General features: G+C 27.8%; 50 protein-coding genes (1 of these 50 running past the window's edge). 22 read left to right on the top strand and 28 right to left on the bottom strand.

Annotated elements, in window-relative coordinates; translation table 11 throughout:
* The first annotated feature begins 207 nt into the window (after nt 1-207).
* Complete coding sequence (locus tag CM240_RS16565) at nt 208-675, top strand: signal peptidase II (protein ID WP_044040659.1); 468 nt, start codon at nt 208-210, stop codon at nt 673-675.
* A 317-nt stretch (nt 676-992) separates the two neighbouring features.
* Here the strand turns inward: CM240_RS16565 and CM240_RS16560 are convergent, their stop codons facing one another.
* The 6 genes from CM240_RS16560 to CM240_RS16535 form a co-directional block, all read right to left on the bottom strand.
* Nucleotides 993-2,285 carry an LCP family protein gene (locus CM240_RS16560; RefSeq protein ID WP_044040658.1) on the bottom strand — a complete coding sequence of 431 codons (1,293 nt, stop codon included), beginning with the start codon at nt 2,283-2,285 and terminating at the stop codon, nt 993-995.
* Nucleotides 2,286-2,406: 121 nt separating this feature from the next.
* On the bottom strand, nt 2,407-2,727 hold the full coding sequence (locus CM240_RS16555) for a hypothetical protein (protein ID WP_044040657.1): 321 nt from the start codon (nt 2,725-2,727) through the stop codon (nt 2,407-2,409).
* Nucleotides 2,728-2,944: 217 nt separating this feature from the next.
* Nucleotides 2,945-4,516 carry an alpha-amylase family glycosyl hydrolase gene (locus tag CM240_RS16550; RefSeq protein WP_084485606.1) on the bottom strand — a complete coding sequence of 524 codons (1,572 nt, stop codon included), beginning with the start codon at nt 4,514-4,516 and terminating at the stop codon, nt 2,945-2,947.
* Between the two features lie 103 nt (nt 4,517-4,619).
* Nucleotides 4,620-5,183, bottom strand: coding sequence for a TetR/AcrR family transcriptional regulator (locus CM240_RS16545; RefSeq protein WP_044040656.1), 564 nt, complete (start codon nt 5,181-5,183; stop codon nt 4,620-4,622).
* Between the two features lie 123 nt (nt 5,184-5,306).
* Nucleotides 5,307-5,813, bottom strand: coding sequence for a GNAT family N-acetyltransferase (locus tag CM240_RS16540; RefSeq protein WP_044040655.1), 507 nt, complete (start codon nt 5,811-5,813; stop codon nt 5,307-5,309).
* 135 nt (nt 5,814-5,948) lie between these two features.
* Nucleotides 5,949-7,148 carry a hypothetical protein gene (locus CM240_RS16535; RefSeq protein WP_044040652.1) on the bottom strand — a complete coding sequence of 400 codons (1,200 nt, stop codon included), beginning with the start codon at nt 7,146-7,148 and terminating at the stop codon, nt 5,949-5,951.
* Nucleotides 7,149-7,333: 185 nt separating this feature from the next.
* On the opposite strand from CM240_RS16535, the gene CM240_RS17815 reads away from it, so the two are divergent.
* Nucleotides 7,334-7,489 carry a hypothetical protein gene (locus CM240_RS17815; RefSeq protein WP_173400249.1) on the top strand — a complete coding sequence of 52 codons (156 nt, stop codon included), beginning with the start codon at nt 7,334-7,336 and terminating at the stop codon, nt 7,487-7,489.
* A gap of 73 nt (nt 7,490-7,562) precedes the next feature.
* Here CM240_RS17815 and CM240_RS16530 read toward each other — a convergent pair whose 3' ends face one another.
* The gene (locus CM240_RS16530) at nt 7,563-7,775 is read right to left on the bottom strand and encodes a DUF3006 domain-containing protein (protein WP_044040650.1); all 213 of its coding nucleotides are present in this window, start codon (nt 7,773-7,775) and stop codon (nt 7,563-7,565) included.
* A gap of 114 nt (nt 7,776-7,889) precedes the next feature.
* Here CM240_RS16530 and CM240_RS16525 point away from each other — a divergent pair, with 114 nt between their 5' ends.
* On the top strand, nt 7,890-8,321 hold the full coding sequence (locus tag CM240_RS16525; protein ID WP_044040649.1) for a hypothetical protein: 432 nt from the start codon (nt 7,890-7,892) through the stop codon (nt 8,319-8,321).
* A gap of 232 nt (nt 8,322-8,553) precedes the next feature.
* Here the strand turns inward: CM240_RS16525 and CM240_RS16520 are convergent, their stop codons facing one another.
* Complete coding sequence (locus CM240_RS16520) at nt 8,554-10,239, bottom strand: right-handed parallel beta-helix repeat-containing protein (protein WP_242838512.1); 1,686 nt, start codon at nt 10,237-10,239, stop codon at nt 8,554-8,556.
* Nucleotides 10,240-10,453: 214 nt separating this feature from the next.
* Between CM240_RS16520 and CM240_RS16515 the strand changes: the two genes are divergently transcribed.
* On the top strand, nt 10,454-10,819 hold the full coding sequence (locus CM240_RS16515; RefSeq protein ID WP_044040648.1) for a hypothetical protein: 366 nt from the start codon (nt 10,454-10,456) through the stop codon (nt 10,817-10,819).
* Between the two features lie 147 nt (nt 10,820-10,966).
* Here CM240_RS16515 and CM240_RS17090 read toward each other — a convergent pair whose 3' ends face one another.
* Nucleotides 10,967-12,964, bottom strand: coding sequence for a S8 family serine peptidase (locus tag CM240_RS17090; RefSeq protein ID WP_051483929.1), 1,998 nt, complete (start codon nt 12,962-12,964; stop codon nt 10,967-10,969).
* Nucleotides 12,965-13,246: 282 nt separating this feature from the next.
* Between CM240_RS17090 and CM240_RS16505 the strand changes: the two genes are divergently transcribed.
* Nucleotides 13,247-14,104, top strand: a complete 858-nt coding sequence (locus CM240_RS16505; RefSeq protein ID WP_044040647.1) for a DegV family protein — start codon at nt 13,247-13,249, stop codon at nt 14,102-14,104.
* A gap of 36 nt (nt 14,105-14,140) precedes the next feature.
* Here CM240_RS16505 and CM240_RS16500 read toward each other — a convergent pair whose 3' ends face one another.
* The 5 genes from CM240_RS16500 to CM240_RS16480 form a co-directional block, all read right to left on the bottom strand.
* A complete protein-coding gene (locus CM240_RS16500; RefSeq protein WP_044040645.1) occupies nt 14,141-15,337 on the bottom strand; it encodes a macrolide family glycosyltransferase in 1,197 nt (398 codons plus the stop codon).
* A gap of 197 nt (nt 15,338-15,534) precedes the next feature.
* A complete protein-coding gene (locus CM240_RS16495; RefSeq protein WP_044040643.1) occupies nt 15,535-16,503 on the bottom strand; it encodes a prenyltransferase/squalene oxidase repeat-containing protein in 969 nt (322 codons plus the stop codon).
* A gap of 200 nt (nt 16,504-16,703) precedes the next feature.
* On the bottom strand, nt 16,704-17,357 hold the full coding sequence (locus CM240_RS16490; RefSeq protein WP_044040642.1) for a DUF6709 family protein: 654 nt from the start codon (nt 17,355-17,357) through the stop codon (nt 16,704-16,706).
* 121 nt (nt 17,358-17,478) lie between these two features.
* On the bottom strand, nt 17,479-18,987 hold the full coding sequence (locus tag CM240_RS16485; protein ID WP_044040640.1) for a bifunctional ADP-dependent NAD(P)H-hydrate dehydratase/NAD(P)H-hydrate epimerase: 1,509 nt from the start codon (nt 18,985-18,987) through the stop codon (nt 17,479-17,481).
* An 85-nt stretch (nt 18,988-19,072) separates the two neighbouring features.
* Nucleotides 19,073-21,148 carry an LTA synthase family protein gene (locus tag CM240_RS16480; RefSeq protein ID WP_051483928.1) on the bottom strand — a complete coding sequence of 692 codons (2,076 nt, stop codon included), beginning with the start codon at nt 21,146-21,148 and terminating at the stop codon, nt 19,073-19,075.
* Nucleotides 21,149-21,598: 450 nt separating this feature from the next.
* Between CM240_RS16480 and CM240_RS16475 the strand changes: the two genes are divergently transcribed.
* Nucleotides 21,599-23,293, top strand: coding sequence for an Hsp70 family protein (locus CM240_RS16475; RefSeq protein ID WP_044040639.1), 1,695 nt, complete (start codon nt 21,599-21,601; stop codon nt 23,291-23,293).
* A gap of 1 nt (nt 23,294) precedes the next feature.
* Entirely contained in the window at nt 23,295-24,473 is a 1,179-nt protein-coding gene (locus tag CM240_RS16470; protein WP_044040638.1) for a tetratricopeptide repeat protein, read from the top strand.
* Nucleotides 24,474-24,576: 103 nt separating this feature from the next.
* Here CM240_RS16470 and CM240_RS16465 read toward each other — a convergent pair whose 3' ends face one another.
* The 5 genes from CM240_RS16465 to CM240_RS16445 all read right to left on the bottom strand — a co-directional run bounded on the left by CM240_RS16465 (nt 24,577) and on the right by CM240_RS16445 (nt 27,787).
* Nucleotides 24,577-25,332 (bottom strand): nitroreductase family protein, encoded by a 756-nt coding sequence (locus CM240_RS16465; protein ID WP_051483927.1) that lies wholly within the window; start codon nt 25,330-25,332, stop codon nt 24,577-24,579.
* A 69-nt stretch (nt 25,333-25,401) separates the two neighbouring features.
* Entirely contained in the window at nt 25,402-25,779 is a 378-nt protein-coding gene (locus CM240_RS16460; protein WP_044040636.1) for a hypothetical protein, read from the bottom strand.
* A gap of 153 nt (nt 25,780-25,932) precedes the next feature.
* Complete coding sequence (locus CM240_RS17085; RefSeq protein WP_051483926.1) at nt 25,933-26,538, bottom strand: hypothetical protein; 606 nt, start codon at nt 26,536-26,538, stop codon at nt 25,933-25,935.
* A gap of 126 nt (nt 26,539-26,664) precedes the next feature.
* Nucleotides 26,665-27,039 carry a hypothetical protein gene (locus CM240_RS16450; protein ID WP_051483925.1) on the bottom strand — a complete coding sequence of 125 codons (375 nt, stop codon included), beginning with the start codon at nt 27,037-27,039 and terminating at the stop codon, nt 26,665-26,667.
* Complete coding sequence (locus tag CM240_RS16445; RefSeq protein WP_044040634.1) at nt 27,032-27,787, bottom strand: ParA family protein; 756 nt, start codon at nt 27,785-27,787, stop codon at nt 27,032-27,034. Before CM240_RS16445 ends, CM240_RS16450 begins: the two co-directional genes overlap by 8 nt.
* A gap of 631 nt (nt 27,788-28,418) precedes the next feature.
* Here CM240_RS16445 and CM240_RS18175 point away from each other — a divergent pair.
* On the top strand, nt 28,419-28,553 hold the full coding sequence (locus CM240_RS18175; RefSeq protein WP_278246588.1) for a hypothetical protein: 135 nt from the start codon (nt 28,419-28,421) through the stop codon (nt 28,551-28,553).
* Between the two features lie 100 nt (nt 28,554-28,653).
* Complete coding sequence (crcB, locus tag CM240_RS16440) at nt 28,654-29,034, top strand: fluoride efflux transporter CrcB (RefSeq protein WP_044040629.1); 381 nt, start codon at nt 28,654-28,656, stop codon at nt 29,032-29,034.
* 327 nt (nt 29,035-29,361) lie between these two features.
* On the opposite strand, the gene CM240_RS16435 is transcribed toward crcB, so the two are convergent.
* Both CM240_RS16435 and CM240_RS16430 read right to left on the bottom strand, forming a co-directional pair.
* Complete coding sequence (locus tag CM240_RS16435; protein ID WP_044040628.1) at nt 29,362-31,023, bottom strand: ABC transporter permease; 1,662 nt, start codon at nt 31,021-31,023, stop codon at nt 29,362-29,364.
* A gap of 18 nt (nt 31,024-31,041) precedes the next feature.
* Nucleotides 31,042-31,974 (bottom strand): ABC transporter ATP-binding protein, encoded by a 933-nt coding sequence (locus tag CM240_RS16430; RefSeq protein WP_044040627.1) that lies wholly within the window; start codon nt 31,972-31,974, stop codon nt 31,042-31,044.
* A gap of 198 nt (nt 31,975-32,172) precedes the next feature.
* Between CM240_RS16430 and CM240_RS16425 the strand changes: the two genes are divergently transcribed.
* From CM240_RS16425 to CM240_RS16410, 4 genes are all read left to right on the top strand, one after another.
* Nucleotides 32,173-33,198 (top strand): threonine aldolase family protein, encoded by a 1,026-nt coding sequence (locus tag CM240_RS16425; RefSeq protein WP_044040626.1) that lies wholly within the window; start codon nt 32,173-32,175, stop codon nt 33,196-33,198.
* Nucleotides 33,199-33,345: 147 nt separating this feature from the next.
* Nucleotides 33,346-33,870 carry a hypothetical protein gene (locus CM240_RS16420; protein ID WP_044040624.1) on the top strand — a complete coding sequence of 175 codons (525 nt, stop codon included), beginning with the start codon at nt 33,346-33,348 and terminating at the stop codon, nt 33,868-33,870.
* Between the two features lie 228 nt (nt 33,871-34,098).
* Nucleotides 34,099-34,968: a WD40/YVTN/BNR-like repeat-containing protein gene (locus CM240_RS16415; RefSeq protein WP_044040623.1), complete on the top strand. Its 870-nt coding sequence runs from the start codon at nt 34,099-34,101 to the stop codon at nt 34,966-34,968.
* Nucleotides 34,969-35,086: 118 nt separating this feature from the next.
* Entirely contained in the window at nt 35,087-35,986 is a 900-nt protein-coding gene (locus CM240_RS16410; protein ID WP_044040621.1) for a helix-turn-helix transcriptional regulator, read from the top strand.
* A gap of 129 nt (nt 35,987-36,115) precedes the next feature.
* On the opposite strand, the gene CM240_RS16405 is transcribed toward CM240_RS16410, so the two are convergent.
* From CM240_RS16405 to CM240_RS16390, 4 genes are all read right to left on the bottom strand, one after another.
* Nucleotides 36,116-36,667, bottom strand: a complete 552-nt coding sequence (locus CM240_RS16405; RefSeq protein WP_044040619.1) for a YcxB family protein — start codon at nt 36,665-36,667, stop codon at nt 36,116-36,118.
* 25 nt (nt 36,668-36,692) lie between these two features.
* A complete protein-coding gene (locus CM240_RS16400) occupies nt 36,693-37,238 on the bottom strand; it encodes a YcxB family protein (RefSeq protein WP_044040618.1) in 546 nt (181 codons plus the stop codon).
* Nucleotides 37,238-37,804, bottom strand: a complete 567-nt coding sequence (locus CM240_RS16395; protein WP_044040616.1) for a hypothetical protein — start codon at nt 37,802-37,804, stop codon at nt 37,238-37,240. Before CM240_RS16395 ends, CM240_RS16400 begins: the two co-directional genes overlap by 1 nt.
* A gap of 617 nt (nt 37,805-38,421) precedes the next feature.
* Nucleotides 38,422-38,958, bottom strand: a complete 537-nt coding sequence (locus tag CM240_RS16390) for a GNAT family N-acetyltransferase (protein WP_044040614.1) — start codon at nt 38,956-38,958, stop codon at nt 38,422-38,424.
* Between the two features lie 213 nt (nt 38,959-39,171).
* On the opposite strand from CM240_RS16390, the gene CM240_RS16385 reads away from it, so the two are divergent.
* From CM240_RS16385 to CM240_RS16350, 7 genes are all read left to right on the top strand, one after another.
* Nucleotides 39,172-41,649, top strand: a complete 2,478-nt coding sequence (locus CM240_RS16385; protein ID WP_051483924.1) for a dockerin type I domain-containing protein — start codon at nt 39,172-39,174, stop codon at nt 41,647-41,649.
* A gap of 4 nt (nt 41,650-41,653) precedes the next feature.
* Nucleotides 41,654-44,254, top strand: coding sequence for a cohesin domain-containing protein (locus CM240_RS16380; RefSeq protein ID WP_044040612.1), 2,601 nt, complete (start codon nt 41,654-41,656; stop codon nt 44,252-44,254).
* Between the two features lie 58 nt (nt 44,255-44,312).
* Nucleotides 44,313-47,174: a glycoside hydrolase family 44 protein gene (locus CM240_RS17080; RefSeq protein ID WP_051483923.1), complete on the top strand. Its 2,862-nt coding sequence runs from the start codon at nt 44,313-44,315 to the stop codon at nt 47,172-47,174.
* Between the two features lie 21 nt (nt 47,175-47,195).
* Nucleotides 47,196-49,295, top strand: a complete 2,100-nt coding sequence (locus CM240_RS17345) for a glycoside hydrolase family 48 protein (protein ID WP_084485597.1) — start codon at nt 47,196-47,198, stop codon at nt 49,293-49,295.
* Nucleotides 49,296-49,310: 15 nt separating this feature from the next.
* The gene (locus CM240_RS16360; protein WP_084485594.1) at nt 49,311-51,869 is read left to right on the top strand and encodes a glycoside hydrolase family 9 protein; all 2,559 of its coding nucleotides are present in this window, start codon (nt 49,311-49,313) and stop codon (nt 51,867-51,869) included.
* Nucleotides 51,870-52,334: 465 nt separating this feature from the next.
* A complete protein-coding gene (locus CM240_RS16355; protein WP_044040610.1) occupies nt 52,335-52,832 on the top strand; it encodes a flavin reductase family protein in 498 nt (165 codons plus the stop codon).
* Nucleotides 52,833-52,901: 69 nt separating this feature from the next.
* Nucleotides 52,902-53,300, top strand: coding sequence for a hypothetical protein (locus tag CM240_RS16350; RefSeq protein WP_044040608.1), 399 nt, complete (start codon nt 52,902-52,904; stop codon nt 53,298-53,300).
* 464 nt (nt 53,301-53,764) lie between these two features.
* Here the strand turns inward: CM240_RS16350 and CM240_RS16345 are convergent, their stop codons facing one another.
* Together CM240_RS16345 and CM240_RS17075 are read right to left on the bottom strand one after the other, a co-directional pair.
* Entirely contained in the window at nt 53,765-54,082 is a 318-nt protein-coding gene (locus tag CM240_RS16345; RefSeq protein WP_044040606.1) for a DUF4176 domain-containing protein, read from the bottom strand.
* Between the two features lie 14 nt (nt 54,083-54,096).
* Nucleotides 54,097-55,614, bottom strand: coding sequence for a serine hydrolase (locus CM240_RS17075; protein ID WP_051483922.1), 1,518 nt, complete (start codon nt 55,612-55,614; stop codon nt 54,097-54,099).
* Between the two features lie 171 nt (nt 55,615-55,785).
* Here CM240_RS17075 and CM240_RS16335 point away from each other — a divergent pair, with 171 nt between their 5' ends.
* Nucleotides 55,786-56,538 (top strand): SatD family protein, encoded by a 753-nt coding sequence (locus CM240_RS16335; RefSeq protein ID WP_044040604.1) that lies wholly within the window; start codon nt 55,786-55,788, stop codon nt 56,536-56,538.
* Between the two features lie 4 nt (nt 56,539-56,542).
* Complete coding sequence (locus tag CM240_RS16330) at nt 56,543-57,334, top strand: DUF3307 domain-containing protein (RefSeq protein ID WP_044040602.1); 792 nt, start codon at nt 56,543-56,545, stop codon at nt 57,332-57,334.
* Here the strand turns inward: CM240_RS16330 and CM240_RS16325 are convergent.
* Nucleotides 57,317-57,671 carry the 3' portion of a SatD family protein gene (locus CM240_RS16325; RefSeq protein ID WP_044040600.1) on the bottom strand. Its footprint extends 29 nt past the window's final position, so the window shows 355 of its 384 coding nt (coding positions 30-384); its start codon lies off the right edge, out of view; its stop codon occupies nt 57,317-57,319. The genes CM240_RS16330 and CM240_RS16325 overlap by 18 nt on opposite strands.

Below are 57,671 nucleotides of genomic sequence, written 5' to 3'. Positions count from 1 at the left end.
AGGTTATATCAAAACCACTTGTGAATTGACATAAATATACATCATATGATATAAATAAAAGAATCATAAAGATAGGATATATGGAAATACTATAATAGTTCTTTAATTCTGTATTAATTAGTTTGCCTATGATATACTAAATTAGATATAAAGATTTGGGGGTCATTATGAAAAATATAAAATTAGCTTTAGTAAGGATTATGTGTGATGAAAAAATTTAAGGAGTTATTTATATTAGGATTTTTGATAGTGCTGGATCAGACTATTAAAGTTATTATTTATAATAATTTCTTTTATGATGTTATAAAAAATCCTTTAATAGGCTTTAGGCCTAATTTCAATGAAGATATTTCTCCACTGAATGTTTTATTAAGAATTAATATCCCTGTATATGTTTATATAATTATTGGTGTGATTTGTAGTGTAATAGGATTATATATATATTTATATATGAAAAAGAATTCGCTTACTAATATTTATATGGAAATTTTCTATATTCTTTTATTAGCAGGAATAATAGATTCTGTTTTAGATAAAATTTTCTGGGGAACAAGTTTAGATTATATAGAGTTATTTTCTAGATTTATAATCGATTTAAAAGATATTTATATCGTGATGGGAGCAATTAGTTTTTCTATAAGCATGATAAAAATATCAAAAAATATGAATAAATAAAAGGGACTATCTCATTAACAAATGAAAATTTGTGAGCGATAGTTCCTTTTATTATGGCACAGTTTAGAAGGCACAGGGAACAAGTAAGGTATTCTAGTGAATAGTTAAGATTAATTTTCCCCTAAAGGAAAAATATTATAATCCTGCGGATAGCTAGTGTATTTTATGGGAGAGATACAGTTCTACCACTACTTAACTAGAACAGATACTAATCCCCTGTGCCTTGTGCCATCATACTTGTGCCCTGATTCTGCTCTATCAAACTTACTAAAAAAAGCTGCCACACTCTTGTGCAGCAGCTCTTTTTTAGATGTTAATTAGTTTTCTGTTGAGTCATATTCAAAATCTTGTCCAATTACAATAGTAATATCAATATCATTTTCAGTAGCTTCTTGACTAATATTGCTTATACCAATTTCTTCACCTAGAGAATTTATATCATTAATTGAAGTGGCACTATTAACTATAACATAACTTTCAGTTACTAAGGAGTCTCCAGTTGTTGTGTTTATAGTTTCTGAAGAATATCCAAAATTATCTGATAGCTTAGTTTTTAAGTTTCCAGCTAAACCATTTATACCACTAGAATTAATTATATTGACTGTTAAGTTACTTCTATCTTCTATGACTTTATTATTTAATATACCGATAATTTCTCTATTTTTACTTGCGTCATATACAAAGTAATCAAAACCATCTATTGTTTCAGTAGTACCTTCTAATGTTGCCGATGTTAAATTATCTTCACCAGCTTTTAATACTGCTTTTGCATAGGCTATTATTTTATCTGCATCAAGATCTGTATTTATATATTTAGTAGTTTCAGTTACTAAAGAAGGAATTTTAACAAGTCCAGATGCTGATGTAAGTTGCTTCATAAGACAATTAATAAAGTAACGTTGATTTTCTATTCTTCCTAAATCACTTCCATCAGTTTCACTGGAAGAACCTTGATTGTTTTTTCTCCATCTTACAAATTTTAGAGCATCTTCACCATCTAAATGATATTCTACATCTTTATCAAAATCTATTTTAAGTCCATCAACAGGATCATAGTATTTCATATTATAAATAGGCACAATATCAATACCGCCTAAAACGTCTATAATTGATGAAAATCCTTCGTAGTCTACAGATACATAATAATTGATATTATCTATTCCAAAAAACTCTTCAACAGTGTTAATTAAATCATCTCTAGCAGTATCAATATCACTATTTAATTGTGAATCATAATGAACTTCTGTCAATTTTGCAGTTTTACCAATTACTTTAGGTTTATATACATCTTTTGGAATTCGAGTATCTCTTGGGAGAGATACCATTGTAGTATGTTTAGTTTCAGGATCATAATGGACTACCATAATAGTATCGGTTCTACTAGCGCCAGATCCAGGAACGTTATCCATACCATAAAATAGAATATTTACAGGTTCACTTATGTCAACTTCTTTTGTTGATTTACTCTTGGAACCTTTATTTAAAGATGATAAGCTCGAATAGAACCAAGTCCCCGCAGAAGCAGTTACACCAATTGAGACTATTAATAAAATAAAAATTCCTCTAAAAAAATTTTTTAATATGTTAGATTTAGATTTTTTCTTACCCATACAATAAATCCCTTTCATTTTATAGTATTTAATATATTAAGATAAATACCTCTTAAATTAAATTATAATTTGACAATTTTTGTATGTCAAGTTCAAAAATGTCGAAATTTTAATATTTAAGTTATAATCTACATTTTGTATCTATGTCAATAGTTGATTTTATAGTTCCAATAATAGCTATACCACATTGTATTGAGACACTATACTTAATAATTGAATTTTTAAAGAATAAAGTAATTAATCCAATAATTAATATAGAGAGTCCCATTTTGATAAACATATTTCCAACTATAGTAGATACTTTTTCTCTATTATGTTTTCTTTCATTAAAGTATATAATAAGATTTCCTTCGTTATTTTTTTTCATATTATAGCCAAATAATAGAAATGAAATCCCAATTATTATAGTAAATATTAAAAAAGATATTGTAGTATTATTCATAAGATGACAGTTCTCCCTAATAGTTTATCTAATTTATTATAATACATTAAAAAGATACTAACTACTATAAATTTAGTATTATTTAATAAAATGGTACAAAAGTATTACAAATTGTACTTCTAGATATTAATTATTAGCTATTAAAAAAGGTCTGAAGCACAATGTTAAATTATTGTGCTTCAGACCTATGACTTTAGATATTATATTCTTGATTTTTTTAATTTAAAAGGTTTTCTAGCTCTTCAGGTGAAAGTTCGAGGGCTTCTGAAATAACTGTTTTTAGGATACCCATACTAAAAAGTTTTATAGCTATTTCTCGTTTTGCGGCACTTCTACCTTTCTCAAAGTCGTTTTGAAGTTCATTTATTGATCTTGGTTTAGGAATTTCATCTACTTTTTCTTTTACATTAGGTTCAATTAAGGTAGAAGAGTTTATTGGCGCTGTAGCTAAAATCTTACCAGAAAAAGGAGATAACACTAGTTTCATTTTGTTGGAACTTACTAAAAGTTCTTCATTTTTATTTGTAAGATCAAATAGTTTTTCAGTTTTTATTGGAGTATTAAATTCTATTTCATAGTCATGATCACTGAGATTTAGAGCAGTTATAGCAAAGTCAGTATTATATATTCTACTATATATAAATTGTTCATTTTGTACTAAAAGTTCTTTATAATATCCATAGGTTAAAGCTTTACAATTACGTCTTATATGGATATATTCTCTTATTGTATTTTCTAAGTCTACAGCATCAATTTTTTTCCTTTGTTCTTCAAGAGATAGTTCAGGACGAAGTTCTAAATCTGTCTTAGATCTATCACCAGGTATTCCCCACTCACTTCCATAATAAACAGAAGGAATTCCTGGCATTGTCATAAGAAGCATATATACATTTTTAATTTGTCTTTTATCTTTCAAGTTAGTATAAATTCTATTTACATCATGATTATCTAGAAAATTATAAAGGTCTAAATCCTTATAAATTCCTCCATCACCAAACTGTCTTTTTAATGAGTATGCTATTTCAAAGTAATTTTTATCATTATGACTAGAGTAAATACCTTTAAAGCATTCATAATTTGTAGCAGAATCTAAAGTATCTTTATTAGCAATATAATTATAATCACCGTGAATCATTTCTCCCATAAGCCATAAGTCTTCTTTTAAAGACTTGCAGTGTACTCTTAAATCTTTAAGAAAGTTTATATCAATACAATAGGCTACATCTAGTCTAATACCATCGATGTTTAGTTCGTTAATCCAATATTCTATAGCACTAAATATATGGTTTTTAACATCAGGATTATTTAAATTTAATTTTACTAAGTCATAGTTTCCTTCCCATCCTTCATAGTAGAAACCATCATTATAATTACTGTTACCATTAAAATCTATATTAAACCAACTTATAAAAGAGGAGTCATGTTTTTTCTCTTTTACATCTTTGAAAGCCCAAAAATCTCTTCCAACATGATTAAAAACACCATCAACGACTACTTTTATTCCTTTATCGTGTAATTTTTGTACAAGATTTTTAAAGGTGTTATTATCCCCTAATCGTCTATCGATATTAAAGTAGTCAATAGTATCATAACCATGATAAGTTGATTGAAATAATGGACCAAAATATATAGCAGTAAACCCCATATTGTAGATATGATTTATCCAGTTATCATTTATTTTATCTAATCTATTGATTACAGGATCAGAAATATTATTTTTTTCCATAGCACCACAAAAGCCTAAAGGATATAAATGATAAAAAACAGCTTCCTTAAAAGAATTTAACATAAATAACTCCTCCTATAGTTTTAATAAGTATTAAAGGTTAATATACCGATTGGTATATTATATGCAAAAAATTGTTTATTAATTTTTATTCTTGTGATATTTTCTATGAGAATATTCCATGCATAAACTGATGTGATACTTTAAATGCTAGATCTTCAGTGAGATCAATTGAATTAGCAAAGAACAGTCCAACATATGAATTAATCATTCCTAATAATGAAGCAGCATATTCTTTATGACGTCCTTTCATATTGCCGTTATCTTCGGCAGCAGAAATAAAAAAGTTTTCTAAAATAGAGGCTTCTTCTCTTACCATGTTTTCTATAATATAGTAGTAGTTATTCTCAGTAAAACTATACATCATAGAAAGTTTCATTTTGCAAAAATAGATGTCTTGCTTTGCATAATAGAAATATTCTTTAATAAATTTATATAGTGATAGTGGAACATCTCTATTGTATTTTATGTCATATACTTTGGATTTCATATTTTCAAATTTTACTTTGATGATTTCTTGTAATAATCCTTCTTTACTTCCAAAGTAGTAGTATAATGTTGGTTTAGTTATATTAGCTGCATTAGTAATTTCTTGAACACTAACTGCATCATAGCCTTTAGAGGCAAATAATTTTATAGCACATTCAATGATTGAAGTTTTATTATCCATCGTTACCTCCATATATTTCCTATACTAATAGTATATACCGAATGGTATATAACGTCAATGAATATTTATATAAAAAATAGAACCTGAAGCACAAGGTTAATTGTTGTGCAACAGACTCCGTTTTTAAATATTTGAATATTGTATTCTTGACATCATGAATTCATCAACTAAAGTATCATTTTTAGATATAGAATACTTTTTTAAGCCTTCTATTAAGAAATCATACTTTTTATAGAAATTTATATATTCTGTATCATCTGCAGAAATAAATACTTCTAAACGTTTAAGTTTCAAAATTTTATCAGCTAAAAGAAGAATTTCTTTCATAAGTTTATCTTCTATGCCTTTATCATGGTATGCTTTATCTACAGTTATTTCAACTGTAGCAACATGTTGATGTCTTTTAGTACTATATCTGTTTAATAAAGCAGCACCAATGGTAATATCATTAACCTCGGCAATATACCAATAATCGGTTTTTATTATATTTCGTCCTTTTTTTCTAACAGTGGAGTCTTGTCTATCTTCAGGTTCAACAATTATGTTCTCCATATTATTTTCAAATTTTTTTATCTTACTTATGTAAGTATAGTCTTTTTCATTAGCTGGTCTAATGGTTATGTTTTCCATAATATTTCCCTCACTTTTAATAACATAATATTACTATTTATCTTTCAATCGTACAATAAAATATCTTATAACTATTTTATCACATTTTGTAATAAAATGTAACATTATTTACAAAAAATGTAGAAAAATTTTATCCTATTTAATTGAGTATTTTTCATAACTATATGTATTACTATGATCTTTATTATCCCAAGAGGTAGTAGTTACGAAAATTGATGTTCCATTATCATCTATGCTGTAAGAATTAAAGGTATTATTATCTATAGGGTTTTTGTAAAATACATCTAAAGAATCATTTTTAATTTTAGCAAGATACATTTGATTTACGACAAGACCTTTTTCTACATTATTGATACCTTTTTCTAGAACTATTAGTGAACCATCAGCATTTATATCTGCAACCCAAATAGATTCTTCTATTTCATTTATATTTAGAAGAGGTGTAGTTTTTTTAGTTTTAAAGTTATACTTAGTTATTATATTATTGATATTTATATTTGAATTTCTATTTAATATAAGAATCTCACTATCATTTATTACTTTAACAGAATTATATCCTATATTATTTTCTAGCGAATCAAGAGTAAGTTTTTCGTTTTTTTCTATATTAATTTTGTTATCAGATAATGTTATTTTATATAATTGACCAGAATTATCTATTGCCATTATAGAATTTATTTCTTTAATGAAGAATATATTATATATTGAATATTCTAAATTATCACTAGTATAAAGTTTTTTTTCATTGATATCATATATTTTTATGGTGGTATATAGATTTTCATCTGTAGAGTAAGTATAGGTTACAAGATAATTATCATTTCCATCTAAAAATGCTATAGTAGAATTATTTAAATCTCCATTGTATGGCTCTATATAATTGTCTAGAGTTATTTCTTTATCAGATTTATCATAATTAATATAATGAATTTTGCCGTCTTCAGATTGTCGTACAAGTTTATTTTTAGAGCCTATAGACGATATACCATTGGAGGTAGTTAGGGTAGTTTCATTAATAGTATTTTTATTATCTAGTGAATAGAGAGTAGATTTGCAACCATTACATGGATAGGATTTTTCAAAATCATTTGTATTATAGTCTGTAAGAGTAGATTGAACTTTACCAACAACTGAATTATTTTTAAAAAATAAAGGCATGAACATCTCATCTTTTAAATTTTTAATCTTAACGTTTTCACAATTTACTGAAATATTTTTTTTAGAGATAATTATGCCACTGTCATCTGTAGTTTTCTTTAGTATATTACATAATAATATGGTTATTGAAATTGAGAGAGTTAAAACAATTACAGGAACAAGTATTTTCTTTTTCATTTTATAATATCCTCCTTAATATTGAATTCAATACAACAATAATACCAATAAATAGTAAAAAATTCAAATTAAATCAATATTTAGAAAGTCTGAAATAGAATATATTAAAGGAATTTGGATAAAATAAATTTGCATTAGTTTTTACTATTGAAAAATTATTGTTACCACTAAGAGGAGGGATATCCATGGATTCAAAAAATGAAAGAATATATTCTAAAGAAAATTATTTAACTAATGGACACAAAACAAAAAATCAGTATTCTAAGAATCAGATAGTTCATACAATCCAAGAACCAGCCTTAAATGAAAGTGGTATAGAGGCTAAGAAAAAAGGCTTCTAACTTTATAAGGTGTTGTCGCAATAACGATTAAATTTCGTGAGCGAGAACCCTTTTTTAGTGTATAGTGAAAGTTTTAACTAAATAAATCCTTCAAAAGAGATTCAATTTTATATTTTTTATTATCAGTAGATTTTTTATCAATAACTATTTTATCATTATGTACAATAAGAATTGTTCCTTCTTTAGCACCGATAGGTATTTTGTTTTTTTCTATTTCTATTGTGCTACGATCTTCTTTTTCACAAATTGCCATATCGTCTTCAAATCTATCAATAATAATTCTCATAGATAATGCTCTCCTTTATATGGATATTTTTTTAAATTAAGATAAATTATAATAAAAAAGTAATTAATATATGATATAATATATGTAAAATATATATAAGAGGTGGTTATTTTAATGGATAAAACTAAAGTAATTTTCTCTATAATAGAAACAATATTTTTAATATGTTCAGCTTTATTTTTAATATTTGCATTTAGTTATTTTAAAATCAAAACTCCTTGGTTTAAACCTTTTCTTATTTTCTACTTAATTTTATCACTTATTATTTTAATATACTATATAGAGGGATTTATAATATCATTAAAAAAGTTGAATCATAAAGATTTTTTATGCATATTAAGAGATTTTATTATAGATTTTATAATACTATGGATTCCGTTTATAGGATTTAATTATGTTAATGTTGGAGAGATAGTCATTTTCCAAAGTGCTATCCCAACTTTAGTGGTGACTTTCGGAATTGCTATAATAAAAGTTCTACATAAACAAAATCGAATTAAAAGTGATGGAGAAATTATCGTTACTAGGTGGAAAGATAATGAATAGTAAAAATATATAAATTTATGTTTAATAGTGCACAAGTAATAGGGCACAAGGCACAGGACTATAATAAAATTCCTCTTTAGGAGTAATTTTATTATAGTCCTGTGGACAGCAAAGTATTTTCATATTTACCATAGATACAAAAGTTATTGCGACAGCCTCTTTGTATACATATATTATAAGTTTAATAAATAATTGAAAGAATTTATTTTTATGTAATGGCTTTTCCTAATATTTAAAAACCTTGACAATTTCCTTGTAAAGTAGCTCCACTTATATTATTACTTCCGTTTTTAGAAGTGCAGCTATCAATTATTGCTTTACCAAAAGTCACTTCATAACCTAAAGCAGATGGTTTTCCTTTTAAAGGCCAGTTGTAGTTTTTACCTTCATTGCCGTCAGCAATGCAGTTTTTCATTGTAACTATACCACTTTGATTATTTCTATCAAATCCATTCTTTTTATTTCCTTTTGCAGAACAATTTATTAATACATGATTTAATGGATCAAGGTGAGCAGCTTTACCAGATTCTTTATTATCTACGCCACCAAGCTTAAATCCATTACCATCACCTTTTACACCATTTACTTCACCATTGTAGTTTGATTCACAATTTACTAATGTTACAGCTCCATGAGCAGCATAAAAATCCCATCCATCATCAACATTATATTCGGCTTTACATTTTTCAAAGACATTACCTTCACCAGAATGAAGTTTTACAGCAAATCCATCAGGATTTTCTCCTTTTGAATCTACATTGTGATGTGAGTAACAATTATAAATATAGTTATAAGATGCACCGTTAGAAATTTGTAATCCTGTATCAGCATTATTATGTATGTTTAAGTTTTCAAATCTATTGTAGTCTCCACCATTAACATAGATAGCATTATCTTTAGCATTATAAATTTCTAAATCTTTTATAGTGTTATTTTTACCTGTTATAGTTATACCTCTGCCACCATTTGAAGTATTTGAAAAATCAATTTTAGCTCCTGATTCACCTTTTATAGTTATGTTATCTTTTAAGGTTATTGAACTAGATTTAATAGTTCCTTTAATTAAAATTGTATCTCCTGATTTAGCTGATGAAACAGCTTTTTCAAGGGTTGTTCCATTAGATTCAACCGTAATTACAGTACCATTAGTTGTAGCACCAGTATCTTTTCCATAAGTTCCACTACTTGTAGTATCATTTGTAGTATTATTTGAATCGCTATTAGAGCTAGAATTATTATTGCTTGAATTGTCATTTGTAGTATTGGTGTTTAAATCAGTATTTGTATTACTGTCTGAAGATGTTTTATCTATTGAAGATACAACTATATTATCAAATTTAGCAGATGCTTTAGAAGTGACTATACCTATAGCACCTTTAGATAAAGATTTATCATTAGCTGTTGTAATTAATTTACCATCTAGATATGCTTTTAAAGTATTACCGTTTAATTCTAATTTCACTTTGTAGGTGGTATTTTCCTTTATAGAAATTTTAGCTTTCTTTAATGTCTTGGATTTACCTTTGGCTTTTGATCTAATTTCTAGTGTTCCACCATCTTTATTATATAAAGAAATAGAATAATAGTTATTCTTATCGGTATATCTTCCACAAAGCATAACTCTTTTAGAACCGTTAAAGTCCTCTATAGTAACTTCTGATTCAACAGAATAATTTGTCCAGGTTGTTTTTCCTGCTTTGCTCGCTGCTTCTACATTTGTAGATGATTGATAATAAGCTTTGCTATTGTTATAGTTTACTATTGACCATTTTCCTTTACTTTCCTTCCAATTTTTACTTCCTGATTGGAAATTTTCAGTGAATAATTGATCGGAAGCAAAAACATGATAATTTCCTATTATAGTTGTAGTAAATATAGATGTTGCTAAGAAAATACTAGCAATTTTACTTTTATTCATAAACATTTCCCCCCTGTACATTTTTAAATAATTTGTCTAAATTTAGATTATATTGTAAGCATATATCAAAAAATGGAATGTGTCAATAATTACAATAGAGAGCTTTAGAATCATTATTATAGTTGTATAAAAAAATTAAATTATAAATGTCATTTAAGAATTTTTTTATATCATTATGCATATTTTAGAATATAATTAGTAAGGAAGTGAGTATATGAAATCAAAATGTACTTCTTTTTATTGTCCATATTGTGGGTCGTTAATTGATCTCTGTGATGATGAATATACAGAAGTTTTTAAAACTTTTAATAGTGATAAAGATACTAGAAGTTGTAATATCAATTCAGTGGAACTTGTTCCACCACCAGGATTGACAGCTTTATATCCCATTTTAGACAATGCATCTCCTTTTTTTTCTTATTTTAATTTGGATCCTTGGAGTGATAAGTTATTAAAATATGAAAATGAAGAAACTTTTAAGATGAATGGAAGATATAAGGAAACATATAGTGTATTAAGACCACCAAATGATGAGATTAACTTTGCACCTGGACATAAAATGAATACTCTTAGAATATAATAAAGGAATAGTTCAGGGGGTAGCAGCTTTTTACAAAATTGAGAGAAAGCAAGTATAGATGAAATCCTTGATTTGTGCAATGATAAAAGGAGTTATCGCTAACGAAAATTCATTCGTTACTACGATAACTCCAACATGTAGTTTGCTTTATTTTAGTGATATGCTAATTTTTACTGCTTCTAATCTTCTTGATTCACCTACAGTACCACATAATTCACCATCGCTAACCCAGGATCCCCAGCCTATATCTTGCATATGACCCTGGTATTTTACAGTATAATCATCAGCATCTTTGCCTGTAAGACGAATTTCTATGGCTTCACCTCTAAGAGATTGACCAGTTGTTCCTGCTATTTCATCGTTTTTAACCCAAGGGCCCCAGCCTATATTTTCACTATGAACTCTATATTCAATACCTAAGTCATTATCATAACCAGCATTATTTTCAAGTTTAATTTTTATAGCTTCAAGTCGTAAACTTTGACCTGTTGTACCAGAGATTAGCCCATTTTTTACGGGATCAATCCATCCTAAATTCTGTATATGACTTTCATATATAATATTAGGGGGAATTTTAGGAACTACTTTAATTTTCAAAGCTTCTAATCGTAAGTCATTATCAATGTCTCCACATTGTTCTCCATCTTTAACCCAAGGAATCCAACCATAGTTCTGTATATGACCCTGATATTTTACCGAATATTTATTAGCATTTTTACCTGTAAGACGTATTTCTATGGCCTCAGCTTGTTTACTTTTATTTTTTATACCTGCTATTTTATTATTTTTAATCCAAGAACTCCAACCGATACCTTTATTGTATATCCTATATTCTATAGATACATCTTTTATATCAGGATCTAATGAAATTTTTACAGCTTCTAAAGGTGTAGATTCTCCTACTGTACCTATAATTTCTCCATTTGTTTTAGAAGATGTTTTTTTACCATTTATATAACCAGAATAATGTACATCAATATCTTCATAATTGAAAAGTTCATTATTTTGTAGTTTTTCAGATTTTTCTCTAGCGGCAGCTTCAACAACATTACCTGCGTCTAACATTCCACCTGTAGTATTTAAATCTGTCAAAGAACTTAATGGTTTTGCATTATCAAGGATTAAATTTTTTAATTCAGATGCTGTAAGTGTAGGATTTACACTTAAGGCTAATGCTGCCACAGCGGAAACATATCCTGTAGCCATAGATGTGCCACTGATGTATTTATATTTTTCTGGAACTGTGCTGTAAATAAAGGTTCCAGGTGCTGCAATATCGACTTTTGTCTTACCATAATTTGAATTATCACTTTTATTTCCTTCTTCATCAATACTCATAACAGAAATAACATTAGGTAAATCATTATAATTAGCTGGTAAAACTGAGTTTTTATCATTATCAAGTGACTTATTACCAGCAGCGCATAGAAATAATGCATCAGCATTTTTTATTATTTCATATTCTCGTTCAGATACTTCACTACCTTCAAAAGAGCAATTAAATATTTTAACTCCTTTACTTAACCCATATTCAATAGCCTTTTCTACTGAATTTAAGTATATAGTACCATCATTACTACCAACTTTTAGGGGCATAATTTTAACATTAGGAGCAGCACCAACAATACCTTTATCATTATCTTCTGCAGCAATTATTCCTGAAACATGTGTACCATGCCCATGGCCATCCATTACATCATTACTATCAGAGATATAATTCCATCCGTGTATATCATCAATATATCCATTATTATCATCATCAATACCATTATCAGGTATTTCGTCTTTATTAGTCCAAATATTATTTTTTAAATCTTCATGGTTATAATCTACCCCTAAATCTATTACAGCGACAACAACGTCTTCGCTACCTTTAGTTATATCCCATGCCGTTTCTATATTTATATCTATTCCATTATATTTATAATTTTTTAATGCCCATTGATTCCAGATGTATGGATTATTACTTGATGAACTTATTCCTCTATATGGATTATCAAGAGATGTATATTCACTATCATCGATAATTTGTCTAGTGCTTAATATATCTTGTAGATTTTCAGCACCATTAACATAAATACCTGAAACTAGCATAGTACATATTAATGTAAATGAAGCCATAATGATAATTAATTTTTTTCTCATTTTGTCACCTCCTGCTAATCGAAATCAAGAAATAATTTTTATGAAATATAAGAAAAAGGAGTTAATGGTAATAGGAAATAAATAAATTTTCTCCTTATTTCTTATATCTGCTTAGTATAATACCATTTATGACATTTTTTTTAAATAAATATGTCGCGTTTGGTCGTATTTTAGTCTTAAAGTGATTAAAGACATAAAATCTATTGAAATTAATTTCTTTAGTGTATAATTATATGTCGTAAGTGCAAATATAATAAGTAAGATATAACATGGAGGATAATTATGGCGATAAAAATAGTTACAGATAGTACATCGTATATACCAAAAGAATATATTGAGAATTATGAAATATCAGTTGTTTCTTTAAATGTAATTTTAAATGGGGATAGTTATAGAGAAGTAGAACTATCAAATGAAACTTTTTATGAAAAGATGGAACAAGCAAAAGAGATACCTACATCATCACAACCAGCACCGGGAGAAATATCTGATATATTCAAAACAATAATATCAAGTGGAGATTCTATCCTAGGTATATTTTTATCTTCAGATATGAGTGGAACTATATCCAGTGCTAATTTAGTAAAGAATATGATATTAGAGGAATATCCTGAAGGAAGAATAGAAATAATAGATTCTAGAACTAATTGTATGCAACTAGGTTATGTTGTATTGGAGGCTGCAAAAGCTGCAAAAGAAGGCAAAAGTATGGAAGAGGTTATAGATATTGCATCTAAAGTAATCAATAGCAGTAGATTTATTTTTACTCCGGAGACTTTAGATTATTTAAAGAAGGGGGGAAGAATTGGGGGAGCAGCTGCACTTTTAGGAAATATTCTTCAAATAAAACCTATTTTGACAGTTGAGGATGGAAAGACTACAATTTTAACGAAGGTAAGAACTAAAAAGAAGGCTATTGATTCAATGATAAATATATTAGAAAGTGATATATCATCTAGAGAACTTAGAGGAATTACTGTACATCATATTAATTGCTACAATGAAGGAGTATTATTAGCAAATAAAATTCAAGAGAAACTAGGTATAGCTGTTAATATAGAATCTATAGGGCCAGTAATCGGATTGCATGTAGGGCCAGGAAGTATTGGTATAGCATATTATCTCGATAAAAGTTTATAAAAAGTGATATGAAGCACGATATTAATTTATTGTGCTTCATATCACTTTTTTTGAGTTTTTTATAAGATTTATAATTTCGTAAGAACCTTTTTTATACCCTCCGGCATTATCGAAAGAGTATTTTATTTTTTTTAAGTTTCTTAAATAAGAAGGATTATTTAAAACTTCTTCTACGGCACCCCTTAAAATTTTAGGTGTTACCTTATTTTTATTTAGGTATATAGTTCCGCCAAGTTGCTCTATTCTATTGGCTATATATAGTTGATCTGCTCCAAATGGAATAGATACAAATGGAATTTTATTATAGATTAATTCGCTGGCACTATTCATACCACAATGAGTTATAGCAACATCAGTATATTTAAGAATATCCGTTTGTGGTACATAATCTCTCACTATAAAATTATCTGGTATTTTAAAGTCACTTAAATCTATATGATATGCAGCTAGTACTACTACAGCATCAACATCTTTGAAAGCCTCAAAAAAATTATTATATATATCAAAATTTATATTATTATATACTGTACCTAGAGAGATATATATAACAAATTGATTATATAATTTATAAAGGGGAAACTCTATATGCTCTTTTCTATTATATATAGGAGGACCTATAAACTTAAAACTAGAGTCATAATTTTCAATATCATCGATCATGTATTTTGAAGTATAAGCTATATTGATATCACCTTTATTAAAGAGCATATCAATAAATGAAGGAATAGTTATATTATATTTATTTTTTATTGAATTAGAAATTTTAGAGTGCTTAAGAATAATTTCTTTTATTCTAAGATCATTATAATCTATAATAATATGATTTTTTTCAATTAGCTGATCTTTGCTAGCAAAGATAGCAAATGAAGATATTTGAGGAACATTGTGAATAGTTGCTATTATTTTACCTACCAAGAACATTGAACAATATACAACAGCATCAATAGTTATGTCTTTTAATTCATAGAGAATTTTATCTACAAGATATTCTAGACTATCTAGAATTAAGTTTACCATTATAAATGCTTCTTCTCCGTCTTTTTTCATAGAGGGTAGTTTGAATTTGTCACCTAAAGATTTAAAAGTTCCGCCAGCAGCTTCAATGCTTTCTCTAAATTCATCTGTAGAAAAATAAATAACTTGTTCATTATTTTTTACTAATTCATCCACTAGGCCTAAGGTTGGATTTATATGGCCGTAAGCAGGAATATTTATAAAAACTATTTTAGACATAGGCGTCTCCTTTTTTTAGACTACTATAATAATATATGCAACAATAAATGGAGAGGAACTAGAAATATTTTTTTTATAAAAGAAATATTATCTATTTTTTTACATGTTTCACGTGAAAACTTTTTATCTTTGAACTATGTAAAATAATAAAGGAGATTAGTCTAATATTTTAAGAATAATCTCCTTTTATAAAATAATTATGCTATTTTTGTATCATAATAAGGTTCTACATAACCAAGACGTTTACATTTTAGTACTTTTTCTAAAGCTAATATTCCTTTCCATTGATTTTTTGAAGCTTCAAAGTAATCAGAATAATCAACACCCCATGTCCATGGAATATCTCTAAGACCGTTATTATGAAAGTCATCTATAAATAATAATATGTTTTCATCTAATTTATTTTTGATATAAGGATATAATATTAAATTATCACCATTTATAGAATCAATTAGATCTAGTGGTTGAGGCATAAAATCACTTATCCATTTAGAGCTATCATTGTATATTGCAAGATTTCCTAATTCAGCAATTTTCTTTTCCATTGATAACAAATCGAAGTTAAATTTATCTTGTCTGCTTTTTGCGATAGTTAATGCATTTATGTAACAATTTAATTCATCAATATCCATCTGATGGACTTTATATAATCTCTTAAGGCCCTTTTTAAAGGATCTTGAAGCCATTCTGAAGCCCTTACTATCTTTTTTTGTCCAATATAGCATAAAGGCTGCTATATCCATAGAGGGATTAAATCCCCAAGTGTTATTACCATATTCTTCAAAGTGCCACCATGTACCATGAGGAGCATCATTATTTTCTTTAATCACAGTACTCCAAGTACAAGTATTTTCATCAAAGTGGTTTTTTTCAAAATAGTGTAGTGCTGCCTCTATAATATCATTACTTTCAGTACAACCTATTTCATATAGAATTTTGCATGCCATAGCTGTAACTGCAGGTGAAGATGATGGTGTCAAACAGTCAGGATTTAAACCATTACCAAATCCTCCATCTTCATTTTGATATTTTCTCAGTTCTTTTAATACATCTTCTTTGGCACCTTTTCCAAAGTGATATTTCCATCTATATTCTTCTAATTTTCTTCCTTTGTTACTAATCCAATTTCCAATTTTTTTTATATCTTCTAATCCTATCATTTTCATTTATTTATCCCTTCCTAATCTATACATTTATTTATTAAAGGTATATTTAGTTGTAATTTATATTCAAATTATATAAGTAATTTGTGACAAAATTGTGTTAAAAATAAGAAGAACTATTAGCTTAAGAAAAATTTAATATATCAACTAAAAAAGGCACTACAGAAAATTATATTCTGCAGTAGCCTCCATAGTGAATAAACTCAGTTGACAACTATTAGTTGTTCATTGGATATTATATCTTTAATAAGGTTTGTTTTATCATATAGCCATCTTTTTTTTAGTTTATGACTATATCCGAAATATCCACATTTAGCTCTGCTAAATAGTGCGTCAATAAGAATTTCACAATTAGATATATTAACTTCTATTGTAATTTTTTTTCTATTAGAAAGATGAATATGAAGATATGTATTATTAGCTATCTGAATCCCACTAATACTATCTTTAACTCTACTTTTATATGCCCATATTATATCATGAGCATTAAATACTTTTATAGAGAATGGATATAGTATTATTACCCAATCATCAGTTAATATACATCGATCTATTTTCTCTGTATTTCCTTTTAATTGATTATTTAAGTCTTCTTCGAATGGAGTATGAACATATGCGCAAAAATTTCTATAATTTTTAATTGATTTAGGATTAAAAAAATTTATTATTAAGATTAACAAACTTGATAATACTGATATAATTATTGTTAACATAGATGGAAGAAGTTTATATATTATATTTTCATTATATTCTTCTATGTTAAAAATTATTATTATGAAACCTACTATTAAAAATCCTATTCCGCATAAAAACAACCTACGTTTCATAGGCTTTCTAATAAGAGATTTAAGGTTCATAAAAGCTCCTCACTTTCTTAATTTAACTATTTATACATTTATTGTAATACGAATTTACAAAAAATGCAATTATTTAACAGTAAAAATTGATAACATATTATATAAAAAAAAACTATCTATATTATTCAGATAGTTTTTTCATTTCACTTTGAATATTTTCAATTATATCTGTAGCAGTTACAGTATACATATTTTGAGACAATTTATCACCTATAGCACCATGAAGATAAGCTCCGCATATTCCAGCAGTAAGTGTGGACATTCCTTGTCCGATTAGCGAAGTTATAATGCCAGTTAGGCAATCACCCATACCTCCATTAGCCATGGAGCTATTACCCGTTGGATTTACATATGTTATTTCACCATCAGTAATTATAGTTTCATAACCCTTCAATAGTATAGTTACGTTATGTTTTCTAGCAAAATTTTTTGCTACATCAATACGATTGTTTTCAATATAATCAATATCAAAGTTAGTTAATCGTGACATCTCACCTAAATGAGGAGTTAAAATTATATTTTTATGAGAGTTGAGTAAAAAGTTTTTATCATTTTTAAGGGCTGTAGCGACTACATTTATTCCGTCAGCATCAATAACAAGTGGACAAGAGGATAAAGACATAACAGTTTTTAATTTTTCCAAAGTATCATTGTTATTTCCCATTCCTGGTCCAAAGCCTACAACATCTATTGAGTTTAAGATATTTTGTACTCGATCTTCTTCAGAAAATTCTACAGTCATAGCCTCTGTAATTCTTGGAGAAAACTTTTCATATACATCATTGCATGATATCAATGTTACAAGACCACTGCCAGTTTTTACAGCTGATTCTGTAGCTATAAAAGCCGCACCATAGAATCCTTTTGAACCTGCAACTATAGCTACTTTACCAAAATTACTTTTAAAGCTGTATTTATTTCGTGACTTTATATTGTTTTTTACAAATTGTATATCAGTGATAAATTCATTATTATGATATAATTTTGCTATAGTATCTGGTATACCGATATGTTCTACTATTAGCTCACCTAAGTATGGTTGACATTTGTATGTTAAAAATCCTCTCTTATAAAATTGTAGACAAATAGTTTTATTTGCTTTAATTGCAGAACCCATGACTTTGCCAGAATCACTATTAATGCCAGAAGGTATATCAATTGAGCAAATATACTTACTTTTTTTATTAATAACCTTTATTGTAGAGTCGACAAATTCATATAGTATATTTTTAATACCTGTTCCTAATATAGCATCAATAGTTATATCGCTATTATCTAGTGATATTTCTAAGTTACCAATATCAGATTCTTTATTAATAGTATTTATTTTTACCCCCATATTAATTAATATATTATAGTTCATTTCACAGCAAAGGCTAAGAGGGCTATTTTCTCGTCCTATAAGGAAAATATCTACTTTTTTATTCAAAGATATAAGGTGTCTTGCAAGAGCTAAGCCATCACCACCGTTATTACCATGACCACAGACAAGTGTATATCTTGCATAGTTTTTAATATTTTTTAGTACTGCTAATGCTGAATTCTCCATAAGAATGCTAGTATCTAATTTTAATTTTTCTACACAGTGAGTATCTATATTTCTAGATATAGTTGAAGTAACTATTCTCATAATTTCACCTCATTTTTTATAAAAAAGGAGCTTCGCATAGCGATAATGTATCACTTAAGCGATAGCTCCTATTTTAGTTTATATTTTAATTTTCGACGTTATTTTCTTCTGTTTCATCAACATAAGTCATTTCATTCGATGTAGCAAGGAATCTATTTTTAGAACCTTGTTGAAGAACTTTTTTAGAACCTTGTTGAATAACTTTTACTATATCTCCAGATTGTAATTGCTTATTTTTTACTACTACTGTTTCTGAATCAATAAATTGAGTTTTTAGAACTTCATCATTGACACAGACTTTAGTACGATCAGTAAAGTGTTGACCTTTTACAATAATTCCTGAAGTAGGTTCTTCAGTTACATCTGACTCATTTTCTTCTTCCTCGTCTGTTTTCACTTTAGGAAGATCATCTGAGTTTTCTATAGATTCTATATTAACGTCATAAATACCTAATTTAAGGTTTGTAGCTGTATATGGATTTACACCACCTTGAGAGAAGTGTTTACCATATAGCATATCATATTGAAGTATTTCTAAGTTAGCCAAATAATCTTCTTTACCCATATTAGTTTGATGGAATGTTGGTAATGTTCCATGATGTATACCTACTCTGTCTAATATATATGATGATAATTGATATGCTTCTAAGTCTACATTTTGTTTTTCCATATCGAAGTTACTATATGCTACGTATTCTGTTTGATATATTGATCCGTTATCAAGTTGTTCTTTTTCGATTCCTAGTGAAGGAAGGTGATCTCCATAAAATACAACTATAGTATCTTCATCAAAAGAGTTAATTGTATTTACAAGATCTTCAACAAATTGATCCATCTCATGAATTTGATTAACATAATATTCGATAGCATTTATATTTTCTCTGTCAATATCACTAGTCACTTTAATTTTATTATCAGGGTTAGGTTCATTACTATAGCTACCATGACCTTGTACAGAAATAGTGTATATATAATCTTGGTTTTCTGTTGACTCAAGAACTTTCATAATTTCACCAGTTAAAATTTTATCTTTAGCCCATCCATTTGGTGTCCATTCTTGAATGTTCATAAATTCCTTAGAAGTAAAGGTATCATATCCAAGTTGAGCAAATACCTTATTACGACTATAGAATGTAGCTGTATTATTGTGTATAGCATGAGCAGAATAACCTAGATCCTTTAAATCATATGCAAGAGATTCACTAGTAGTTTTAGTTAATATAGTCTTATATGGATATTCACCAGTTCCAAAGAAATCTAAATCCATACCTGTCATAACTTCAAATTCAGTATTTGCTGTACCAGCCCCTATACCAGGAACACTTAAGAATCCACTAGTATAATTTTGTCTTAATGATCTAAGGAATGGAATTGGATCTTCACTAAAGTGTAAATCTGTTACATGAGTAGGATCAAATAGTGATTCTAATTGAACCATTATTATATTAGGATTATTACTATTAGTTTCAGTGGTATTATTTTTCACATCATCCATTATTGAATTTACTTTTTCTTCAGTATATCCTTTAGGTTTATTCATACCAGTATTAAGTAAAGTTGCACTAAAAGAGTATTCAACTCCATAGTCTTCATATGCATAAACTAGACTAGTAAATTGTGTAGATAATACTCCAGTTTTTAAACAATAGGTAGTGATAATTGCAAATGAAACTAAGAATAATGCAACAAGTCTAGAATTTTTTTTGTGGTGAATATCATTTTCATGCTTAGGCAATTTTATCCACAAAAATATTAGTAATACTATAACTGCTACAATACCAACTACAATTGCACCAATTTGAAATGGTGACATATAAGTAGGTAATACTTTAATTCCATCTGTAAATAATTTTAAGTCAACAAAAGTAAAAGGTGTAACACGGTTACTTAAAATTATTCCATTAGTTATTCCAATAGCCAACCAAATTGTACTAATTACAATCATAGTAAAGTATTTTTTACTAAATAGACATGCAATAGATACTGTAGCGGCAACAATTAGTGCATTATATATGAACATTAGTGGTTTATCTAAAATAAAGTTTGCTGTTTCTAAAAGTGACGCTCTACCAAGTAATTCATTGATAAAACTTATAATGAAGCCAATAATTATACAAAAGAATAATGTATGCTTTTTTATTAGTTCTCCTATCTTATTCATTTCTACCTCCAAAATTTTAAAATTAACTCTGGCATACTTTTGCATATTTAACATTGTACATGCTAAACATGATTATATAATATAATAACAAAATTAACTAGATTTTTTTATAAAAAAGTTTTTAACAATTTCTTAACAAAAACAAAAAAAGCTATGAGGGTTACCATAGCTTTTTTATAAGAATTATTATGTGTTTAAATTAATAATAGGGTTTTACTATAAAATAATAATATATAAATAATGTGTGGAAATTATGTCGAGATTACAAATATAATAAGATTTTCATGAAATATAATAATTTTTGTAGTAAATGTAATAATTTTATGCTTAAAAGGTTATTAATAAGTTCTAAGATTAAATATGGCACATTTAGGGATTTTCCATTGAGATGATAATTTTCAATATATATAATAATTGTAAAAGTTAGATATTTATTGGAGGAAGATAGTGATGACAACTATAGGAATAGATTTGGGCACAACAAATAGTTTAGTAGCATATTGGAAAGAAAAAGAAGCCATTATTATTCCAAATGTATTAAATAAAAATATGACTCCTTCCGTAGTTAGCATTGATGAAAATGATGAAATTCTCGTAGGAGAAATTGCTAAAGAGCGTCTTATAACTCATCCAGAGTGTACTGTATCTAATTTTAAGAGATTTATGGGTACAAATAAGATTTTTAATATGGGTAAGTATAATTTAACGCCAGAGGAATTAGCATCATTTGTATTAAAATCATTAAAATCTGATGCAGAGAACTTCTTAGGTGAAGAAATTACTGAAGCAGTTATTAGTGTTCCTGCATATTTTAATGATGCACAGCGTAAGGCTACAAAAAGAGCAGGAGAATTAGCAGGACTTAAGGTTGAGAGATTAATAAGTGAACCTACAGCGGCTGCAATTGCATATGGATTAAATCAAAAAGATGGAGAAACTCAATTTCTTATATTTGATTTAGGGGGAGGTACTTTTGATGTATCTATTTTAGAGCTTTTTGATGAGGTTATGGAAGTTAAATCTATAGCTGGAGATAATTATTTAGGTGGAGAGGATTTTAATAATTTATTAGTACATTATTTTATTAAAGAAAACAATTTAAATGTATCTCAGCTAGAGAGAAAGGACATATCGGCTTTATATAAACAAGGTGAAATGTGTAAAATTTCACTTACTGAAAAGCAAAGTGCTGAAATGGAATTAATTATTAGCGGTAAGTCTATATCAATGAATATAAGTAGAGAAGAATTTGAAAAAATTTCTGAAGAGTTAGTTTTGAAGCTGAGAAATCCAATTGAAAGAGCATTAAATGATGCAGATATAGATTCTGATGAATTAGATTCAATTATATTAGTAGGAGGATCTACTAGGATGCCTTTAGTTAGATCCATCGTAACTAAAATGTTTAATAAGATTCCATATTCCACTATAAATCCTGATGAAGTAGTAGCCAAAGGTGCAGCTATACAAGCAGCATTAAAAGAAAAAAATGAGGATTTGAGAGAAATGGTATTAACAGATGTATGTCCATATACTCTTGGAGTAGATGTTGTATCAGAATTAGGAAATGGAAGATATGAAGAAGGCTATTTTTTACCTATTATAGAAAGAAATTCACCGATTCCTATAAGTAAAGTAAGAACCTTATATACTGTAGCGGATAATCAAAGACACATGCTAGTGAACATATATCAAGGCGAACGTCGTAGAGTAGCTGATAATATAAAGCTTGGAGAAATAGAGATAGATATTCCGAAAGGAGCAGCAGGAGAACATCCTGTTGATGTTAGATATACATATGATATTAATGGGCTATTAGAAGTAGAAGTAACGATAGTAAGTACTGGAGAAGTTAAAAGTTTAGTAATAGAAAATACGCCAGGATTACTTTCAGAAGAAGAAATAGAAGAAAGGCTTAAAATATTGTCATCATTAAAAATACACCCTAGAGAGAAAACTGAAAATAGATTGTTAGTTGCTAGAGGAGAGAGACTTTATGAAGAATCATTAGGTAGTAAACGTCTATATATTTCTCAATTATTACAAGGATTTGAAAGTATATTAGAAACGCAAGATTCAAAACTTATTGAGGAAGCGTCAAAAAATTTAACTGAAGAGTTTAATAAATTAGAGGAGAATCATTAATATGAGTTGTTGGGATTTACTAGGAGTACCAGAAGGTAGTGATATATATATAATAAAGAAAGCATATGCTAAACTTTTGAAAAAGTGTCATCCAGAAGATGATGCTGAAGGGTATCAAGAACTTAGAGAAGCATATAATAAGGCAAAAAAGTTTACTAAGAAGAAATCAATAATACTAGAGTTAGGTACTGATAATAATAGTAATCCCAATATAAATGAAAAGAGCTCAAAAGAAGAATCAAAATTTTTTAATAGATTAAAAGAAGTATACAGTGATTTTTCTCTTAGAAGTGATGAGAAAATATGGAGGGATTTATTAGATTTTAGCTTTCTTTGGAATGTAGGTAATAGAAAGATATTAGAGAAAGAGATGCTTGTATTTTTATCAGTTCATAAGTATTTACCTAAGAAAATATGGAGAATATTAGATTGTTATTTTGATTGGACATCAAATGAAATTGAGTTATATAAAAATAATAATAAGGAAATAGTTGATATAGTATTAAACGAAATCAGTACTTCTGAAATTCTTGGGTATGAATATATAGATGATATTCCTAAAGAATACATAGAGACATTTTTAGATTTTAGGAGTAAAGGGTATAAATTTATGAAAGAAAAGAAATTAGATTTAGCAAAGGAATATTTGTTAGATGCTTATTCTATATATCAAGATGATTTATACCTTATAAATATCTTGGGAGATTATAATGTTCTCATAAAAAACTTAAATTTTGCAAGAAGTTATTATAAAAAAGCTTTAGCAATAAAGTGCAATGATTTACATGCAATGACTGCAATTGGAAATACATATTTTCAAGAAAAGAATTATATAAAAGCTATAAAGTATTTTGAAAGATCTTTTTATATGTATAATCTTCAAATTGATGAAGAAAATTATGAAGCATATTTAAACCTTGCAAAATGTTATTGTTTTGTAAATAAATTAGAAAAAGCTAAGGAGATTCTAGAAAAGTTATTAGAGATAAGTCCACTAGATACCTATTGTAGTGTATATTTAAAAAATGTGAATAAGAAAATAGAAGAGTACAATGAAAGAATTAAAGAAGAGGATAACAAAAAAAAAGAAGGAAGTTTTCAAATATTTGAAAAATTGAAGAAAGGAAATTTTAATTCTTTTAATGGATTTCTTTCTATGAAAAATAGCGCAGCTAGGTGATATAGATATCAGAATAGTCTATATATTGAAAATTAATTATTAAAAAAGTCATAAAGCACAAGATTAAATTATTGTGCTTTATGACTCAAATTATATATACTATTTAACTAAATATATTTTCACCATTTATGCTAGACCATTTTCCGTCATATCCAGCACTAAAAGCACCTAACATAAAGTGGGCCATAGATATACCGAGATCTATATCTTCATAGCCTTTATTAGATTTTGTTATAAAAGCTTTCAATGTACCATTTATGAATGAATAAGCTATTGGCTTTTTATTTAAAGCAGAGGGAGCAAGTAAAGCTGAGTTTATTCCACAACGTACCCACCTTGGAATTGAAGAATCTTTCTCTATCAAAATATCATCGAAGGTTTTAATGTTTTGGGATAATCTTGAAAGTACTTTTTCTTTTAGTGATTTATCATTTGGAACATGTCCTAAAGAAATAACACAAATTAAATCTTCTTCTTTTGATAAGTTTAAATATTTTATACATTTTGCTTTATCGTAAGTTCCACCAATCCAGCATGTCCCAAGTCCTAGGGAAGTACATTCTAAAACTAATAATTCACCGTAATAGCCTATAAGCTTTTTTAAATTTTTAAGATTCCTATTACCGACTAAAGCTATAAGGTAGTCAGTACCTGAGATCATACCATAAGATGCTTTAAATCCTGTTAAAAATTGTTCACCATCTTCGATAAATTGTAAATTTAGTCCGCTTTCAGTATTTATATCATCAATTAACTGAATTATCTTTAATCTATTACCTTTACTTATTATCTTTTTTTCATAAGTTCTTCTTGATTGCCTAAATTTTATGGCATCATACCATTCTCTTTTCACTTTCATTTAGAGTACCATCCTATTGATATATTTCAAACATATTATACCATAAATGTAAAATAACTTCCAATTATTTTATAAATCCATTATAGAGCAGTTTTTAGATTGCTTAAACATTTCTGTAAGTCGACCTTTATTTATATAATTTGAGGCTCTCATTCTAAATCTATCATACTCGTTAAGACTGTAGAAGTTAATTAAGTCTATAGTAAGAAATAATCCATCTGCTAAAAGATATTGTAAATCTTTTAGATTGTTCATATCTTTACTTTCAATATCAATAGTTTCACATTTAACTTGTAGATTGCTAAAAAAATCTTTTCCTGCTATAAGCCTATCCATTATATCTGCTTTATCTATATTAGAAAAATCATTAGTAATAAGATCATTTATAAAATCAACAAAGTTTTTATTAAATTCTTTATAATTTTCATATGCATTTAGTAAGTCCATATTTATGCCCTCTTTCTATAATTATAAGATAGTATATATAATAGCACTAAATTATTAATGTTCACAGAGAAATAATAGAAAAAAGAAATTACTATGTGAAATAGATTTTAGATTTCACATAGTAATTTCTTAAAATATAACTACAATTATAAATTAACAAAAAGAGTGTTGTCTCATTCTAGTTTTATTAGAAGTACGTGCATGATAATGCCAATAATAATTATCATTATTTTCATGCTTTTCTACATTAGTAGGATTAATCTTACCTGCTGCATTTGCTACACACCAAGCTAGAGTAGAATTTTTTGACCATACATCTCCTTTTCTTTTTAATCTTTCAATAGCTTCATTATAAGAAATATTATTTCCTAAATAGAGATCGCCATTAATTAAAATAGCTTCGTAGTGGTCATATTTTCCATTGCGTATAGCATCTAATATTGCTGTAGCTATTATAAAATAAGTACCTTCTATTAAAAAGGCTACAGGAATGCTATTTTTAGTTTTATCAGATATAATCGATTTTTCTTCATAATTAATTATTCCTGTTTTTTTATTTAACTTCAATTCTACATTCAAATTTTCTTTTGAAGAGCCTAAAACTGTTTCTATATCATTATTCTCTAATAAGTGTATTCCATTATCTAGGTTATTATCAATAGAAGTATCATTTAATGTATCAATAATAGTATTAGGAATAATAATGCTTAATAAACAAGCTAATAATATACCTACAACTTTTCCCGTTGATTTTTGCAATTTTTAATCACCACCCTAATGCATATATGAGTATATTATATCACTTATGTAAAGGTTTTCCTAGAGGTAGTGTTAAGTAGACTCTAATAATTATCTTTCTAATTATTAGAGTCATTCATTTGTAATCTATTTTTCAATTTCTAAATTATTTAATACTTCTTCTAATATTTTTTGAACAAATTCAGATTTTCCCATGCCGCAAGCTTTAGAAAATTTATCAATTTTTTTTATAGTTTCTGGGCGTAAATAATAAGTTATTCTTTTTGGTTCTTCTAATTTTTCAACTTTTTTTATTCTAATTTTTCCTACGGATATTAAAGAATTATTTTCATTGGTATTAATTTTTTTTGTAGCTTCCATATTTGTATTTACATTTGTAAAATCATCTACATTTTTGTTTGTAAAATTATCTACAGTTGTATTTTCAGCCATCTTCTTTTTTTCTATCATTTGTTTTTTTAATTGTTCAAAATTTTTATTGATATCGTCCTTCTTAGCCAATATTTTCAACCAACCTTTCTAAAACTTTAAAAAATTGATTTGAAGATTCATCATCATATTCAAATACAGTTTTCCCCATTTTACCTGCTTCGGTTATTTTTACTCTCCTTGGAATTGGATCTGTAACTATATTAATCTTATCTGAAAAAAATTCTTTTAGGAATTCAAGGTTTTCTTTAGCATCTTTTGTACGTTGATCATACATATTAGGTACAATTAATGCAATTTTATCAGGTGTTAATCTTAGTTCAGTCAAATATTCATAAATACTTCCACAGGCTCTTACTGAAGCTGCTTCAACTTGAACTGGCATAATTATATTATCAACATAACATAATACTGCATCATTTACTCTAGTTCTTTGAGGACCACAATCTATTAATAGATAATCATAGTCTAAGTCTTCAAGACCTATTAATTTTTCTGAAAGTACTAAGTCAATCCTTGACTCTCTGTAAAATTCAGCATTAATTTCTTCTATATTGGAATTAGGAATTAAATCTAAATTTTCTCTTGCAGATATAATACATTCTCTTATATCAGTTTTGCTTCTTTTATCAATAAGGTCGTAAAAAGTTTTTCTATAATTAGCTTCAGATATGCCTAAAAATAATGAGGAATCATTTTGACCATCTAAATCTATCAAAATTACTCTAAATCCTAACTTTGCTAATCCATGAGCCAATTGAACAGAAACAGTACTTTTTCCTACTCCGCCTTTATTATTTAATATGGCTAATTTTTTCATATAAAACTTTGCTACATAAATGTAATTATAGTAGTAGCAGATTTCACCCCCTGGTTTAATAATTTATTGAAAATTTATTAATATATCTTAGCGATAGATTATTATAATTTAATAGGTATTTTATACTAATTCTACACTAAATTTTAAGTTAAGTATACATTGATAGCGTAAATAATTACATATTTTATAATATTTTTATTTATATATACCATTACAATTATGTTTACGTAAATGTTTGTATATATATTTGTAAATTCATACTGTTTATTCTTAAAGATGTAATATATAAATTTTTGAATTAAAAAAATTTGTATGAACTCACAAATAAATTCTTGTGAAATATATAGTATAATTTATTTATAAACGTTTACAGAGTATCGTTTATAAAAGATTTGAGCTTTTAGGCTCATCGTATAATTTTATAGAAAGTAAACTTTATGTTTATTAGCATATAGTTATACTTTAGAATGCATTTATTCTCCTTTAAAGCTAAGAATAGGAGTCTATCTACTTTTCTTAGCTTCCTTACATTAAATTATATATACCTCAAATTATATTTATATTAAATATAATTTGAGGTATAATTATTATATTAAAAAATATTGAAGTGTCCTATTTGAGGAGGAATGTTATGTTTAATAATAATAATGATAATATAGAATTATTTTCTATAAAAATTTCTAAATCAACATCGCTTAATTATTTTTTTGGTATTTCAGCATTAATTGCAGTAACTTTTCTTGCTTTCATAGTAAGTCAATTCTAGTTTTATATAATTTACTTAAAGGGGGTTGTCGCATAGTTTTAAATGCACAGCCCCTTTTAAAATTTAGAAAATCTTATTTATTAACAAAGGAGATTTATATATGAAAAACTGTTTATTTGTAGGAATTGGTGGTTGTATAGGGGCAATATTTAGATATTTACTTAGTAATATAACTATAAGAAGTGATTTCCCTGTTATTACTTTAATAACAAATTTTATTGGTGCTATAGTTATAGGGTGTGTCGTAGGTATTGTAGCGGAATATCCCAATATAGATAATAATATTGTGCTATTTTTGAAAACAGGATTATGTGGGGGCTTTACTACTTTTTCAACATTCTCTTTAGAGACATTATTATTAATAGAAAAAAATAAGATATTAGTGGCAAGTTCATATATATTTATAAGTATATTGATTTGTTTGTTAGGAGTATATGTGGGCAAAATGATCACACTTTTTATATGTAATAATTTATTTTAGTTTGAGTAATAAAAATAAAATAATGTGGTAATAATATATACAAAATATATAATTCAGGGAGATATATAATGAAAATCATTATAATTTTGTCTATTCTCTTTTTTACTTATTTATTTTATTTTTCTCTTTTAAAGGCTGCAGGTAAAGAAAGTCATTCATATAAACATAAAGAAAATAAATGATATTTCATAATGGGATAAAATCACAATTAAAATGTATATAAACTCATTTATGTAATTGTATATGTAAACATAAACGTTTGTATAATTATAAAAGAAACTATAATTAGCTTATAGTTTCCTTTGTAAAATATGTTAAAAAATATTTTTAATTAGTAACATCTTTCTTAATAAAAGTTATAAAAGAAAGAGTAATAAATATAATAGAAAGAATTATCAACTGAATTGCTCCCATATGTGGATCTAAAGCAAGATTAAGTTCATCCTTTAACATGGACATATAACCACCTTCACTAAGAAAAGATGAAAGATTTATATAAGGAATAAATGTTTTTACAATCCATGTTTGATTGAAATTAGCCATTACCATTGTAACTATGCTGCATCCAGAGAAGGCTGCCACAGGGAGTGCTACTGCTAAAGCTGTATTTTTAAATACTGTTGATAAAGCAAAAGCAAAGGAAATTACAAATAGAATGCTTATACAAGAAAAAGCTAATTTAGGAATTATAGAAACAAAGTAATTATGTTCACTTATTATTCCATCTTTAATTGCTAAAACAGGTGTAGTTAATCCATCAAAACCATAAATAAAACCGCTGACTATGGTAACTAAGGTTATTGAAGAGATTAACAAAACTAAGGATATAATCATTACTGACACTAATTTAGATAAAAGAATTTTCCATCTAGAAACAGGTCTTATCATAAGTAATCTAATAGTACCTTTTGAAAATTCAGAAGATACTATGCCACTAGCAATGATTACAGCTATAATTGCTATGATATTAATATATATCACATATATATTATCTACTGAATTTCTAGCATCAATATTATAATCTACAGGAGGTATGTTATTTCTTAAGCTATACCAGTTTGTTGATATTGAATCAATACTCTTTTGTTTATTGCTTTTATAATCTTTTTTATAATCTTCATAAGTATATCCACGTTGAATTTTGTACGAGAAGTTATTTTTAAAATCTTCTTCATTTAATAGAGGGTTGTATTTATTATTTATATTGTCAACTAATGATTGTATAGTTCTATTTCTCCAATCATTTTCTTCATAAGAGATATTATTATCTAATCTATATTTAGAAACTGATAATAGCTCTTCGGATAATTTTAAGTTTTCTTTTGTTAAATCTAAGTTGTTAATAATATTTTTATCATTAGGAGATTTTTTTAATTCTTCTTCTAAAGTTGATATATTCTTTTTAGTTTCTTCTATATTTTTTTTAGCTGTATTAACTTCATTTTCAGTATATTTTTTGTAATTTCTAGATGAAATAATATCCTTACTATCATTAAACTGCGTATTTAATGTATCAATTTCTTTTCTTATTTCATCTTCAGATAAATTTTCATATTTAGTTAAGATATCTTCATCAATATACAAAAATGTATTAGTAATATCTTTGATAGTAAATTTATCTAATAATTTTTGTAATGCTGTAGCTGTTAGTTGTTTTGTATATGTTGATTCTGTTAAATCATATCTCCAGTCATTCCATGTTATCTTATTATCCAGTTCAAATTGTAATTTATCAATGCACCATTGATAATAAATTTTCTCTAGTTCAGCATTTTTATTATCACCTAAGGTATTTATAGAGTTTTTATAATTGGTAATGTCCATTTTATAATTTTCTAGATACCAATCATTAGAATTATGATTATTAGTATAATTATATAATAACGGTAATCCAATAGTTGATATTAAAAGTAGTCCTATAATAATTTTTATACTTAGTTTGTTCCATTGTTTTATTAATTCATTTTTTATAAGTCCTAAAAATTTCATTTAATAAGTATCTCCTCTCTATACAATTTGATTTTTTGATCCTTTAGTAATTTTTAAGAATTCATCTTCTAATGATTTAGCAACTAAAGACATCTCATAGACAAGAACATTATTTAATACTAGCTCAGAGATTATTTTTCCAGAATCACTTCGTGTACATGAAAAGTGTAATTTCATATTTTCTATTTTAATATCAATATTTTTATTAATATTTTTTATTATTTCAATAGCATCATCTAGATTATTAACATCTAAAATATAATTATTTATATTTGATTTATCATCATGAATTAATTCATTTAAGGTCTTAATATCGATAATTTTACCACCATCAATAATACCAAATCGGTCACACATAAGCTCCATTTCACTTAAGAGATGGCTGGAGACAAGTACAGAAACACCTTCTGTTTCAGCTAGATTCCTTAAATTATCACGTAATTCCTTGATTCCCATAGGGTCTAAACCATTAGTGGGCTCGTCTAATATTAATAGTTTAGGATTATGCAACATAGCTTGTGCTAAACCAAGTCGTTGTCTCATTCCTAAAGAATATCGTTTAACTTTTTCATCAATACGATTTTCTAATTTAACCATTTTTATAACTTCATCTATTCTATTTTCAGAAATATTGCCATGCATTCTAGCATATATTTTTAAATTTTTTCGCCCTGACATATACCCATACATTTCTGGGTTTTCTATAATACCACCAACATTACTCATTGCAGATTCAAAATCTTCTTTTATATTTTTACCACAGATGAAAATATCACCTTCGCCTATATTGATAAGACCAGTTATCATTTTTATAGTAGTAGTTTTACCAGCTCCATTTGGACCTAAAAATCCAAATATTTCACCTGGTTTTATTGAAAAGCTTATGTTATCAATAATTTTCTTTTTTCCAATTGTTTTACTAACATTTTTAAGTTCTAAAACTGTTGACATATTCTTCACTCCTATCTGTACACATTGTATCAAAAAAAATAAACAATTATGTAAAATACTAAATATCTTAAGAAATACTTCATTTATAATAAGATTTCTTAATAATTTGTTAAGGAAGTAACTAATATTATTTTTTATATATGTAGTATTACAAAAATGTTATAATTAATGAGTTAAAACAAAAGATGGAGGGATTTTATGTATAGTTTTAAAAATGATTATAGTGAAGGGGCTCATCCTAGAATTTTGGAAGCCTTATTACGAACTAATATGGAACAAGATGAAGGATATGGTTTAGATAGATATTCTAAAGAAGCAATTGAATTATTAAAAGAAAAAATTATGAATAAAGATGTGGATATTCACCTTCTTCAAGGAGGAACACAAACAAATCTTATTGCAATATCTGCTTTTTTAAAGTCTTATGAGGCTGCTATTGCTGCTAATACTGGTCATATACTTGTTCATGAGACTGGGGCTATAGAGGCAACGGGACATAAAGTTATTTCTATTGCATCTAATGATGGAAAAATAAACTCTAAAGATATAGAGAAGGTTTTAAATGAGCATATCAATGAACACATGGTAAGGCCTAAATTAGTTTACATATCTAATCCTACAGAGATTGGGACTATATATAAAAGAGAAGAATTAAAAGAGTTAAGTGAGACATGTAAAAAAAATAATCTAATTTTATATGTAGATGGTGCTAGATTAGGTTCTGCACTGATGAGTCCAACAAATGACTTAACTTTGTCAGATTTATCAACACTTACCGATGCGTTTTATATTGGAGCAACAAAAAATGGTGCATTAATAGGAGAAGCATTAATAATTTCTAATGAAAATCTTAAAGATGACTTTAGATTTAATATAAAGCAAAGAGGTGGATTGATGGCTAAAGGAAGAGTTTTAGGAATACAATTTTTAGAACTTTTTAAAGATAATCTTTATTTTGAACTAGCTAATCATGCCAATAAGATGGCTGAGATTATTAATAAGTCTATTAAAGAATGTGGACTTGACGTATTGATTTCATCAAATACAAATCAGATATTTCCCATTGTTCCTAACGATTTATTAACAAAGCTTGAAGATAAGTATAAATTTACATTATGGGAGAAAATAGATGAAAAAAATTCTGTAATACGCATTGTAACATCATGGGCTACAAAAGAAGACATGGCTAGAGAACTGGCTAATGATTTCAAAAAATTAATATAAAAATATATAATTACCCTTATATCGACATGTTAAGATGTTCAAATAAGTAAAATAAATTGGAAATTTGTAAAATACTGTTGTATAATATATATGTATGGTATAAAAAGGATCAATGTTATTTTATAAAGTATAGGGGTGATTATATTTATGAAAAAAGTGCGATGTATTTCTCTAATGAATGTCCTAAATGGATTAGAATCTATATATATAGACATAAAAAATAATCATTCTAGTAATAATGAGTGTTTTATACCGTTACTAGAGTTATATAGTGATATGTTGCTTAAAAAAAATAAAATAAACAGCAAAAGATTGAGGTCTTTTAAAAAGGATATAAAAGCTAATAATATTCAATTTTATAAAAAGAATAAAAAGTATTTTTCTGTGTTAAAGAATATAAAAAATGCTAGCTCGTACGATTATGATAATGCTTTAAAACATATGGAGGCATTAGTTAAAGCTAATGATTTTTTAATTGATAAAATTAAAGAAAACAAAGATGTTGAAATAAAAATTATGGCTAGTTCCCTTCAAAATTATCCAAGTTTTATTTTATCTAAAGATATCTGCAAAGGGATGTCTGGAAAAGATTTTTATGATAAGTATATATGCTATTATTCAAGAATATATAAGACTCCTTTTCTTGAAGAGTATAAGAATTTATTTTACTAATAAAAATAGAATAATACGTTTAAAAAGTGTTAGAAAGAATGCAATAACTTTCTAACACTTTTTTATATATGAAAACACATATGTAATCATATATACAAACATATACACAAATATAATTGTAATTAAATTATGTATTTGAAATTGATAATTAGCATATAAAATCTGTATATATGCAATACCGAAATTTATAAAGTTGAAGTATTCTAACTATTGAAAGGAGTGATTTTCATGAAGATGAAGAAAATATTATTACTATTGGGAGTTATGATGATTATAACTAATTCAATAGGTTGTGGAAATGAAAAAGCAAAAAATGATTGGAATGAATTTAAGACAGTAACAGTGTCTAATCAAAGTTATATTGGTGGATTTAATGATGAAAACTTTGGAATAACTGTAGGATATGCCGGTGAAAGTAAGTATTCTACAGATGGTGGTAAAACTTGGAGTGAAGGAAAGAATTCTTCGCTATGTAGATTTGGATTGGCAATTATTAATGATAAAGTTGCATATAGTTGCGGAAATGGAAGTAATGTAAGAAAAACAAAGGATGGTGGTAAAACATGGGAAGCTATAAAAGATTTTGGTAAATCTGAGCCAAATCAATGTAGATATTTAAGTTTTATTAATGAGAATGAAGGAATAATAGCGTCTCCAGAACAATTGGGTATTACTAAGGATAGTGGCAAGGAATGGATAGATATTACATTACCAAAGGACATTGGCAATATTCTTGGAATATTTTATAGTGATAAGAAAGTAATCTATATTGTAGATAGTAACAAAAAGATATATATAAGTAAAAATGCTGGAGACACTTGGGAAAGTAAAGATCTAAAAGCTGATGATATGAATACTACTGTGTCTAGTGAAAGTGCATTAGCTATACATTTTGATGATGAAAATAATGGTAGAGTTTTTTATTATACATCAGAATTAGTAGTAAAATCAGTAGTTACTAAAGATGGAGGGAGTACATGGAAAGATGAGAAAGTGCAAGAAGTATGTGGACAAGCAATGTTCTTATCTCAAGATGGTAAATTATTAAGTGTTAATAGTTCCGTTGATAAAAGTATAATTTTATTGAAAGGTAAGTAGAAGTTACCGTACTTATGTTGGCGGAATAACAAATAAAAATTTCATTATGATCCTCTTTTTTTTAATTCACAAATCACGATCTCGTGGTATAATTTACCTAATGTAGGAGGTAAGGATTATGGATATTAGTATCAATGAGCATAATAATAATTTTGTAATACCTATGAACTATTATGAAGGTAATAATTTAGATAATGAATTTGTGATTTCAAAAAGATTTACTTTTGTTTTAATAGAAAGAGGATCCGGTTTTTTAAGCATTAATAATAAGCAAATATTTTATATAGCACCAGTAATTTTTTGTCTTAATGAAAAAGAAAGAATAGTAATTAATGAGGAGAAGGATACACCAGTTAAAGTTATTTTTTTTCATCCTAATGTTATTAATGACTGCTTTGATTTTAATAATATTAGAAATCTTCTTGAGAATGAAAGTGTAACAATGATTCAAGATAGAGAAATTATTGTTCATTTTATAGAGCGAAGTGAAAAGTATTTTGGAAAGATAAATATAGGCCCAATAACTTATAGAAAGTTTGATAAATTATTTGAATTATTAAAGAAGGAAACTACTCTTCAAAATAGGGATAACTGGCCTTGCAGAAGTAGATCTTATTTATTTGAAATTTTATTTTTGATAGATAATATATATTCAGAAAGTGATGCCATAATTGAAAAATTTGAATCAACAATTGATGAAGAATTTAATGATATATTAATATATATATATAATAATTACAATGAGAAGATAACAATAGATTTATTAACTAAAAAGTTTAATATAAATAGAACTACTTTATCAGAAAAGTTTTCTAAATTAGTTGGAGAATCAGTAATAACCTATTTAAATAAGTTGAGAATAAATATGGCTTCTATATTATTGAGGGATACTAAATTACCTATTGCTGAAGTTATGGAGAGAGTTGGATTTAATGATGCTACACATTTTCTCCGTACATTTAAAAAGTATAAGGAAATGTCACCAAGTGAATATAGAAGTAAATATTGTTGGATGTAAAAACACAAACATATACGCAATTATAAATGTTTACAAATATGTTTGTGTTTTTAATAATTTTAATTAGAAGTTATAGAGTAAAATTTTATTTTGTAAGAATGTTTTTGAGTATCCCCGGGGGATACTCAATTAATTATTAAGTAATATATTTTTATTTACTTCTTTTTCAAAGTATATTCTATCATCCTCAGTAATAAAAGCAGAATATGGAACTATGAGATACTCATTACCTTTAAACAATATATAATAACAATCATCTGTTTTTTTTACTTCATATATTAGAGAAAATAACCTTATATAGCTACTATAATCTTTATTAACAGTTATAGCATCACGATCAATTTTTATTTGTATATATTCTTCTGATGGAATATGTCCTTCTTCCACCATATTATTTATTAATTTCTTATTTTTTTTAGTTAATGACTTTTTTGTAGTGAATAGGTTAATTATTGCAAGGAAGAATAGAAGACCACTGATAGCAAAAGGCAGTAATTTTGGAATTTTATCTGATATAAAGGTATTAATTAATAGCCATATTGTTATGGATAAAGATATCAATGAGATAGATCTATTCCATTTTGCCTTTGACATTATTTCGTCATATGTATCATGAAAGCTCCCGCAGCTTAATAAGCAATCTATTACTTGTTCACGTGTGATTTTATATTCAAATAACATTTAATTTTCACCTTCTTCATTAGAACTATTTTGAATCTAATATGTTTTTTAAATTTTTCAATTCTGTATTGTTAACTGCATCGAAAGGAATAATTAAATCTAATCCTCCTTTTAAATTAATAAAAAATAAATCTTCTATAATTTTAGTATTATAAATAGAGGATAGTTTTATGGTACGTTTATAATATCTATTATCTATTGTAATATATTCATTATCAATGCTAACTTTCATCTGTTCATTTACTAATATATCTCCATTTGATATCATTTCCATAAGTAGTCGTCTTAGATTGATTAGAGATAATTTGGGATAAGCATAAAAGAAGAGACAGGCTATCATTAGAAAGATAAAGCTAAATACAGTAAAGAAAATAGACATAATTCTATCTATAAGAGATATTCCTAATAAATATAGTAATATAACCTGTATACCTGATGCTAATAAAAATAGTATGGCAGGTATATATCGTATAATATTTGTCTTCCTTTTATATTCTTTTGAAGAAAAAGCATCAAAGGAATAGCACTTTAGCCATTGCTCTAATGTATTTTCATAAGTTATATTAATCATTATTGGACTACTCCTTTCTTACTATCTATTATCATATTTACAAATTTAGTTCTTTCATTTTCATCATTAAAAGCTTCATGTGGAATGATTAAAGAAAAATTTCCTCTAAAAGTAATAAATAAAGACTTATTAATGTTATCTATTTTGTTTACAGAGAATACTGGAATAGTATTTATATCATTATTTCTTGTTACAATGATTAAATCACCATTAAGTTTAACCTCTGTTTCTTCATCAAATAAAGGTTGATATTGTTTTATATTTTTAAGTATCTCTTTTTTTTGTTTAGATAAAAATCTTTTTGGAAAAGTAAAATGATTTATAAGTGAAGCTATTGCAACTATAGAAATTAGTGTTGTGAGAATAATCACTATAATAAAGTCTTCATCATAGACATTTACTATATATAATGAAGCACAATAATATATAATTCCTACTAAAAATATTGAAGTGAAAATCCATCTAGATATATTCATTTCTATTTTTGATGATTTATAAGAATTTTTTTGGTACACATAGCATTCTAACAATTGATTTAACGTATTAGTATATTTAACCTCTATCATAGATACTCCTCCATTAGAAATAATTTATATATATAACATAATATTACTATAGCTCTACGGTATTTGTCAAAAAAATAATTTATTAATCGAAAATAGACGATAATTGTACCGATTATAAACTATAAATTTTTCAGAAACATATATGCTATAATATTAAAAGATAAGGGCTGTCGAACAAAGGAGTGAGGCAGCTTTTTCAGTAAAATAGAGCAAATGAAAGGTATAGTGCAGAGTACAAGTATCAGGGCACAAGGCACAGATGCATGGATGGTTAGGGCACAAGTATCAGGGCACAAGGCACAGTGATGGTGGAAATTCCTGTGGAATTTCTTGGATTGAAAATGCTTAAGTTTGGAGTATAGAGTAGGTGAGTTTTCTTAAGATAGTTGCATTTGATATGGAAGTCATTACAGGGGGCTAATGAAGGTTGCACCTTCATATAGCTTGGTGAATATATGGAGTAAATATGAGAACACTTCGCTGTCTGCAGGACTATAATAAAATTCCTCTCAAAGAGGAATTTTCACCTTACTTGTGCCCTGTGCCTTCTAACCTATGCCATGACTAAAGGAGGTATCGCTAACAACTTTTCATTTGTTAATGATACACCCCTTTTTCTATATAAAATCTTCTTTAAAAATATTGTAGTATAATTCTGTTACTTCTTTATTATCAAGAAGTACTAACTTTTCTTTTCTTGCAAAACGAAACTTAAACCCACATTTCTCAATTACTCTCTTAGATCTATTGTTGAAATCATAATGTCCACACCAGATTAAATCTAGATTCAGTTCATTAAATCCATAATTTAATAATTGATTTACTGCTTCAGGAATAAAACCATGTCCCCAAAACTTTGGATTTAATGCATAACCAATTTCTTTTTGATTTAAATGTTCTAAGGTTTTATCAGGTTTTCTATTATGGAGTCCTATGCTGCCGATAACTTTCTTTTTTGATTTAAGTTCAATAGCATAAGTGTCATTATTTTTTATAAACGTTTGAATTATTTCTTTACTTTTCTCTTCATTCTCATGAATTGGCCATCCAGCATTGTGACCAACTAGGTCGCTTTTAGCGTACTCATATAAGTCGTTACTATCGTCTTCTTTCCATTGTCTTAATAGCAATCTCTCAGTGTATAAATTTTTCATAATACCTCCGTAATTTAACATATTTAACAAAGATTATATCATCTTGTGTTTAAGATGAAAAGAAATAAAAAAACATTAAGAAAACGTTTATATTTTAAGAAATTCATATGTTTTATTTTTAAGATTATGTAATATGAATAGTCAATTTATTCACATAAAATCATTTTTATCATAGTAATAATTATTGACAATAATTAAATTGAGAATTTAGTAATGAATGAAAATAACAATGAATTAAATAACTATTTGTGGAAAAATGTCAAAACAGGAGGCGGAGGAGGTTTTATTCCTGCTATCATTTTTAACGAAAGTGAAAAAAATTTAGTTTTTATTAGGACTGATATGGGTGGAGTTTATCGATTAGATTCCTCAAAAGAGGAGTGGACTTCTCTAACTGATTGGATAGGATTCGATGATTGGAATTATATGGGGTGCGAGAGTTTAGCTACAGATTCCTTGGAACCGAATAGATTATATGTACTAGCTGGAACCTATACTAATGGATGGTCAGGTAATGGTGCCATATTAAAATCTGTTGATAAAGGAGATACTTTTAGAGTAATAGAATTACCATTTCCTACAGGTGGAAATATGCCAGGTAGATCTATGGGAGAACGTTTAGCCATAGATCCCAATGATAATAGTATTCTTTTTTTAGGTACTCATAATGGACATGGACTATGGAAAAGTAAGGATTTTGGTGAAACATGGTCAAAGGTAGAAAGTTTTAAATATACAGGGGATTATAGAGATCCTAATTTTAATGATCAAACTGGTGTTGTCTGGGTTACTTTTGATTCTTCAACAGGATCAAAAGGTAAAGCAACACAAACTATTTATGTAGGAGTAGCTGATACTAAGAAAAGTATATATAAGACTATTGATGGAGGAGAAACTTGGTTTCCTTTAGATGGACAACCTACTTTAGAAAATCAATCTAGTTGGACTATTATAGATGAAAATACAAAGAACGTTATTCCACGTGCCTTTTTACCTCATCATGGAATATTATCTTCTGATGGATTTTTATATATAACTTATAGTAATGATGCAGGTCCTTATGATGGTACAAAAGGTGATGTATGGAAATATAATACTAATACAGGTCAATGGACAAATATAAGTCCTATACCATCTAGTAGTGATGATAATTACTTTGGATATGGTGGATTAGCAGTAGATAAGAACAATCCTAACATTATTATGGTTACTAGTTTAAATTCTTGGTGGCCAGATACTAGAATATATAGAAGTATTGATGGAGGAAACAGTTGGTCTGAACTTTGGTCTTGGGATGGATATCCAAATCGTAAGTTAAATTATGTGCAAGATATATCTAAGGCACCTTGGTTAGATTGGGGAGTACAGAAATCAATGCCAGAAATATCACCGAAGCTTGGATGGATGACTGGAGGAATATCAATTGACCCATTTGATTCTAATCGCATGATGTATGGAACAGGGGCAACAGTATATGGTTCTGATGATGTCACAAATTTAGATAGAGGCGAAAAGATAACCATTGAGGTTAAAGCTAATGGAATAGAAGAGACATCTGTATTAACACTTATAAGTCCACCTACAGGTGCACATCTATTAAGTGGAATGGCTGATGTATGCGGATTTTGTCATGATGATTTAGATAAGGCTCCAGATAAGATGATGACAACGCCTAATTTCAATACAGTAAGTATGGATTATGCAGAACTTGCGCCTAATTTTATTGTTCGAAGTGGGAATGTTAATGATAGTGATAAAAATATAGTGAAAAGTTGTGGATTTTCCTATGATGGGGGCAAAAACTGGTTTCAAGGCAATGATATCAGTGGAATAAAAGGCGATGCAGGCGGATCAATTGCTTCAGCTGCTGATGGATCTATAGTTTTGTGGAGTCCAAGTGGAAACGGAAATAAAGCAGTTTGTTTTTCAAAGGATAATGGTAGTTCATGGATTGAATCTAAAGACATTCCTAATGGAGCTATTATAGCGTCAGATAGAGTAAATCCAAAGAAATTCTATGGATTTTATAATGGAGTTTTCTACGTTAGTAACGATGGTGGAGCTAATTTTAATGCCACTGAGGCTGATGGTTTACCTACTACTGGTAGTTGTAAATTTAAAGTTCTTCCTGGTGTTGAAGGTGATATTTGGCTATGTGGTGGTAGTAAGGATGGGGCATATGGTGTATGGCATTCTGTTGATTCTGGGGATACATTTTTAAAATTATCAAATGTACAGGAAGCTGATACTATTGGCTTTGGAAAAAAATCAAATGGAAAAGACTATATGTCCCTATATAGTAATGCAAAGATTAATGATATTCGTGGCATATTTCGTTCAGATGATGAAGGAAGAAGTTGGACTAGAATTAATGATGAGTATCATCAATATGGTGTTGCTAATTCAGATATAACTGGAGATCCCAGAGTATATGGCCGTGTTTATTTAGCTACTAATGGTCGTGGAATTATATATGGAGATATACAAAAGAAGGTAAATTACGGAGATATAAATAATGATGGAGATATAAATGTAATAGATTATACATTACTCCAAAGATATTTATTAGGTAAAACTGACTATGAAATAAATCTCCAAAATAGCGATTTAAACCAAGATAATAAGGTAAACAGCACGGACCTAATGCTATTAAGAAAAAATATCATTGGTATAAAAATAGAAGGAGATTAGATATATGAAATTACAGATGTTCAATATAAATAATTCAACATCTAGCAATGTAGTAAGTGGTAAGTTTAAAATTATTAATACTGATTCAAACTCAGTAAATTTATCAGATATAAAAATTAGATATTATTACACCATAGATAGCAAAAGAGAACAAAGCTTTTGGTGTGATTATTCGTCTATGAATGTTGGATATAATAGCATTTCAATAACTGATAAAGTTACAGGAACTTTTTATAAGTTAGATACAGTTGTAAAGGGTGCAGATTATTATCTTGAAATCGAATTTAAAACCGGTGCACCAGTTCTTCCGTCTGGAGGAACAGTAGAAATTCAATGGCGTTTTGCTAAAACAGATTGGACAAACTATAATCAAAATAATGATTACTCTTTTAATAGTTCAGCAACTGAACTAGTGGATTGGGATAAAGCGATTTTGTTAGTAAAAGATATAGTAGTAAGTGGTGAAGTCCCAACAGAAGAAGTAATTATTCCTCCTGGAGAACTATCTCCTAAAATTAAAGTAGAAATGTTTAATATTAATACTTTAACTACTTCTAATTCAATCACACCTAAAATTAAGGTTACCAATATTGGTAGTGTTGATATAGATCTTTCAAAATTGAAATTAAGATATTATTTTACTAGTGATAGTGATAAGTTACAAAAATTCTGGTGTGATCATGCTAGCATCACAACTGGTGGATATAAGGCAATAACAAGCAGTGTATTAGGAACTTTTGGTTCATTCACTCCAAGTGAAAAGAGCGTAGATAGTTATCTAGAGATCTCTTTTGATACTAATGCTGGTTCTTTAGAAGCTGGTGATATATTAGAAGCACAAATTAGATTTGCAAAAATTGATTGGTCAAATTTTGATCAAAGCAATGACTATTCTTTTAATAGTACTTCATCTAATTATGTTGAATGGAGTAAAATTACTGGATATGTAGATGGAAAACTTTTATGGGGAGTTGAACCAAATGGATCAGTAGTTATTTTAGATTCTGAAATATCACCATCTAAAGCTATAGTAGATCTGAATTCTCCAGAAGATATAACTATAACTATTACCTTTAATGGTAACACTTTTAAAGGTATAGAAGGATTAGTTGAAAATGAAGATTTTATTATAAAAGAAAATGTAGTGATTTTAAATAAAAGTTATCTAGAGGCTCTTAAAGCTGGAACTGTACTATTAACATTTAATTTTAGTGCTGGTAGTTCAAAAATATTGACATTAACAGTGAAACCTAAAGATATTCCACCAAAAGATAGTTTAATAGTTACTATTGATTCAAAAGAAGCAACAGCAGGTGATACAATCACAATTCCAGTAACAATAAGTGGTATTACTACTAAGGGATTAAATGCTAATAATTTTACTTTAAAATATGATAAAGAGATATTTGAAAATGTAGAAGTAGAAGCTGGAGATATTTGTGTAAATGAAGAGCTTACTTTTGTTTATAATGTTGATGCAGAAAATGGTTTAATTTATGTTATGTATTGTGACTCTACAGGAGAGGGATTAGAAGCAATAAAAACAGATGGTATTTTTATGAGTATAACAGTAACTATAAAATCTGATGCTAAATCTGGAACTTCAGAGATTTCAGTTGAAGATAAAGGTGTCTTTGCAGATATTGATATGAAAGTTTATGAAGTAGACTTTGTGTTAGGTGTAATTGAAATCAAAGAAAAAGAGGTACCACCTATCGATGAAAAGAAACTTTCTGTAGAAATCACTTCTATTTCTGGTAATCAAGGTTCAAAAATAATAATACCGGTTGTAGTATCAGGTATAGATAAAGACAAATTAAATGCTTTCAATTTTGCTTTAAGTTATGATGCTTCTCTTTTTGAGAATGTAAGTGTATCTGCAGGTGAAGTTGCAATTAATCCTACTCTAACTTTTGTTAGTCATATAGATGAGGTATCTGGAACAATTTATGTTATGTATTGTGATTCAACAGGAGATGGTTTAGAGGCAATAAGTTCTGATGGTACTATTCTAAATGTTCAGTTATCAATAAAAGAAGATGCTACTATAGGGACTACAGAATTAAAGGTTTCTGATGATGGAGTTTTTGCTGATATTAATAGTGTAGTATATACTACAACTTTTAAAAATAGTGTAATAACAATATTAGAAAAGGAAGTTCCACCTATAGTAGATGATAAGTTTACTGCCACTATCGAATCTACTAAGGGAAAAGCAGGAGATGTAGTAATTGTACCAGTAGTATTAAAAAATACACCTGATAGTGGTATAGCAAATTTTGATTTCAAAATAAAATATGATGGTAGTATTTTAGATGTAACTTCAGTATCTGCTGGTAGTATAGTTACAAATCCTAATTTAAACTTTAAATATAATGTTAATACTAGTAGTAATTTAATTTATGTAACTTTTATAGATTTTGAGGCTTATGGAAATGATCTAATTAAAGAAGATGGTGATTTAGTGAATATAACTTTCACAATAAAAGAAAATGCTTCAGCTCAAAAAACAAGTATTACTACAAGTGGTGATATTAATTTTGCTGATTATGATGGTAAAACTTTAGAGATTATTTTCAATGAAGGTTCAATAGAAATAGGTTAATTAATAAATTTGTGCACTTTGCCTTAAGGCATTGTGCACTGATTATGGGAGAGAATTTATGAAGATAAAAAATGTATTTAATTTGTTAAAGAAAACTTCTTATAGGAGTACTTTAAATAATATTAATATAACTATAAACACCGAAGAAGATATAAAAAATATAAGTCCTTATATTTATGGAATAAATTATGATTTTTTAAATAATGAAGGTACTATTCCATCAGTTGCTACAGCTTGTAGATTAGGTGGCAATAGATTTACGGGATATAACTGGGAAAATAATGCTTCTAATGCAGGAAAAGACTGGATGCATTATAGTGATAATTATTTAACTATGAATATACCGGAAAGTGAAGAAAATATACCAGGGAAAGTTGTAACTAATTTTAAGGAACATTGTATAACTAATAATATTCCATATTCATTTGTAACAGTTCAAATGGCTGGATATGTATCTAAAGATAAGGATGGAATTGTCACAGAAGAGGAAACTGCACCATCATCTAGATGGGTAAAAACCATTAATAGAAATAGTGAAGAATATTCATCATCACCAGATTTAAATGATGATTATGTTTATATGGATGAATTTATAAATTTCTTATTAAATAAGTATGGTGATGCTTCAACAATAAATGGAATAAAAGGCTATTGTCTTGATAATGAGCCTGGGTTATGGGCAGAAACGCACCCAAGAATACACCCAGAAAAAGTGAAATGCTCAGAGTTAATTGAGAAATCTACTGATACAGCAAAAATGATTAAAGATTTAGATAATTCTGCGGAAACTTTTGGCCCTATATTATATGGAATGACAGCTTATGAAAGTTTGCAAGAAGCTCCTGACTGGTCAGAAGTAAAAGGAGATTATGATTGGTTTGTAGATTATTATTTAGATGAAATGAAAAAAGCTAGTGATAATGATAATAGGCGTCTTTTAGATGTATTTGCTTTTAATTATTATTCAGAAGCTACTGGTGGTGGATCTAGAGTAGTTTTTGGTAGTGATATTACAAATATTGAATGTAATAAGGCACGGATACAAGCCCCTAGAACTCTTTGGGATTCAAGTTATGTTGAAGATAGTTGGATTGGGAAGTATCGCAAAGAATTTATTCCTATAATACCGAAAATGAAATCTTCTATCGAAAAATATTATCCTGATACAAAACTATCAATACTTGAATATAATTTTGGCGGCGCAGATCATATATCTGGTGGAATAGCTCAAGCAGATAGCTTTGGTATATTTGCTAACGAAGGCGTATATTTAACTAGTTATTGGCCTTTAAGTGGAGATACTAATTATATTCAGGCTGCTTATAATTTATATAGAAATTATGATGGCAAAAAATCAACTTACGGTGATATACACGTTAAAAGTGACACTTCTGATATTGAAAATTCTTCTGTATATGCATCATTAGATAGTACTGATGATTCTAAGTTGCATATAATTCTTATAAACAAAAATTATGATTCTGATATAACAATAGATGTTAATTTAGAAGGTAGTGGAATATATACTAGTGGGAAAGTATGGGCTTTTGATGAGAATAGTAGTGATATCAAAGAATTACCAGAAATAAATAACATCGATTCTAATAAATTTTCTTATAGCATTCCTAAGCTTACAGCATGTCATATAGTTTTAAACAGAGTAAATTCTATAATTGATACTACTGATTTTGTAGTAACTGATGGTAATAAATTTAAAATCAACGATGAGAATTTTTATTTTGCAGGTACTAATAATTATTATTTAACCTTTGCACCAAATGCTATGGTTGATGATGTGTTTAATTCTGCTAAATCAATGGGACTAAAGGTGATGAGAACTTGGGGATTTATTGATGGTGAAAGCAAAAGTGATGTAGTCATGCAACCATCATTAGGAGTTTATGATGAAGATGGATTTAAAAAATTTGATTATGTTGTTAAAAAAGCTAGTGATTATGGCATAAAATTGATAGTGCCATTTGTGAATAATTGGGATGAATTTGGTGGCATGAATCAGTATATTAAATGGGTTGGTGCTAGTAAACATGATGATTTTTATACAAATAGCCAATGTAAGGAGGCATTTAAAAAGTATATTAAACACTTTTTAACACGAGTGAATACATATACTGGTAAACAGTATATGTATGATTCAACTATTATGGCTTTTGAGCTTGCTAATGAACCGAGATGTCAAAGTGATCCATCTGGAGACACTATTTATAATTGGACTAAAGAGATTAGTGAGTTTATAAAATCTATAGATAAGAATCATCTTGTATCTATTGGAGATGAAGGTTTCTTTAATAGAGATAGTAGTGACTGGAATTATAGTGGTGGTGAAGGTGTAGATTTTGATAGGCTTATGACTATAGATACCATAGACTTTGGGACTTTTCATTTATATCCTGATGGATGGAATAGAAGTGTAGAATGGGGGACTACTTGGATAGTGGATCATATCAATGCTGGTAAAGCTTTAAATAAACCAGTAGTTCTTGAGGAATTCGGTGTTAAGTCTAATAAAGATGAAGTTTATAAACTATGGGGGGATACAGTAGTCAATAATGATGGTGCTGGACTTATGTCATGGATTCTAACAGGGATAGGTTATGATGGTAATCTTTATCCAGATTATGATGGATTCCGTATAGTTTATCCAAGTTCTACGGCCACAGTTCTTTCAGAAACTGCTGCAAAATTAAATGAGAAATCTATTAATACAAGTATTTTAGGTGATGTTAATAATGATGGAGCTATTAATGTATTAGATTATTTAGTTATGCAAAAATATGTATTGGGAAAAACAGAGAGTATAGATTTAACAAGAGGAGATTTAAATAAAGATAATAAGGTTAATAGCTCAGATTTGTTATTGCTTAGAAAATTTTTAGTAAAAATAATCTCCAAATTTAATTAAAAAGATAAAGGAGAAATTTTAATGTCAGAAAAAATAAAAAAAGAATATAAAGACCGTTTTATAGATCTGTGGGAAAAAATACACGATGAAAAAAATGGATATTTTAAAAAATTTGATGTAGATGGTAAATCATTAAAAGTTCCTTATCATTCAATAGAAACTTTAATATGTGAAGCACCTGACTATGGTCATGAAACTACTAGTGAAGCTTTTAGTTATTATATATGGCTTGAAGCTATGTATGGTAAGCTTACAGGAGATTTTGATAGTTTTAAAGATTCATGGGCATCAACTGAAGCATTTATAATTCCTCATGGCAAAGGGCAAAATGGTATTGAAGCTTATAATCCTAGTAGTCCTGCCACATTAGCAAATGAATATCCAACTCCAGATAAGTATCCTACTAAGCTACAATTCGGCGCCTCTGTTGGACAAGATCCTATTAATTATGAATTAAAGAACGCTTATGGATCTTCAGAAATGTATGGAATGCATTGGTTACTTGATGTAGATAATTGGTATGGCTATGGTGATGATACTGCTCCTGTCTATATAAATACTTTTCAAAGAGGACCAATGGAATCAGTATGGAGAACTATTCCGCATCCATCAATAGAAGAATTTAAATGGGGAGGGCAAAATGGTTTTTTAGACTTATTTACTGGTGATAATAGCTATGCAAAACAATGGAGATATACTATTGCTCCCGATGCTGATGCTCGTGCTATACAAGCCACTTATTGGGCAGATGCTTGGGCTAAGGAACAAGGAGAAAATGTAGATGAAGAGGTAAGTAAATCTTCTAAAATGGGTGATTATTTAAGATATTCTATGTTTGATAAATATTTTAAGAATATAGGAGTAGGTTCTGATTCACCTTCTAATACAAGTCAACATTATCTATTATCTTGGTATTATTCATGGGGTGGAGGACTAGAAGCAAATTGGGCATGGAAAATAGGTTGTAGTCACAATCACTTCGGATATCAAAACCCTATGACTGCATGGATATTAACAAATGTAGATAATTTTAAGCCAAAGTCATCTAATGGGGTATCAGATTGGAAAAAGAGTTTAGAGCGTCAATTAGAATTTTATCAATGGTTGCAATCAAGTGAAGGTGCTATTGCTGGAGGTGCTACTAATTCTTATATGACAGAAGATGGAAGTTATCAAAAATATCCTTCAGATTTGCCTACTTTTTATGGAATGGTCTATGATTGGAAGCCGGTTTATCATGATCCACCAAGTAATAACTGGTTTGGAATGCAAGGGTGGTCTATGGAACGTGTTGCTGAATATCTTTATGAAACTGGAGATAAAAAAGCAATGGATATTATGAAAAAGTGGGTAGAATGGATTAAATCTGTTGTAAAACTTTACGAGAATGGAGACTTTGAGATTCCGGATAGATTAGAGTGGTCAGGTAATCCAGATAATTGGACTGGTTCCTATACAGGAAATCCAAATCTTCATGTTAAGGTAGCGTCTTATGGAAAAGATCTTGGAATAACAGCAGCTGTAGCTCAAACTCTTTTATACTATAGTGCTGCTACTAAGAAATATGGAACTTTTGATAAAGATGCTAAAGATTTATCAAAAGAATTATTAGATCGTATGTGGAATTTATATCAAGATGATAAAGGATATTCAGCAGAAGAGAGCAAGGAAGATTATAGTAAATTCTTTGAAACAGAAGTTTATGTTCCATCAGGTTGGAGTGGAAAAATGGCTAATGGAGATGAGATTAAATCTGGAATTAAATTTTTAGATATTCGTTCAAAATATAAAAATGATCCTGATTTTGATAAAATCTCAGATGCTTATAAAAATAATGAAGCTCCAGTTTTTAAGTATCATCGTTTCTGGACAGAGGCTTCTATAGCTATTGCAAATGGAGTATATGCAATTTTATCTGAAGAATTAGAAGACACTGAAATCTTAAAAGGAGATATTAATGGTGACGGAAGTGTTAATGTCTTAGATTATGCATTATTACAACAGTATCTTATAGGCAAAGATGTTAATGTAAGTAAAGAAAATTCAGATATTAATGATGATGGTAAAATTAACAGTACGGATCTTATGCTCCTTAGAAAACTAGTTCTTAATATAGCATAATAAGGGGGAAGTTATATGTCAGGGAAATTAGTAGGGGCAGGAAACCTTATAAAGAATAGTACCTTTGATGGAGGTGTAGGACTACCTTGGACTACTGTAGAAACTTATCCAGCTCATGCAGAATTTGATATAGAGGATGGAAAGTATAATATAACAATTATAACACCTCCAGATGAAAATAGAAGTAAAGATACTAGATGGGCAATTCAACTTCGTCATAGAGGACTTGTATTGGAGCAAGGTCACACTTATACTGTGCAATTTACTGTAACTGCTACAGCAGATTGTAAGGTATATCCTAAAGTTGGGCAACAAGCTGAACCATATCTTGAATATTGGAATTATCACAAGAATTGGGAAACTGTAGAAGTAAAAGCTAATGTACCAACAACGATAACTGAAGAATTTACAATGACATCATCAACTGATAGAACTGCAGAATTTACTTTCCATCTTGTAGGAGATTGTTTAGCAGCGACTCTTCCTTACACTGTATCTTTTGATAATATATATTTAAAAGATCCACTATTTAATGGATATGAGCCGGAAATACCAGAACCTACAAATGGGGTTCGTGTGAATCAAGTGGGATATTTCCCTAACTTGAAGAAAGAGGCTGTATTAGTTTCTGCTGAAAATAGTCCAGTAAGTTGGAGGCTATTAGATGCCAACGAAAATATAGTTTATAGTGGAAAAACTACAGTGTTTGGATATGATGAAAATTCAGGAGATAACGTTCATCTAATAGATTTTTCAGATTACTCTAAAGAAGGAAAGGATTATAAAATAGTAGTAGATAAGTCTGATGAAAGTCCAGCAGAAAGTATGTCATTCAAGATTTCAAAGGATATTTATTCAAGTATGAAAGATGATGCTATAAAATACTTCTATCATAATAGAAGTGGTATTGAGATAAAGATGCCTTATTGTGGTAGAGAAGATCTTGCAAGACCTGCAGGACATCCACATGATGTTATGGTTACTTTCCCTGGAACTTGGTATCCTGATAATTATAGTCTGGATGTAACAGGTGGTTGGTATGATGCTGGTGATCATGGTAAGTATGTAGTAAACGCTGGTGTATCAACTTGGACATTGTTAAATCAATATGAAAGGGCTAAATATGCTGGAGAGGATTTGACAAAGGCACCATTTGGAGATAATACTATGAATATTCCGGAAAGTGGTAATGGAAAATCTGACATTCTTGATGAAGCAAAATGGAGTCTAGATTTTATGCTAAAGATGCAAGTTCCGGATGGATACAGATATGCTGGTATGGTTCACCATAAAGGACATGATGAATTTTGGACTGCTCTTGGTATACGTCCTGATCAAGATCCACAAATTCGTTATCTTAAGCCACCAAGTACCGCAGCAACTTTAAATTTAGCAGCTGTTGCAGCTCAGGGTGCGCGTATCTATAAAGATATTGATAGTAATTTTTCATCTAAGTGTCTTATAGCTGCAGAAAAAGCATTTGATGCTGCTGTAAAAAATCCATCAATTTATGCACCAGAAGATGATAGTATTGGCGGTGGAGCTTATAATGATAGTTATGTAGAAGATGAGTTTTATTGGTCAGCGGCAGAATTGTATATCACTACTGGGAAAGATGAATATTTAAGTAGTATTAAGTCTTCTAAACATTATTTAGATGCGTCAACAAGATTAACAGCAGGGACTTCAGAAGGACTTCGTGGAGCTTTTGATTGGGGAAATGTGGAAACTCTTGGTACTCTTTCACTATCACTTGTACCAAACGGGCTATCAGAGTCAGAAATACTACAAGCAAGGAACAATATTCAAAAGGCTGCAGATAATTTCATTGATATATCTAAAAAAGAAGGATATGGTATTCCTTTAGATGCTAGTAAATTATCAGATAACATTGAAGGATATCCATGGGGATCAAATTCTTTTATAATGAATGAGGCAATTATCATGGCTTATGCTTATGATTTTAGTGACAAAAAGGAAATAAAATATCTTAATGGTATTATAAAGACAATGGATTATTTATTAGGATGTAATCCTAATGTTCAATGCTATGTAACTGGATATGGAAGCAATCCACTTGAAAATCCACATCATAGATTTTGGGCTTATCAAACAGATAATACTTTCCCTAAAGCGCCATGTGGATGTATATCTGGTGGCCCTAACTCTGAGCTTCAAGATCCATGGGTTAAAGGTTCAGGATGGAAACCAGGTAGTAGACCGGCACAAAAATGTTTTATGGATAATATCGAATCTTGGTCTACTAATGAGATAGCAATTAATTGGAACTCATCATTTGCATGGTTAACATCATATCTTGATACTAATGCTGAAACTGTAAGTGATCCTATTATAGAAGTTAGATATGGAGATATCAACGGTGATGGAAAGGTAAATTCAACAGATTTACTTTTGATGAGAAAATATATTGTAGGTATAATCAAGAGTTTTGATAATGAAAACGGATTTGCTGCTGCTGATGTTGATGGAGATAAGTCTATTACTGTTCTTGATTATGATAAATTAAATAAGTTCATTTTAGGTAAGATTTCAGAGTTCCCTGTTGAGAATTAAAGTATTGAGGGGTTATTGTATAAATTTGAAATAATCGCTAGTTGAGAACGGTGTGCGAATAAAGAAAAGAGGCTCTCACTAACAAATTTTCATCTGTTAGCGAGAGCCTCTTTTTTCTAGATAGGTTGGCGAACTATCTACAATACACTAAATTATAAAATAACTATTTTGGGTAATTTACTTAAACTAATAAATTAATATACTAATGCCATATTTACTCCTCCTTAGAAATAATCGTATCTCATGTCCATGTTTATATTATATCTTGTTAATACTACTTATTTCTACAATTTATCCTATAATGCAATCTTGGGAGCATATTTAGCATTTTAAAAAATTTTTATGCGTTCACGACAAAATATAAGTATTTTACGAAATATTTTTAATAAAAGTTGTGAATCTTTAATGATTTTCTCAAATAAGATATAATTTAAAGTATAAAATATTTAGAAGAGGTGTTAATTTATGAAAGATACTTTTACTTTTGATTTAGAAAATATGATGGATAACTTATATAGAGGAGGAGCTTTTTTTACTGTTGGAGATAAGAATAAAGCTAATACGATGACTATAAGTTGGGGAAGCATCGGATTTATGTGGAAAAAACCTATGTTCATGGCACTTATAAGAGAATCAAGATATAGCAATGAATTTTTAGGGAAAAATAAAACATATACTGTAAGTATTCCTCATAAGGGGACAATGAAAGAAGCATTAAAGATATGTGGTACAAAGTCAGGAAGAGATATTGATAAAGAAAAAGAGGCAGGTATAAAATTTATCCCAAGTAAAATTGTTGAGACTCCAATCGTAGAAGGTTGTGAAAAATATTATGAATGTAGAGTAGTTTTTAAACAAGAGATGGATTTATCTAATATTGATGAACAGATCAAAATAAATTGTTACCCTGAAAATGAAACAAAGCATATTCTTTATTTCGGAGAGATTTTAACACAATATTAATAAAGAAATGTACCTCTTTATAGTATCGGTGGATATACTAATAGTATAAATGAAAAGGGAGTTGTATTAATGTTAGAAGCACCATTAAAAAAGAATATTGACATCTCATTATTAACAAATCTTATTCCTCCCGGTGATATTGATAAAGAGGCACAGATAAAAAAGTATGTAAAGGTAATAGAAAATAAAGTTGATAATAATGGGGTTATAGTCACTGGAGTTTTGAGAAGAGCTATATTGTATACAGGTATCGATAATGTTGGTGAATCAACAGAAGTTATTTTAGAGGATGAAGCTATATTTAATGTGGTATTTAATTTGGAAGACAACATAAATAGTAAGATTAATGCTATAACTAAATTAAAAGAATCTAAAAATGAAGGATTTATTTGTTTAGGAATAGATTTTGGTAGAAATACTGCTGGAAAATACTTTGGAGAATATATTATAGAAATTACGATAAACTAGATGTACAATAAGGGAGCTGTTGCACGAGAATGTGGCAGTTTTTTTAAGTAAGCTTGATAGAGCAAAAAGCAGAGCACAAGTATGAGGGCACAGAATTAGTGCACAGTTATTGATGAAATTCCTGCGGAATTTCTTAGATTATAAGTGTTGAGTTAAATGTTATAAGTTATACTATGTTTCTTATTTAGATTATAGTTGATATACAAGTCAATACAGAGGCTTCATGAAAATTTCACTTTCATGAAGCTTGGGCTACAAATTATAATATAATTTCTGTATCTATACTAAATATGAAAACACTTTGTTGTCCGCAGGACTATAATATTTTCCCCTTTAGGGGAAAATTAACCTTAACTATTCACCATTCACTCGTATCTATTCATTTTCACTATTACTTCTCCACTTAACAATATGAATTTTCTTAATAGTAATCATTTCGGAGCAACATTTTCTATTTTAAGTGACTAATAAGAAGATGCTTTATTATAGTGTATGCTACCTTTTGGTATTTTTAGAGTGGCTATCCATTCTAAATAAAGCTCATTTAATCGATCTTCTTCAGCATCTGAATAACCTTTAAATATTACTGTATTTATATCTTCTTTATTAAAAACAATTTGTTGATTTGGATTTACTCCTTGTGGGTATAGACATCCTACATAATCAAAAAATTGTTCAATATTATCAATCTTTTCTATAGGTCCTCTCCCTATAATAACTATCTTTTCCTTTGTACCAATTAAGTCAACTACACTACCTAGTGGTAATAATTTATCTTCCATATGTATATATCTCCTTACTCCATAAATTTATTGTATATATCTTTAGAAATGTTATTAATAGTTTTTATTTGTGATCCACTACCACCGTTACTAGTAGTAATACAAAGTACATAAGCACCTTTATCTGTAGTAATAATTGCTGCATCATTTTCTACTCCAGTATATTCTCCAGACTTATTTGCAATTGATAGAGTGTCAGGTAATAATTTTGGAATTTTCGTATGATTTTCATTTTTCTTCATTATATCTAACATTAAATTATCATAATATTCATCAATACACTGTTTGTTATATAGTTTCTCTAAAGTTAAGCACAAATCATCTACTGAAGTATAATTTTCAACTCCTTTTTCAATTGCAGTAGCATCCATCATTTTTCTATTTAACTCTGTATCTTTACATCCTAAGTTTTTTATGCAGTTATTAATACTTTCCATTCCTATTTTGTCGATAAGTATATTGGCTGCAGTATTATCACTTTTAATCATCATTAGAGTTATTAATTCATTTATAGTAAATTTTTCACCAGTTGCTTTACTTGATAACATTCCAGAACCGTCAGTTTTCATACTTTCTTCTAGTATAACAGTATCATCTAGATTAATATTTCCTGATTTTATTTGATTAAATGTTTCAATCATAATATATATTTTAATTGTACTAGCTGAGATAGTTTTTTCACTATTTATTGAAAGGGTACTTTTTTGAGATAAATCCTTAAAAGCTAATGAGTAGTTACTAGTTATGTTACTAAAGTTTTTAGTAACAATGTTTTTTATTGAAGCTTGTAAGTTGATATATTCTTCTGTGTCTATTATATTATCTTTAGAATCTAAAGAATTATTTGTGTTTACATTTACATATACATTTTTATTTTCATCATTATTTATTTCATAACTTTTAGATACAGAATCGTCAGTATTTTTCTTATTTTCTATTTTGATTTCTTTTGTACTAACATCAGTATCAGTTTTATCACTAGTGAAAGTAATATTCCAACCATCTTTAGTTTCTACAATATCAAAATTATGTAGTTCCTTATTTGAATCATATATAGCTATATTATCTTTTGATATTAAGTTTTTATTTGTAGTCTTTTTTAATTCTACTTGTACATTAGGATATTGTTGCAGGTTTATACTTTTTATTTGAACACCTAGTTCTGTTGGGGTACGAAGAATAGTTGCTACACAAACAGTAATAGTAGTTAATAATAAAACTACTACTAAGGCAGCTATTTTTTTTATATTTAAGGCTTTTATCATCTTGATAATTATATTGTCATTATTTATAAGTTTTATACTGTTTTTAGCATCTAAACTTTCATTAATCTCTTCATTATCTTCGATATTATTAGGATCAATTTCTTCTACAGAACATTGAATTTTTTCTTCATTTTCCATTAAGTCATATATTGATATTTGATTAGTATCATCAATATTATCTGAATCATTATGTATCTCTTCACCACAATATGGACAAAAATTATAGTCTTCATTAAAATTTTCATTGCATTTAATACAAATTTTCACAAATGTCACCTCTTTTTTATATATGCCTGCTAATAATTCTACCATAAATGATAATAAATTACAATATTCTACTTTTATAATATAAATTGATAATTATAATGACAATGTTATTCTATTGTTTAAAAAACTTTGACTTTGATATAATAGAATAAAGGGATGAGGTGGAAAGGTATGAGTAGATTATACAGTGTAATAAATATGGATATTATGAATTCAAGAAATATGAAAAATAGAGAAAGCATGCAGAATAATATAAAAGTTTATTTAAATTCAATAAGCAAAAATTATCAGTCGATATTAGTTGCACCAATAACTATGACACTTGGTGATGAATGGCAAATTGTTTTAAGAGATATAAGTGAAAGTTATAATATTTTTAAAGAAATTCAATTGTTTTTAATAGAACATGGTATAAAATGTTATGGTGGATTAGGAATAGGAGCTATAAATACTTCTATATCTGATGATACGAGAGAAATGGATGGAGAAGCTTTTATATTTGCAAGAGAAGCTTTAGAGATAGCTAAAAGTACTACTAGATTTTATAATGAATATATGAGTGCAAAAGAGAATAGATTTTATTTTAAAGGAATAAAGCCTAATTTCAAAAAATACAATATAAATAATTCATTGGATGAAGTAGCATTAACAATAGAATATGATGAAGTTTCTATAAATGACATAATAAATACTTTAATAGAAAATAATGAAGTTTTAGAAAGTAAGATAACTATTAAACAAAGAGAAATTATAAAGTTGTATGAAAAATATGGATCATATAATTCTATAGTAAAGGAATTTAAAAACACATCAAAACCTAGTATTTCTCAAAAACTTAATAGTTCAAATTATTTTCTTGTAATGCATAATCGTAAGTTAATAAAAAATTTATTTAGATTATATGAAAGAGAATTAATGGAGTAATTATATGGATGTTAATTTAATTTTGCTTTGTATTCTTTGTCATTTTCTAATGGATTTTATTTTTCAAAATAATAATATATTAAAGTTACGATTTCCTAATTATCGAAAAAAATCAACACAAATACTAAAGTCAGTAAAAGGTAATTTCTATCACGCATTGGTACATTTAGTAGGTACATTTTTTATAGTGATTTTCTATTCTATATACAATAATATAGAGATACCATTTGTTTCATTAATAATAATTATAGTATGTCATTTTATTATTGACTTTATCAAGTCATTAATAATAATATATTTTTCAGATTTAAAAGACAATTTGTGGATATTTCTACTTGATCAAATATCTCATATTTGTATAATCTCATTAGTGTTCATAAAAAGTAATAGCTATATAAATGGATTTAATAATAAAAGTAAGATACTTTTTATAATTATAATTTTTTTATTAGCTACATATGTTGCTGGTATATTTATAAAAATATTAATTAAGTTTATTAGTAGGTCGGATAAATTTTATAATGACGAAGTAATTATAAATAATGCAATAAGAAACTCTGGAGCTAAAAATGGTGGGTTTATAATAGGTATATTGGAGCGTACTTTTATATTAGTAATTATGATATTAAATCAGCCATCTATTATTGGATTTGTACTTGCTATTAAATCTGTAGCTAGGTTCAAAAAATTAGAAGACGAAAATTTTGCAGAGTATTTTATTATTGGTACTTTTATAAGTTTTATTATTGCCATAATAGGTGGAAGAATAATTTATTTATTACTTAAGAGCTACTAAATCTAAACTATGTTTTTTACAATATCGGATAGCTTTTCGTGCTAGATAAAAAGCTTCTCCATCTAATTGATTCACTGTAAGTTCAAAATTAGTTATTGATACTTTTCCATATCCTATAGCAGTGTAAAATTTAATATTATCTGATAAATTTTCTTTAAAAAAATCTATTATATCATTACAACAGGTATATTCACTTAGTAATCCTTGCCATTCATCACCAATAGTTATTATAAATGGAGATATTATAAAGTCCTTAAATTTTTCATTACATTTTTTTAGCACATCTATTAGTTGTAATTGTACTTCTAATCTATTGTTTAGACTTCTAGAATTTTTA

Origin of the sequence: Clostridium bornimense, from assembly GCF_000577895.1 — a bacterium.
Classification (GTDB): domain Bacteria; phylum Bacillota; class Clostridia; order Clostridiales; family Clostridiaceae; genus Clostridium_AN; species Clostridium_AN bornimense.
Note: the sequence above shows the minus strand (reverse complement) of the source record. Positions and strands in the feature narration are given on the sequence as shown.

Coding starts and splice junctions, on each gene's coding strand:
- CM240_RS16565 (WP_044040659.1), top strand. CDS start 208: ATGAAAAAATTTAAGGAGTTATTTATATTAGGATTTTTGATAGTGCTG.
- CM240_RS16560 (WP_044040658.1), bottom strand. CDS start 2,285: ATGGGTAAGAAAAAATCTAAATCTAACATATTAAAAAATTTTTTTAGA.
- CM240_RS16555 (WP_044040657.1), bottom strand. CDS start 2,727: ATGAATAATACTACAATATCTTTTTTAATATTTACTATAATAATTGGG.
- CM240_RS16550 (WP_084485606.1), bottom strand. CDS start 4,516: ATGTTAAATTCTTTTAAGGAAGCTGTTTTTTATCATTTATATCCTTTA.
- CM240_RS16545 (WP_044040656.1), bottom strand. CDS start 5,183: ATGGATAATAAAACTTCAATCATTGAATGTGCTATAAAATTATTTGCC.
- CM240_RS16540 (WP_044040655.1), bottom strand. CDS start 5,813: ATGGAAAACATAACCATTAGACCAGCTAATGAAAAAGACTATACTTAC.
- CM240_RS16535 (WP_044040652.1), bottom strand. CDS start 7,148: ATGAAAAAGAAAATACTTGTTCCTGTAATTGTTTTAACTCTCTCAATT.
- CM240_RS17815 (WP_173400249.1), top strand. CDS start 7,334: ATGGATTCAAAAAATGAAAGAATATATTCTAAAGAAAATTATTTAACT.
- CM240_RS16530 (WP_044040650.1), bottom strand. CDS start 7,775: ATGAGAATTATTATTGATAGATTTGAAGACGATATGGCAATTTGTGAA.
- CM240_RS16525 (WP_044040649.1), top strand. CDS start 7,890: ATGGATAAAACTAAAGTAATTTTCTCTATAATAGAAACAATATTTTTA.
- CM240_RS16520 (WP_242838512.1), bottom strand. CDS start 10,239: ATGAATAAAAGTAAAATTGCTAGTATTTTCTTAGCAACATCTATATTT.
- CM240_RS16515 (WP_044040648.1), top strand. CDS start 10,454: ATGAAATCAAAATGTACTTCTTTTTATTGTCCATATTGTGGGTCGTTA.
- CM240_RS17090 (WP_051483929.1), bottom strand. CDS start 12,964: ATGAGAAAAAAATTAATTATCATTATGGCTTCATTTACATTAATATGT.
- CM240_RS16505 (WP_044040647.1), top strand. CDS start 13,247: ATGGCGATAAAAATAGTTACAGATAGTACATCGTATATACCAAAAGAA.
- CM240_RS16500 (WP_044040645.1), bottom strand. CDS start 15,337: ATGTCTAAAATAGTTTTTATAAATATTCCTGCTTACGGCCATATAAAT.
- CM240_RS16495 (WP_044040643.1), bottom strand. CDS start 16,503: ATGAAAATGATAGGATTAGAAGATATAAAAAAAATTGGAAATTGGATT.
- CM240_RS16490 (WP_044040642.1), bottom strand. CDS start 17,357: ATGAACCTTAAATCTCTTATTAGAAAGCCTATGAAACGTAGGTTGTTT.
- CM240_RS16485 (WP_044040640.1), bottom strand. CDS start 18,987: ATGAGAATAGTTACTTCAACTATATCTAGAAATATAGATACTCACTGT.
- CM240_RS16480 (WP_051483928.1), bottom strand. CDS start 21,148: ATGAATAAGATAGGAGAACTAATAAAAAAGCATACATTATTCTTTTGT.
- CM240_RS16475 (WP_044040639.1), top strand. CDS start 21,599: ATGACAACTATAGGAATAGATTTGGGCACAACAAATAGTTTAGTAGCA.
- CM240_RS16470 (WP_044040638.1), top strand. CDS start 23,295: ATGAGTTGTTGGGATTTACTAGGAGTACCAGAAGGTAGTGATATATAT.
- CM240_RS16465 (WP_051483927.1), bottom strand. CDS start 25,332: ATGAAAGTGAAAAGAGAATGGTATGATGCCATAAAATTTAGGCAATCA.
- CM240_RS16460 (WP_044040636.1), bottom strand. CDS start 25,779: ATGGACTTACTAAATGCATATGAAAATTATAAAGAATTTAATAAAAAC.
- CM240_RS16445 (WP_044040634.1), bottom strand. CDS start 27,787: ATGAAAAAATTAGCCATATTAAATAATAAAGGCGGAGTAGGAAAAAGT.
- CM240_RS18175 (WP_278246588.1), top strand. CDS start 28,419: ATGTTTAATAATAATAATGATAATATAGAATTATTTTCTATAAAAATT.
- crcB (WP_044040629.1), top strand. CDS start 28,654: ATGAAAAACTGTTTATTTGTAGGAATTGGTGGTTGTATAGGGGCAATA.
- CM240_RS16435 (WP_044040628.1), bottom strand. CDS start 31,023: ATGAAATTTTTAGGACTTATAAAAAATGAATTAATAAAACAATGGAAC.
- CM240_RS16430 (WP_044040627.1), bottom strand. CDS start 31,974: ATGTCAACAGTTTTAGAACTTAAAAATGTTAGTAAAACAATTGGAAAA.
- CM240_RS16425 (WP_044040626.1), top strand. CDS start 32,173: ATGTATAGTTTTAAAAATGATTATAGTGAAGGGGCTCATCCTAGAATT.
- CM240_RS16420 (WP_044040624.1), top strand. CDS start 33,346: ATGAAAAAAGTGCGATGTATTTCTCTAATGAATGTCCTAAATGGATTA.
- CM240_RS16415 (WP_044040623.1), top strand. CDS start 34,099: ATGAAGATGAAGAAAATATTATTACTATTGGGAGTTATGATGATTATA.
- CM240_RS16410 (WP_044040621.1), top strand. CDS start 35,087: ATGGATATTAGTATCAATGAGCATAATAATAATTTTGTAATACCTATG.
- CM240_RS16405 (WP_044040619.1), bottom strand. CDS start 36,667: ATGTTATTTGAATATAAAATCACACGTGAACAAGTAATAGATTGCTTA.
- CM240_RS16400 (WP_044040618.1), bottom strand. CDS start 37,238: ATGATTAATATAACTTATGAAAATACATTAGAGCAATGGCTAAAGTGC.
- CM240_RS16395 (WP_044040616.1), bottom strand. CDS start 37,804: ATGATAGAGGTTAAATATACTAATACGTTAAATCAATTGTTAGAATGC.
- CM240_RS16390 (WP_044040614.1), bottom strand. CDS start 38,958: ATGAAAAATTTATACACTGAGAGATTGCTATTAAGACAATGGAAAGAA.
- CM240_RS16385 (WP_051483924.1), top strand. CDS start 39,172: ATGAATGAAAATAACAATGAATTAAATAACTATTTGTGGAAAAATGTC.
- CM240_RS16380 (WP_044040612.1), top strand. CDS start 41,654: ATGAAATTACAGATGTTCAATATAAATAATTCAACATCTAGCAATGTA.
- CM240_RS17080 (WP_051483923.1), top strand. CDS start 44,313: ATGAAGATAAAAAATGTATTTAATTTGTTAAAGAAAACTTCTTATAGG.
- CM240_RS17345 (WP_084485597.1), top strand. CDS start 47,196: ATGTCAGAAAAAATAAAAAAAGAATATAAAGACCGTTTTATAGATCTG.
- CM240_RS16360 (WP_084485594.1), top strand. CDS start 49,311: ATGTCAGGGAAATTAGTAGGGGCAGGAAACCTTATAAAGAATAGTACC.
- CM240_RS16355 (WP_044040610.1), top strand. CDS start 52,335: ATGAAAGATACTTTTACTTTTGATTTAGAAAATATGATGGATAACTTA.
- CM240_RS16350 (WP_044040608.1), top strand. CDS start 52,902: ATGTTAGAAGCACCATTAAAAAAGAATATTGACATCTCATTATTAACA.
- CM240_RS16345 (WP_044040606.1), bottom strand. CDS start 54,082: ATGGAAGATAAATTATTACCACTAGGTAGTGTAGTTGACTTAATTGGT.
- CM240_RS16335 (WP_044040604.1), top strand. CDS start 55,786: ATGAGTAGATTATACAGTGTAATAAATATGGATATTATGAATTCAAGA.
- CM240_RS16330 (WP_044040602.1), top strand. CDS start 56,543: ATGGATGTTAATTTAATTTTGCTTTGTATTCTTTGTCATTTTCTAATG.